Origin of the sequence: Sorangium sp. So ce381, assembly GCF_051473845.1 — a bacterium.
GTDB lineage: Bacteria > Myxococcota_A > Polyangia > Polyangiales > Polyangiaceae > Sorangium > Sorangium atrum.
In genome coordinates, this window is the sequence record NZ_CP150336.1 from 7,308,554 (window position 1) to 7,366,224 (window position 57,671).

Below are 57,671 nucleotides of genomic sequence, written 5' to 3' on the forward strand. Positions count from 1 at the left end.
CCGGCACGGCCTGCAGGAGCGAGAGCGAGAGAGCTGAAGGAGCGGTCCGCGAGCCCGCGAACCAGACGGCCAGGAGAGGCGAACCGCCTCCGGGCCCGAACCAGGCGCCCAGCAAAGACCTGCGCGAGCAGGCGGGGCGCGTGGGCGAAAAGGCGGAGCAGCTCGCCCAGGAGGGCAAGGAGCTCGGCAAGGAGGCGAAAGAGCAGGCGGGGCGCGCGGGTGACAAGGCAGAGCAGCTCGCCCGGGAGGGTCAGCAGCTCGGCCAGGAGACGCGCGAGAAGGCCGAGCGTGTGGGCGAAAAGGCAAACCAGCTCGCCGAGCGAGGGCACCAGGCGGGCCGCGACGTCAACGACCAGATGAACAGGGTCGGCGCGCAGACCGGTGCGCTCAAGGACAACCAGGGCGCGCGCCCGCAGTCGGCGCCGCCCGCCGCTCCCAAGGACAAGGCCGCACCGCAGTCGCCACAACAAGGCCAGGCTGAGGGAGCCAAGAAGCAGGACGCGAATGCCGCCGCGATGGAGCGTGACGAGTGGACGAAGGCGGCGAAGGACAACGACTATCAGGTCACCTTCGGCCGCGACGGCTCGGTCATCGCCACGAAGGAGGCGAAGCGGACCGGCGCGCGCCCGTCCGATGAGACGCTCCGCAACGCGGTCGGCGGCAAGCTCGCGGACAGCAAACACGACGCGGTGAAGAAGCTGCACGTCACGGTGCGCGACGGCGTGGTCACGCTGCAAGGCAACGTCGCCAGCGTGAAGGAGGCGACCGAGGCGGTGAAGGAGGCCATGGACGCCGACGGCGTAACCAAGGTGATCGCCTACCTCCATCACGGCTCATGACCCCCGTGAGGCCGTCAACCTAGCCGCGGTCTCAGGCTGCATCCGGTCGCAGACGGCGGATGCACCGCCCGGATCATCAATGCGCGAAGTCCTTGGGGCGGAGCTTGACGGAGCGCTCCACGGCCTCCGCGGGTGAGAGCGCCAGCATGAGCGTCTCATCGAAGCAGTCGGACCTGGACACGACCACGACCTGCGTGCCCACCGGCAGCTCGGTCTTGAGCGGCGTCTTGCCGAGCGTCTTTCCCTTCCAGCTCACGATCGCGTCGGGCGGATCGCTCGAGATCACCACGCTCGCCTTGGGGCCCTCCTCGAGCTTCTTCTCGGCGGCCTCCCCGGCCTCGGCGCCGTGCGAGGCGACCGCGGCCGCAGGAGCGTCGAGGGCGGGCGCGCCCTTGTTCGCGACGTGAACCGCGCCGCCGACCAGCGCGACCAGCGCGGTCAGGGCGGACGCGCCGATGAAGTAACCGCGCTTCGAGGCCGACACGGGACCCGACGTGGTCGCTCGCAGGCTCACCGAATCGCTCACGGGGGTCCTGGGCCGCTCGACGCCCGACGGCCGCTCGACGCCCGACATGCGCTCGATGCCCGACCGGCTGGACTCACCGACATAGGGGAGCCTGCTGCCCGAGCCGGAGCTCGAGGGGGCCATCGCGAGGCCGATGCCGCTCATCGTCACCTGGCTGGAGGCGTCGCCCAGCAGCGACGCGCTGGCCACCCGCTCGATCTGCGCCTTGATCTGCTGGCGAATGGAGGCCCGGCTCTCGGCGAAGATCCCCCGCATGCAGGCGCCGAGGAACTCGCTGCGGACGTCCTCGCCCGACCACTGAAGGTAGTTCTCGAGCACATCGCACATCTCCTGCGCCGTCGCGAAGCGCTTCGATGGCTCGCGCTCGAGGGCCTTCGCGGCGATCTGATCGAGCGCGATGGGGATCCCCGGCACGATGGTGGAGAGCCGCGGGATCTTCCCCAGCAGGAGCTGGTGCATCACGGTGATCTGATCGCCCTCGAACAGCCGCCGCCCGGCGAGGAGCTCCCAGAGCACGACGCCGACCGCGAAGATGTCCGCGCGGCGGTCCACCGTCTTGCCCGCCGTGACCTGCTCGGGCGCCATATACGTCAGCTTGCCCTTGAAGGTCCCGCTCTCGGTGCTGGAGGCGTTGACGACGGCCTTGGCCACGCCGAAATCCACGAGCTTCACCGCGCCCTCGTACGTAATGAAGATGTTGTGCGGCGAGACGTCGCGATGCACGATGCCGAGAGGACGACCATCGAACTCGCAGAGCTCATGCGCGTAATGGAGCCCGCGCAGCACCTCGGCCACGATCCGGATCCACGTGCCGCGGACGAGCCCACCCGTGCCGGACTCCCGCTCGACAGCCGCCTTCATGACGCGCTTCAGCGTCTGGCCCTCCAGGTACTCCATCACAATGAAGTAGCCGTCGCGGTCGCTGCCGACCTCGTAGGTCTGGACGACATTCGGGTGGTTCATGCGGGCCGAGAGCTTGGCCTCGTCCATGAACATGAGGACCTGGCGATCCTCCTCGTCCCCGGAGCTGCGGAGACGCTTGACGACGACCAGCTTGTTCACCGAGGCGGGCCCGTGAGCCATCGCGAGGAAGACGTCTGCCATCCCGCCGCGGCCGAGCTTCGCGATGGGACGATACCGGCCGAGCCCAAGCTGGGTCGGCGTGTCTCTCAAGATCGACGCTCCGTGTTCTCCGATCACACTCACCTCAGTGTGCAAAATTCAACAATTGCGCGTCCGAGTCAATGCGAAGAGTTTGCGTCCTCGCCATCAAGTGAAAACATGCTCCAATGAAGTGAATGGCCCACAACCGTATGAGCAAGAGCGGCGGGAGACGACATTCGAACACACGCGCTCAAGCACTCACGCATTCACACACACTCACGCGCACTCACGCGCACCACACCCCCTCACGTAGCGCACGTAGGTCACGCGCTGCGCTTTAGCTGCTGCGCGCTACCCGCTGCGCTTTACGTGCTGCGTGCGCAATTCGCCGCTGGCCGGGGAGGGGCCGTGCAGTCGAGCCCTGGGGTGGCTCCCTTCCCGGTGGCGCCCGCGCCAGGTCGATCGCATTGGAAACACGGGGTCCGCTGCGGGCGTTGATACAAACGTAACAAGCGATACGCCACGTGCAATCCGTCGCGACACGATCGCACGAAATTTCTGCAGCGTTCCGCACCGGACGCAATGCGCCACGCGCGACCGCCGCGGCTCGACGACGAGGAGGACGATGACGCCTGCGAGCGAGGCGCCGCCGCTCAGCTGCTCAGAGCTTCCAGAGCGCGCAGCCCCAGTGGACACCGGTCCCGAGCGCGAGCACCATGGCCAGTTGCCCTTTCTTCAGCCTTCCGGCGCGCATCTCCTCGTCGACGAGGATGGGCACGGTGGCGCCGCTCGTGTTGCCGAATCGATCGATGTTGCTCGGGAGCTTCTCGACGGGCACGCCGAGGTCCTTGCGAATGTGCTCGTTGATCCGACCGTTCGCCTGGTGCGCCAGGAACACGTCGATCTGCTCGATCGAGAGGCCCTGAGAGGCGCAGAGCTCCCGCGCGGTCGCCGGGAGCTTGGTCACCGCGAACTTGAAGAGCTCGCGACCATCCATGCGGGGGATATGGAGGTCCTCGTCGAACGACGTCGGCTTCCAGTACGGGCGCGAGCGGAAGCCGCCGCCCGGCACGAAGAGGAGCTCGGCGAAGCGTCCATCGGAGCAGATCTTGTTGCCGCGCAGGCCCGCGTCGCGATCGGTCGCGCGGAGGACGAGCGCGCCCGACCCGTCCCCGAACAGGACGGCGAGGTTCCGGTGGCGGTCCGCGTGCGCCCGCGCCTCCGGCGTCGCGGAGCGGCCATTCTTCGGATCGAGCGCCCCCCAGTCCTCCCAGGGCATGAAGCCGGCGTGCGCCTCTGCGCCCACGAACAGGATGGTCTTGGCGGCCCCGGTCTGGATCAGCCCGTCGATCGTCTGGAGGCCGAACAGCATCGCGGCACACTGCTGCCGGATGTCGAGCGCGGGGACGCCCGGAATGCCCAGCTTCGCGCCGAGCAGCGCCCCGGAGCCAGGGAAAATATAGTCCGGCGTCATCGTGGCAAAGAGGATGTAATCGATCTCCGACGGCGCGATGCGCGCCGACTCGATCGCGCGCTTCGCCGCTTCGCACGCGAGATCGCTCACCCCTACGCCATCCGGCGCGTAATGCCGCTGGCGGATACCGGAGCGCTGGTAGATCCACTCGTCGGAGGTCGTGATCACCCGCGCGAGGTCGTCGTTGGTGACAGGTTCTCCGGGCACGTAGTGGCCCGTCCCGATGATCTCAAATCCAATCTTTGTCACAGAGGTGCCTTACTCGAACCGCACGCGGGCGGCGACCCGGAACCGCACCCCCGCACACGACCGCGCCCGGCCGCATCGCGCCGCAGCATGCGGGCGGACGCTCGTCCTCATGAGATCGCCGGGACGTTGCACCGTGCTTGACGTAGGTCGGCCGCCTCGATAGCCTGCCCCGCTGTGCGGGGGGCGTTGTGCCCGGACACCGTCGCCGGCGGCCGCGGAGCCGCGATCATCGTCGGCGTGCGGCCCAGCTGCAGATGGGGCAGCCGGTCATGTCGTGGCGCAGCGCCGGGCAGTGCTCGCGGCCGAAGTAGATGAGCTGCAGGTGCAGCTTGTTCCACTGCTCGGGTGGGAACGTGCGCTTCAGGTCGCGCTCGGTCTCGACGACGTCCCTTCCGGACGACAGCCCCCAGCGGAACGCGAGCCGGTGAATGTGGGTATCGACCGGGAAGGCGGGGTGGCCGAAGGCCTGCGCCATGACCACCGAGGCCGTCTTGTGACCGACCCCCGGCAGGGCCTCCAGGGCCTCGAACGAGGCGGGGACGACGCCGCCGTGCTCGGTCGCGATCCGCTCGCTCAGCTCCTTCAGACGCCGCGCCTTGGTGGGCGCGAACCCGATCCTCCGGATGAGCTGGGCGATCTCCTCGGTGGGCACCGCCGCCATGGCCGCGGGCGTCCGGGCGCGCGCCAGGAGCGCCGGCATCACCGCGTTGACCATCTTGTCCGTCGTCTGGGCGCTGAGCATCACCGCGACGAGCAGCGAATATGGGTCGTCGTGGGCCAGCGGAATGGGCGGGGTCGGGTACAATCGGTCGAGGATCTCGGCGATCCTCGCGGCTTTCTCGGCGCGCTTCACGGGGGCCAGGGCAGCCCGTAGAACGAGAGCAGATCGCCGAGCTCCTCATCGGAGAGGACCTCGCGGGAGAAAGGCGGCATCTGCCCGCCGTAGCCGACGAACCCGCCGTGCCGGACCTTCTCGATGAAGACCAGCCGCCGGTCGGCCTCCGTGTACTCGCCGAGCGGGTGCTCCTTGAGCGTCTGCTCGGGCAGCGCCGGCGCCCGCGGCACGAGCCGGCCATCCCCCGAATGGGCGCGCCCGTGACACGAGGCACAGGCGCGCTCGTGGATGCGTTCGCCGGCTGCCGCGTCGCCGGCCGGGATCTGGCTCAGCTCGTAGACCGGCGTGAAGGGGACGGCCTCGGCTGCGCCTCCATCGCTGGGCAGCGACTCCAGGTACGCATAGATGGCCTGCGCGGCGTCATCGTCCGCGGTCCAGGGCAGATCCTTCGTCATGAAGTAATAGAGGCAATGGTTGATCGCGCCGAGGAGCTCGACCTCCTGCCCGCCCCAGTAATGCGGGCGCTCTACGGCGCCGGCCAGCGGGGCGCCCGGGAGCATGGCGTCGCCCGCGTCCCCGGCGACAGCTTCATGGCACGTCGAGCAGGCATAGTGATTGAAGCGCGTCTCCGCGATCGATGGGTCCCGGAAGAGCGCCGCGCCGTGGTCGACGGCCGTCGCGTCGACGACCTTCGTCTCGGGATCGCCCGGACAGCCGCAGAGGAGCGCCGCGCACGCGAGCGCGGCGGCAAGGCCAAGGGGCACCCTCACGGCGCCTCCGGCGCGACGCGCACGAGCCCGTCGGGATAGAGGCCCACCTCCGTGTCGCTGAGCGTCTCCAGCGTCTCGGGATCCAGCCGGAGCACCTTGCCGGGCGCCGTGCTCCGATCGCCCTCGCAGACGAGGAAGAGCCCGTGCTCCTCGTCGAGCTGCGCGAGGTGCGGCCGCATGCATTCCTCGGCGATGTTCCGGGTGACGACCTCATTGTCGTCCGGGGTGACGCCGATCCGAACGATGGTGTCGGGCACCTGGGTCGGCACGTAGATGGCGCTCCCGTCGGGGGTCCACGCGGCGAAGTAGGGCGCGCCGATCGTGAGGATCTTCCGGGAATCGTCGAACGTCTCCGACGCGACATCGAAGAAGCGCACGTCCCTGCTCTCCGTGCTGCTCACGGCGATGGTCTTCCCGTCGGGCGACATGACGGCCGCGTAGGGTCCGTAGTTGCTGGCATGGGGCGAGGGGTTGGAGGTAGACCCCACGGGCACGCGCTTCACCTCGGCGGAAGGATCGGTCAGATCGACGATCGCGAGCACGTCCTCGCCGTAGCAAGCGACGTAGGCGCGGGCGCCGTCCGGGCGCGAGAGGGCGACTCCGTGGGCGGCCATGCAGACCGGGATGAACACCGGATCGGACGATCCCGAGAGCACGACCTTCTCGGGATCGATCACCGCGAGGGACGAGCGCGCCGCCTCGACGTCGCCGGGGTTGTCGAGCACGCGTTTCAGATCGAAATGAGAGACGACCACGCGCCGGCCGTCCTCCGAGATCACGATGTCGCCCGGGTTGGCCTCGACGCGCACCTGCCCGAGGATGCGCAGATCGTCGAGCGCGAGCTTCTGGACGTAGCCCGCCACCGCGCTCCCGCCGTGCACCGCGTGGGGGCCGATCGCGCCGGCGACGTCAGGGTACGACAGCGCGACGTAGAGCGCGCCGCCCTCGGCGTCCACGGCCACGTGGTGAGGCCCGTCGATCGTCACGGGATCGCGGCCCACGGGGTGGACGCCGAACCGCTCCCCGGTCGCCAGCGAGATAAGAGAGATCGTATCGGAGAGGCTATCGCTCACCACGCCCATTCCGCCCTCCGGAATCGTGATCTCAGGGAGTCGGTCCGGATAGGCGTCGCCCTCGTAGGCGCTGTAGCGGTATTCGATGATGGGCTCGGGATCGCTGCAGCTCACCAGCATCGCCGCCGCGAGCGCGCAACCCAGGAATCGCGAAATGACCATAGATGACCTCGAGACGAGCGTCTCCGGCTCGGACGCGCCGCATCCTAGCAGCCGCCGGCGCGCCGGCCGCGGCTCCGCCCTACCATGGCTCGGCTCGCTCGTGCGCCTCGACGTGACGCTCCGCGGCGGCGCGCTGTGCGACGTGGGACGTACTACGCGCGTTCCGAACCCTCTCTTCCTCGGTCGGCACCGGCCCTCAACGGCAACGCTACCGCGTGGGTGAACATTTCTTGATCAGGCGCTGTCGTGTTGTCATGTAAGGAAGCGATGAGACAGACACGAGCGGTGGGCGTCACAACACTGGAGCCCGGTCGGCTGCGGATCGCGCGAGCGCGCCGAGGTCGCCCCGCGGCGCGCTTCTTTTTTTCGTCTCTTGCGTCCCTTGCGCTCGCGGCGTGCGCGGAGGAGGAATCCATCGCTCCGGCGCTGCTCCCTGCGCCGGTGCCGCTGCCAGCGCTCCGCGGCGCGCCGCCGCTGACGACCGCTCGCACCTGGGCGCCGCGCGCCGCGGTGGCCAATCCACCGGACAGGAACCCCGCTGTCCCGGCGGAGATCGAGCAGATGCTCGCGGAGGGCTACGGCGAGCTCGAGAGCGGGCCGGGGCAGTCGCTCGCCCCCGCGACGCTCGACGACACCCCTCCACCGCCGCGCGGCAAGCGGTCGAGGCTCCTGACGAGGTTCGTCCACCTCGCCGACACCCAGCTCGCAGACGACGAGTCGCCCGCCCGGCTGGCGCTCTTCGACTCGCCCGGCGTGTTCGCGTCGGCGTTCCGCCCGCAGGAAGGGCACGAGTGCCGGATCCTCAACGCCGCCGTCCGCACGATCAACGCGCTCCATCGGAGCACGCCGATCGACTTCGTCCTGCTCGGCGGCGACAACGCCGACAGCGCGCAGACGAACGAGATCGCGTGGTTCTCGGCCATCCTCGACGGCGCCGAGCGCGTCGAGTGCGACTCGGGCGCTGACGACGACCCCGTGCCAGGCCCCGACAACGATCCCAAGGATCCGTTCTTCGCCGAGGGGCTGCTCATGCCCTGGCGGTGGGTGACCGGCAACCACGATGTCCTGCACCAGGGGAACTTCCCGGTGCACACGCGCGCCGAGCTCGCGACGGGGAGCTGGTCGGACGGCGGGACGCGCGACTGGTCTCTCCCCGGCGCTCCGGTGATCACAGGCAACGTCGTCCCCGACCCGAGGAGAGCGCTCCTGAGCCGCCCCGATCTGCTCGATCGGGTCGCGGCGACCGGCGACGGGCACGGGATCGGGCCCGACGAGCGCGCGTACGGGAAAGCGTTCTACGAGTTCGACATCGAGGACACCCCCCTTCGCGTCATCGTGCTCGATACGGCCGCCGAGACGGGCGGGCCGAACGGCGTGATCCTCCAGGACGACGTCGATCGGTTCATCCGGCCCGCGCTCGACCGCGCGAAGCGCGAGCGCAGGTGGGTCATCCTCACGTCCCACCACGCCTCGCGCTCGCTCGGGGACGGCTCCTTCGCCGCGACGGGCACCCCCGCCGTGCCCGGCGCGATCGACGTCGAGGCGTGGCAGTCGCTCGTCGGCGGCTACGACAACGTCCTGCTCCACCTCGCCGGACACACCCACGTGCACCGGGTGACCCGGGTCTCTCCAGCCGGCGGGCACGCGTACTGGGAGCTCGAGACCTCCGCGCTCGCCGACTACCCCCATCAGGGCCGCGTCATCGAGATCTGGGACGAGGACGACGGCTCCGTCGCCATCCGGGGCGCCGCCCTCGACTACGCCGTCGACGACGACCCGATCGCCGCCGAAGGGCGCCGCCGGGCCGTCGTGGACGTCACCTCCGGCTTCGGCGACGACGGCCGCGGAGAGCCCTCGTGGCGCAACGTCGAGCTCTGGGTCGCGCGGCCTGACTGACCTCGCGCGCCGCGCGCGGGGGCCGCGGGCGCGCCGGCCCAGCCAGCCGGAGGCCTGCCAGAGAGGGATGCGCGTCGGCGCCGCCGCGCGGCGGGCTCGCGCGGACGGCCCCAGCCGCCGCTCATCCGCCGTCGCGCAGCGGCACCGTCTCCCTCAGCTCGATCGACAGCGGGGGTCCGCCCCCGCTGCGGATCGCGGCGGCCATCGTGTGCCGCGCCGAGGGCTGGTAGAGCGCGAACTGCCAGGCCGAGCGATCATCGCCGAGCCGCGGATCGAACGAGATGCCGATCGCCGGCCCGTCGTCCAGGTGGAACGAGAACTGATCGAGCGGGATCGCGAGCCCCATCCCGCGCGCCTTGATGTACGACTCCTTGAGCGTCCAGTACTCGAAGAAGCGCGCGCGCTGCCTCTCCGGCGGCAGCGCGCGCAGCGCCCTCACCTCGCCTGGCGAGAAGAAGCGGTCGGCGATGTCCACCGCGCTGCTCGCGCGCTCGGTGTCCTCGACGTCGACGCCCACGTCGCGATCCAGCGCGACCAGGCAGGCGATCAGCCCCCGCGTGTTCGACAGGTTGAACCGGATCGGCGGCACCCCCGGAGGTCCGGCGATCTGCGGGCGGCCAAATTCGTTCCGGACGAACGACCACGCCTCGGGCGCGACGTTCGCGTACTTCGAGAGGACCGTGCGCACGAGGGCGCGGGTGAGCAGGTACTCGTGCCGGTTCTCGGCGAACAGGAAGCGCGCCTGCTGCGCCGCCTCGTCAGGCGCCATCAGCCGGTGGTACGCCGCGAGCAACGCCTCGTCGCGAGCTGCGTCGCAGAAGACGTACCAGAGGTGCGCGGCGCCGGGGCCGATCGTGAGCATCTACATCCTCGGCGGAGCCGCGCCTGCAGGGCCCGGGAGGATCTCCCGCAGACAGCTGTCGGCGCTGCGCTCGATGGGCCGCTGGCGAGGATATCCGAACGACACCTCCTCGAAACGAACACCGTCGATCCAGTCGGTGCGGGGGATGTGGAGGTGCCCTGACACGACCACCCGCGCGCGGAACCGCGTGTGCCAGTCGTGGGTGCGACGCGTCCCGCACCAGATCGAGAAGCGCGGGATGAGCCGCAGCCGCACGAGCTCTTCGCGCAGCGGGAAGTGGTTGATGAGCACCGTGGGGCGCCCCCCGATCGCGTCGAGGCGGGCCTCGGTCGCGGCGAGGCGGGCCCGGCACCACTCGGGCCGGCTCGCGTAGGGGGCCGGGTCGAGCAGCTCCTCATCGCTGCAGAGGACGCCGCTCTCCATGGCCCACGCCACCGCGTCGCGCTCGGGCACGCCGTCCGGCCGGAAGCTGTAGTCGTAGAGCAGGAACATCGGCGCCAGCACGTGAGGTCCGCCCTCGCCGTCCCAGAGCACGTAGGGGTCTTCCGGCGTGAGCACGCCGCGGCTCCGACACAGCTCGACCAGCCGCTCGTACCGTGCCTGGCCGCGCGGACCGCCGCGCTCACTCGGCATCGTATAGAGCTCGTGGTTGCCCGGCGTCCACACGAGCCGCTTGAACCGCGGGCCCAGGGTCTCGAGGACGTAGATGAGGTGCTGCTCCGTCTCCCCGAGATCACCGGCGAGGATGAGCCAGTCGCTCGGCCGCGGCGTGATGCGCTCGATGGCCCACCGGTTCTCCGCATACCCGACGTGGAGATCGCTGAGTGCGAAGAGCTTCATCCGAATACCGCGCCGCCGGAGGCCGGGCCGGCACGCCGGCCGCAACCACCCACACCACGGCCGACGACGGGCGTCCACTGCCGAGCGCCGCCGCCGGGCGGAGCGGCCCCCGGCCAAGGTGACACCTCTCCCCCATTTTGCGCCCGGTTCCGCGGCTCCTGGCGCGCCGCATTAAACTAGGGCTCCAATCCTTGTGCCACATGTGCTACGCGCGTGTGAAGTCAGCACCATGCCTCTGCCCCAACGACAAGGTCTTTACGATCCGGCTTTCGAACACGACGCATGCGGTCTCGGATTCGTCGCCACGCTCCGCCGTGAAGCGACGCACGAGGTCGTTTGCCAAGCGCTCGAGATCCTCGAAAATCTAACCCACCGCGGCGCCGCTGGCTGCGACCCCTGCACCGGCGATGGCGCGGGCGTCCTCCTCCAGATCCCGCACGAGCTGTACGCCACGTCCCTGGCCGCGCTTGGCATCGCGCTGCCTGCTCCCGGCGACTACGCCGTCGCGACGGCGTTCTTCTCCCAGCTCCCGTCGCGGCGCCGCCAGTGCGAGGCGATCCTCGAGGCCGCGGTCGTGCACCACGGACAGCGCGTCCTCGGCTGGCGCGACGTCCCCATCGACGACGCGGCGCTCGGCCCGATCGCGCGCGACTCGCGCCCCGCGATCCGCCAGCTGTTCATCGGCAGGGTCGCGCCTCGCCAGTCCTTCGAGCAGGTCCTCTATGCGATCCGCAAGCGCGCCGGCCGCGCCGCCAACGCCGACGACTTCTACATCACGTCCTGCTCGTCGCGGACGGTCGTCTACAAGGGCCTGATGCTCGCGGAGCAGGTCGCGGCGTTCTACCCCGATCTGTCCGACAAGCGCACCGTGTCGCGGCTCGCGATGGTGCACTCGCGCTTCTCCACGAACACCTTCCCCACGTGGGAGCGCGCGCACCCGTACCGGGTCATCGCGCACAACGGCGAGATCAACACCGTGCGCGGCAACACCGCGTGGATGTCGGCGCGCGAGGCGCTGCTGAAGAGCGATGTCTTCGCGAACGCGATCGAGGACTTCAAGCCGATCATCCGCCCGGGCGGCTCCGACTCGTCGGCGCTCGACAACGTGGTCGACTTCCTGCTCGCGAGCGGCCGCTCGCTGCCCCACGTGATGATGATGCTCGTGCCCGAGGCCTGGGCGCTCGACCCGGACATGTCGGCCGAGAAGAAGGCGTTCTACGAGTACCACGGCTGTCTGATCGAGCCGTGGGACGGCCCCGCGGCGCTGTGCTTCACGGACGGACGGCTGATCGGCGCGACGCTCGACCGGAACGGGCTGCGCCCCGCGAAGTACGTCGTGACGAGCGACGGGCTCGTCGTGCTCGCGAGCGAGTTCGGAGTGCTCGACATCGAGCCGGCGCGCGTCATCCAGAAGGGGCGCCTCCAGCCGGGCAAGATGTTCCTCGTCGACACGACCGAGGGCCGCGTCGTCAGCGACGACGAGATCAAGCGCCGCGTCGCGACGCAGAAGCCGTACGCGGCGTGGGTCGCCGAGAATAAGATCGATCTGCGCGCCCTCGAGGACGTGCCGAGCCTCTACACCATCCCGCACGCGGACCTCCGGGGCCTGCAGCAGGCGTTCGGCTACACCGAGGAGGACCTGCGGATGATCCTCGGGCCGATGGCCACCCTCGGCGAGGAGCCGGTGGGCTCGATGGGCATCGACATCCCGCTCGCCGTCCTCTCCGAGAAGCCCCAGCTGCTCTTCCGCTACTTCAAGCAGCTGTTCGCGCAGGTCACGAACCCGCCGATCGACCCGCTCCGCGAGGAGATCGTGATGTCGCTCGTGAGCTGCGTCGGCGGCGAGGGCAACCTCCTCGAGGAGACGCCCCGCCAGTGCCGGATGCTCGAGCTGCCGCACCCGATCCTCACGCAGGACGACCTGTCGAAGCTGCGGAAGAACGTCTTCCCCGACTTTCGCGCGGCCACGCTCCCCATGTACTTCCCGGTCGACGGCGACCCGGAGGACAACCTGCGCGCCGCGCTCGCGAAGCTCTGCAAGGACGCGAGCCGCGCGATCGCCGACGGCGCGAGCATCCTCATCCTCAGCGACCGCGGCATCGACGAGACGCTCGCCCCCATCCCGAGCCTGCTCGCGGTGGGCGCCGTGCACCACCACCTCATCAACGAGGGGGCGCGCACGCGCGCGGGCATCATCGTCGAGACCGGCGAGGCGCGCGAGGTCGGCCACATGGCGCTTCTCATCGGCTACGGCGCCGGCGCGGTGAACCCGTACCTCGCGTTCGAGTCGATCGCGGCGATGTGCCGCGACAAGACCCTCGGCGCCGATCTCTCGCCGACCGCGGCGGGCTCGCGGTACGTGAAGGGGCTCAAGAAGGGCATCCTGAAGATCATGTCGAAGATGGGGATCAGCGCGCTCTCCAGCTACCAGGGCGCGCAGATCTTCGAGGCGATCGGCATCGATCAGCTCGTCATCGACGCGTACTTCACCGGCACGGCGTCGCGCGTCCGCGGCGTCGGGCTGCGCGAGATCGCGGAGGAGGCGCTCGCGCGCCACCACGCGGCGTACGGCGAGCGGGCGCGCGCGCACCTCGACGTCGGCGGCCACCACCACTTCCGCGTGTCCGGCGAGCGGCACCTCTGGACGCCGCAGTCGATCGCCTCGCTCCAGCGGGCGGTCCGCCTCGACGACGCGAAGAGCTACGCCGAGTACGCCTCCGTCATCAACGAGCAGCAGGAGCACCCGATGTCGCTCCGCGGCCTGTGGGACTTCAGGCCCGCGGGCCCGCCGGTGCCGATCGAGGAGGTCGAGCCCGCCGCCTCGATCGTGAAGCGCTTCGCCACGGGCGCCATGTCCTTCGGGAGCATCTCGAAGGAGGCGCACGAGACGCTCGCGATCGCGATGAACCGCATCGGCGCGCGGTCGAACACCGGCGAGGGCGGCGAGGACCCGGTGCGCTTCCTGCGGCTGCCGAACGGCGACTCGAAGCGGAGCGCGGTGAAGCAGGTCGCCTCGGCGCGGTTCGGCGTCACGGCCGAGTACCTCGTGAACGCCGACGAGCTGCAGATCAAGATGGCGCAGGGGGCCAAGCCCGGCGAGGGCGGCCAGCTCCCGGGCCACAAGGTCGACGCGGTGATCGCGAAGGTGCGCCACTCGACGCCCGGCGTGACGCTGATCTCGCCGCCGCCGCACCACGACATCTACTCGATCGAGGATCTGGCGCAGCTCATCTTCGACCTGAAGAACATCAACTCGAAGGCGCGCATCAGCGTGAAGCTCGTCGCCGAGGCGGGCGTCGGCACCATCGCCGCGGGCGTCGTGAAGGCGCACGCCGACGTGGTGCTGATCAGCGGCGACTCGGGCGGCACCGGCGCCTCCCCGCTCACGTCGATCCACCACGCGGGCGTCGCGTGGGAGCTCGGCCTCGCCGAGGCGCACCAGGTGCTCGTGATGAACGGGCTCCGGGGCCGCGCCATCGTGCAGACCGACGGCAAGCTGATGACGGGCCGCGACGTCGCGTTCGCCGCGCTGCTCGGCGCCGAGGAGTTCGGCTTCTCCACGGCGCCGCTCGTCGCGACCGGCTGCATCATGATGCGCAAGTGCCACCTCAACACCTGCCCGGTCGGCATCGCCACGCAGGACCCTGAGCTCCGCAAGAAGTTCACGGGCGCGCCGGAGCACGTCATCAACTTCTTCTTCTACGTGGCCGAGGAGCTCCGGCAGATCATGGCGCGCCTGGGCTTCCGCACGCTGACCGAGATGGTCGGGCGCTCCGACTGCATCGTGCAGCGGACCACCGGGCTCCACCCGAAGGCGAGGAAGATCGACTGCTCCGAGGTGCTGTACCGCCCGAAGGAGGCGCTCACGAGCCCGACCCACTGCGTGGAGCTGCAGGACCACAAGCTCGACCGGGTGCTCGACCTCAAGCTGATCGAGAAGGCGCGCGCGACGATCGACGGCGGGCCGTCCGTCGTCATCGAGACCCGCGTGAAGAACTCGGATCGGACGCTCGGCGCGATGCTGAGCGGCGAGATCGCGCGCCGCCACGGCAGCGCCGGGCTCCCCGAGGACAGCATCGTGGTCAAGTGCGCCGGCAGCGCCGGCCAGAGCTTCGGCGCCTTCGCCTCGCGGGGCATGACGCTCGAGCTCGAAGGCGACGCGAACGACTACGTCGGCAAGGGCCTCTCGGGCGGCGTCGTCGCGGTGCGGCCGCCGCGCGAGGCGCCGTTCCGGCCGGACGACCAGGTCATCGTGGGCAACGTCGTGCTGTACGGCGCGACGGGCGGCCGCGCGTTCTTCAACGGCCGCGCGGGCGAGCGCTTCGCGGTCAGGAACAGCGGGGCCACCACCGTCGTCGAGGGCGTGGGCGACCACGGTTGCGAGTACATGACGGGCGGCACCGTGATCATCCTCGGCACCACCGGCCGCAACTTCGGGGCCGGCATGAGCGGCGGGCTCGCCTACGTCTTCGACGAGGATGCGCTCTTCGAGGCGCGCTGCAACAAGGAGATGGTGCAGCTCGAGACGATGACCGCCGCCGACGCCGAGTCGGTGCGGGCGCTGCTCGAGGAGCACGTGCGGCGCACGGGCAGCCGGAAGGCCATCGAGCTGCTCGAGTCCTGGCAGGCCGTCCTGTCGAAGTTCGTGAAGGTCGTCCCGAGCGAGTACCGCCGCGCCCTGGAGGCCGCGGCGTCGCCCGCGACGAACGGGGCGGACGGGTCGGACAGGCTCGTGTCTCTCCTTTCTCCTTCCACCCCCTATGTTTCCACTGGACGTTACATCCCCGCCAACGCGGGTCCCCTGAGCACGGGAGAGAGGTCGGCCGCCCATGGGTAAGGTACGAGGCTTCCTCGAGATCCAGCGGGTCGACATCAAGAAGCGACCCGTCTCCGAGCGTTTGAACGACTGGCAGGAGTTCGAGCTCCCGGTCCCCGACGCCGAGCTGCGCGATCAGGCAGCGCGGTGCATGGACTGCGGCATCCCGTTCTGTCACGACGGGTGTCCGCTCGGGAACCTGATCCCCGACTGGAACGATCACATGTTCCGCGAGCGCCTCCCCGAGGCGATCGCGTCGCTCGACGCGACGAACAACTTCCCCGAGTTCACCGGGCGCGTGTGCCCCGCCCCTTGCGAGGCGGGGTGCGTGCTGAACATCGAGGGCAAGCCGGTCACCATCAAGAACGTCGAGCGCGCCATCGCGGATCGCGCGTTCGACCGGAACCTGGTGGCGCCTGTCATCGCGAAGCAGCGCACGGGCAAGAAGGTCGCGGTGGTCGGCTCGGGGCCCGCCGGGCTCGCTGCTGCCCAGCAGCTCGCGCGCAAGGGCCACGACGTGACGCTCTTCGAGCGCGACGATCGCATCGGCGGCCTGCTCCGGTACGGCATCCCCGACTTCAAGATGGAGAAGCACCTCATCGATCGGCGCATGGAGCAGATGCAGGCCGAGGGGGTGACCTTCCGCACGGGCGTCCACGTCGGCGTCGACATCACCGGCGACGCCCTGCGCGAGCAGTACGACGCGGTCGTGCTGTGCGGCGGGGCGCGCCGGCCGCGCGACCTGCCGGTGCCCGGCCGGGACCTGAAGGGCGTCCATTTCGCGATGGATTTCCTGACCCAGCAGAACAAGCGGGTCGCCGGCGACGTGATCCCCGACAGCGAGGCGATCTTCGCGACGGACAAGCGGGTGGTCGTCATCGGCGGCGGCGACACCGGCTCCGACTGCGTCGGCACGAGCCACCGCCACCGCGCGGCGCACGTGACGCAGCTCGAGCTCCTCCCCCGCCCCCCCGAGCAGCGCTCGCTGACGAACCCGTGGCCCGCGTGGCCGCTCATCCTCCGCACCTCGTCCTCCCACGAGGAGGGCGGCGAGCGCGACTGGTCGGTGTCGACCACCGCGTTCCTCGGGGACGAGCACGGGCACGTCCGCGCGCTCCAGGCGACGCGGGTGAAGCTGGAAGGCGGGAAGTTCGTGCCGGTCCCGGGCAGCGAGTTCGAGATCCCGTGCGAGCTCGTCCTGCTCGCGATGGGCTTCGTCGGCTCGGAGCGCGAGGGGCTGCTCGAGCAGCTCAGCGTCGAGATGGACCAGCGCGGCAACGTGAAGGCCCACGGCGGGCGCACCAGCGTGGAGGGCGTCTTCGCCGCCGGCGACATGTCGCGCGGCCAGAGCCTCGTCGTCTGGGCCATCGCCGAGGGGCGCAAGGCCGCTGACGCGGTCGACGCGTACCTGATGCAGCCGGCGAAGCGCCGGCTGGCGCTCGCGGCGGGCTAGAGCTCGACCGTGCGAGCGCTGGTCTGGGACGGAACGGCCGCGCGCGTCATCGACCGCGACCCCCCCTCGACCACGGCCGGCATGGCCGTGGTCGAGGTGCGGTGCGCCGGGATCTGCAACACGGATCTCGAGATCATCAAAGGTTACATGGGGTTCCGCGGCACGCTCGGGCACGAGTTCGTCGGCGACGTCGTGGAGGGCCCGGCCGCCTGGCTCGGCCGCCGCGTGGTGGGCGAGATCAACTTCGCGTGCGGCCGCTGCGAGCTCTGCGCGCGCGGGCTGGGCAGGCACTGCCCGACGCGCACCGTCATGGGCATCGTCGGCGCCGACGGCGCGCTGGCGGAGCGCGTCGCGGTGCCCGTGGCGAACCTCCACGCCGTGGCCGACAAGGTCGACGACGACGAGGCGGTCTTCGCGGAGCCACTCGCGGCGGCGTTCGCGATCCTGGAGCAGGTGCGTGTGTCGCCGGGCACGCCGGCGCTCGTGTTCGGCGACGGGAAGCTCGGCCTGCTCATCGCGCAGGTGCTCCATCAGGCTGGCGCCCGCGTCCTCGCGGTCGGCAAGCACGAGGAGAAGCTCGCCCTGCTGCGCGCGCAGGGCATCGCTACCGAGCTCGTTCGCCCGGAGCCCTCGGGCCAGGCCGGCGCCGGCGCCTCTCCGCCTCAGGGCGCCTGGGCCGGAGATCCGGCCGAGCTGGTGGTCGAGGCCACCGGCACCGCCGAGGGGTTCGTGAGGGCGGTCCGCGCGACCCGGCCCAGGGGCACGCTCGTGCTCAAGAGCACGGTAGCCGGGCTCTCCAGCGTCCACCTCGCGGAGCTCGTCATCAACGAGATCACCGTCGTCGGGTCGCGCTGCGGGCTGTTCGGGCCAGCGCTGCGCGCCCTCGAGGCCCGGACCGTCGATGTCCGCCCCCTCGTGTCGGCGCGACTCCCGCTGGAGCGCGCCGCGGAGGCGCTGGCGGCCGCGGCGGCGCCTGGCGCCCTCAAGGTGCTCGTCACCTGCTGAGCTCGGCGAGCTCGCCGCTCGCTGGCTGTCAGCTGCTCGTCCGGGTACCCCGCGGCCAGCGCGGCATGTCCGCCGAGCGGGTTGCGTGAGAATTTCTAGCCGCTGGCCGGAATAGATCCTCCTAGGGAGCCGCAGGTCGCGGCCCCGATCAGGAGCTGCGATGACCGCGAAGGACAGCCCACACCACGACGACCGCCGAGAGGACGCGCACAACGAGGCCCGGCGAGCCAGGGAGAGCTGGGAGCAGCAACAGCTACGGGAGCTCGGCCTCGTCGGCATCGAGGAGGATGCGTCGACGTTTTGCCTTCACTGTCGCCGTGAGACGCTGGCGCAGCTCGCACGGGCCCAGGCGCGCGGCTCGGTGCTGTTCGAGCTCGTCAGGCGCGAAGGGCTGAGCCCTCTTCCGCTCCACGACCCCGGGTCCGCGGGCGAGGGCGATCACACGGCGGGGTACCGGCGCGACCTCTGGGAGATCGCAATGCACAGGCGCCGCGCCCTGTGGATCTCCCTCGCAGGCCTCGCGATCGGCGCGCTGGTGCTCTGGGTGGCGCTCGTCCTCCTGAGGCGCTGAGAGCGAGGAGCCGCTCGCGTCCGGATGTGATCCGGACAGGGGAGCGGTTGTTGATCGAGGGGCGCAGATTCGTACGTTAGGGGCTCACCTGCGCTGTTCGGCGCTCCTAGCGGCGGAACAGCCCGGACATGAACCGCGATGGCGGCGGGAGCTGCCGTGGACGCCACGCCGACGCGGCGACGAGGGACACGCCGTTGCGCATGAGCAGGATCGCGGGCTCGTCGCTCCGGACATCGAAGCCCTGGCTCAGGCGGAGCGCTCCGCGGACCAGCGACTCGTGCGGCGAGACGCGGAGCGGCTCGAAGCCGTTCATGCGGAGGCGGCGCTGCCAGGCGCCCCGGCGCTCGTGCCGCTCGACCCGCGCGGCCCCCTCGCCCACCACCACATTCATCACCTCCTGCCCGAAGAAGACCTGCTCGATGGTCTCCCGCGCGGCGATGTGCGGCGGGAGCAGCGCCTCGAGCGCCTGGAATACCGCATAGTAGTGGCCGATCGCCTCCGACAGCCGCGGGAGGAACTGGTGCGCGTTGTGCTCCACATCCGGCTCGACGAGCGTCAGCACGCGCGGCGACAGGGCGCGGATCCTCGTGAGGATGGTGTCGCGGTTCGCGGTGGCGTGCACCGAGGCATCCGGCACATGGTGCAATGCGAACGCCGCATTGACCGCAATGGGCGCCGTGGAGCGGGACGCGATACGGCTCCAGTCGACGCGCTCCACCGAGGACGCGACGCCGTGGAACTCGAAGGGGACCTTCAGCCGCTCCGCCCACCCCCCGATGAAGGCGCCCGCCCAGCGCAGCCGCTGCTCGGGATCGGGGCCCCGGCACGGCAGATCGATACCGGTCAGCCGGACCCGCGGCGGGCCGCCGGGCCGCGTCGCCAGCCGGTGTAGCAGGAATGGCCACTGCGTACCGCCGCCAACGCCGATGTCGATGACATGGATCTCCCCCTCGTCCTGGAACGCCTCGACGATGGCCGCGTTCGCGCTGAGGTAGCCGAACCGGATGAGCGGCGTCGCGTGCACGAGCAGCTGAAACGCCGCGAGCATGTCCCGCGGCCCGGCGCTGCGCAGGTACAGATTCCCATCGCCGGAGCGATCTCCGTCCAGGCGGGCGAGCAGCGCCCTGCCAAACACGCCAGAAATGCGTTCGGACGCGTCCCCCGTATCGGGTTCGGCCCGCAGGATGCCCTCGATGAGGGCCCTCGCGCGCTCGCCATCCCCCGCGTCGATCGCCTCGCCCGCCGCGAGGAGGCGGCTCAGGAACGGGCGGCGACGCGAGTGGGTTTGGCGGGTTCCCGAGCTCGGCTGCTGCCCTGGGCTGGACGCGGTCGAGCTGGTGGGCCCCTCGATGTGCGCTCGTAGGCTAAGAGGCGCCTCTTCGGCCGATACTACGTGTCTACGGATCGCGTTCATGGTGTCCAGGGCTGTTCAACCAGGCAGCCCGCCGTCCTGGCTGGGCTCTCCGCGGGCGGCCGATTTCAGGCGCGAACGCATGACGTCGACCACCTCGCAGGAGCCAGGGGTTTCAATGTTTGCAGATGTCGCTGAGGGAGAGCCCGACGGCGAGCAGGGAGCAGGCGCTCGGCGGCCGCGCGCCCGCGGCAAGGCCGCGAAGCGCAGCGCCCGCCCGTGACGCGACGGGGCCTGAGCTCGCACGGAGACCCGAGAGTCAACTCTCTGTACATCGATGAAGCCGCCCGCCCGGTCAAGTCCAAGATCGTCATTGTGCGTCGCGCGCCCGTCCTCGTGTTCCGCGCGCCGTCCGAGCCTGTCTTCTGGCGACAGACGTAGGCATTCGTAGGCGTCCCGCGAGGCGAGCGTGATCGCGCCGCAGGCGGAAGCCCGGCCGGCCCCGGCGCGCGCGGATCGCGCGGAGCGCGGCCTCGATGACGCAGGCCGCGCGCGACGCACGGGCCCGCGGGACACTTCACTGATGGTCTCTTCAGGGCGCATCGTGGGCTCCGACCTGGCGAGCACGCGCCGGACTCGTCGAGTGGACCGTGGTCGTGACAGCACCTCGCCGGGGACGGGGCTTACACACCACATTACAACCCGCATAATCGGCTCTGTAAAGTCCCTATACATGGGCGCTCGGTCGATCGATCCCACGTTGCGTCGCCAGATGGAGGCAACCCTGCGACGATCGGGCGCTCCTTCGCCCGAGAAACAGCGCCGCGAGGGCCTTCAGGCCTTCGTAAGGAGCAGAGCGTTTGCCGGAGGTGATGTACGGAACGACCGCCCCCTCGGGCTCAGCAGCCTACGCCGGGAGTGTCTTCGTCATCGCAACGCAGCCGGGCGACGAGCGCTCTCCAGCGACGAGGCGGCACCATTGACGCACTCCTGCACTTGTGCATGCGACGGCGGGCGCCAGCGGTTCAGTCGTTATCGGACAGGTCGCTTCCCTCGGCGAAGTGGGAGCGATCGACGCCATTCTTCTCGAGCCAGCGTCGAATTCGATTCCTGTGCACTCCTAGCCTGATGGCGGCGCGAGACACATTGCCTCGCTCGAGGCGAAGCGCCTCGGCGATCTCATCTTCGGGCGGCGCCTGTCCTGCGCGCGCCGGTCGAACATCGCTCGCCGTCGGCCGGGCGTGCGGCTCGAGCGCCTCCGGGCTCAGCCCGACGCCGGCGAGCGGGTCCAGATCCTTGGCCTCGACCGTGCGTCGCCCCTCGTCGAGCGCGCGCGTCACGGCGCGCCGCGCCTCGCCGACGAACTCGCGCAGATTCCCCGGCCAGCGGCGCATCGCGCACGCGATGATCATTGAATGGTGAATCGTCGGCGGCGCGCACTGAGCGGCCGCGCCGACCGCCTTTGCGCATTGCGCGAGCAGCCACGGGATCTCCTCGGTCCGCTCACGGAGGGGCGGGAGCCGGACCTCGGGCCGGCCGATACGGTAGTAGAGATCATCCCGGAATCGGCCCTGGGCGACGCGGGCGCGGAGGTCGTGTGTCGCCGCGCAGATCCGGATCTGCACCGGGCGAGGCGCGACCGCGCCGAGCTCGAGGACCTGCCGGGTGTCGATCGTCCGCAGCAGCTTCGCCTGGACCGCCGCGTCGAGCTCCGCCACCTCGTCGAGGAAGAGCGTGCCTCCGTGGGCGGCCTGCACATAGCCGTCGGTGTCGTGCGTCGCGCCGGAGTAAGCGCCGCGCCTGGCGCCGAAGAGGAGCCGCTCCGCCAGGCCCTCCGGGATGGCCGCGCAGTTGACGGCGACGAACGGGCCGCGCGCCTGCGGCCCCGCCTCGTGGTAGGCGCGCGCCGCGAGCTCCTTGCCCGTGCCGCTCTCGCCCGTCACGAGGAGGCTGTCTCCCGCGGCCGCGGCGCGGATGATCGTGTCGTAAATCAGCTGCAACCTCGGCCCGAGGACGCTCTCTTTTTCGGCGCGCACGCCCCCGCGCGCGAAGCTCCGGATGTCGCTGAGCGCGAGGAACACCGACGTCCCCGCGCCGACGACCTGGATCGCGTCCCTCCGCACCTCGCCGCGGATCGGCTCGCCGTTGACCGACGTCCCGTTGGTGCTGCCGAGGTCCTCCACGGTCCAAGCGCCGCCGTCGTACGCGATGCGGGCGTGTCGCCGCGACATGAGCGAGTCGTCCATGAGGGGCACGCCGCCGACGCCTCCGCGACCCACCACCACGGAGCCACGATCCAGCGGGATGGGAGCGCAGCGCGGCTGATCCCCGGAGAAGATCAGGACGATGCCGGGAACGGGCTCGGCGACCGAGGGCTCCGGTGAAACCGAGACGCGGACGGTGGAGTGGTCCATCGGGCACAATCTTACCCGTTGAAGAACCTGGCCGGCCAGTGGCCGGCCATCCCAACGGCCTGCGAAGGCTCCCTGGGCAGAACTCCCAGCAAATCCATGTCGCCCCGTTCGCCAGGTTCGGCACAAGTTGTGCTTGTTCCCTCGGCATGGTGGCCTCTGCAAGAGCTCGCATCCATCGGGACCGGGGGTCTGCCCTCGAGGTGAACATGGGATCCGGCCGCAACATCGAGGAGGCGAGCCGCCGCTCGTCCCGGCGTCTGCACACATCCCGCACCCTGCCGAGCCTCCCCACCCACCCCGGTCTCCAGAGCATCAGCGGCCTCCGCGGCGCGCTCGAGTTCCTGGAGTGGCCGGCGTCCGAGTGGACGCCCAAGGACCTCCAGGACTGGTTCGTGGACCACCTGGTGACCCCGGGCCTGATGAAGCGCCCCCAGATCGTGCGCGAGCCCGGCGCGACGCCCGTCATGCTCGATCCCCGGGCCGACGGCAGCAGCAACCTCGAGGAGCTCATCCACAAGGCCCGCGGGCGCGTCATCACGGCCCTCCGGGGGCTGATCGCGCCCGTCGCCGACGATCGATTCCTGAACGCGGCGATCTACGGGGGCAGGGTCCGCCGGGCGGCGGTCGGCGGCCGTCCCGTCTGGGTCGCCTCGCCGCGCGAGATCGACTTCCTCGGTGACATTGTGCTCAGCTTGCTCGCCGCCGACATCCTGCTCGACCGGGAGTTCTATCGCGCACACCTGTGCATCTGCGAGGTGTGCGGAAGGGTGTCATTCAAGGAGACCGCGGACGCGCGAGGCGTATGCAGCGAGCATCGGAGCAGTGTGTCCGGGTTTACGCCGCGGGTGCGCTGAGCGCCTGCGGCGGAGCCGTGACGCTCGAGACGATAAAGGCCGGCTGAAGAGCCGGCCTTCGTCATTTCTCTCGCCACGGATCCGGTCCGCCCGCCGCATCGCGGAGGGGCGGCGCGGACGGCGCGACGTCAGTTCGCGTCGAACGAGACCCAGGCGCCCGTCGCCCAGGTGTCATCGGCCTTGAAGGCGCCGATGTACTTCGCCTCCGGGTCGAAGAAGCCGTCATCCGGCGGGGTCGCCGCGTTCTCGGTGAGCGTGGCCTCGGGCCGGAAGTCGGGCGTGGCGGCGAAGCAGTCGGCGATCCCAGGATCATCGGTGCTGTTGGTCGCCTCGTCCCCGAACCACGCGACCTCGTCCGCGCCAGCGTCGTCGTCGTCGTCGAGCTTCGACTCGGTCGCCGCCTCGGTATCGGTCTCTTCGTAGGCGATGTTCTCCTCGATGTTGCCGAAGAAGATCGAGCTCGCGAGCTCGACCTCGGTGAGCTCGTTACGCAGATCCACCCCTGCCTCGAAGCCGGTCACGATGGTGTTGAAGATGTGGGCCTTCGTCGAGCGGCGGAGCAGCATGCCGTACTGCTGCTTGTCGACCTCCTTGTTCTTGCCGCACAGGGTCGCGTTGTAGATCGTCGGCTCGCTGAGGGGCATGTTGGCCGACGAATCGGCGTCGTTGTCGCCCTCGAAGCCGTTCGTCTCGTCGGCGACGGACGGGTCCTGCTGGAGCGCGAGGAACTGGAGCTTGCCGGTGTAGCCGAGATCCCAGTCGAAGCCGTCGTCGCCGTTCTGCGCGCAGATGAGGTGCTTCGCGTTGACGGTGCCGCCGAAGAACTCGAAGCAATCGTCGAGCGTGTGGTGCACCATCACGTGATCGACGGTCGTCCCGGAGCCGACGCCGGCGAAGGTGAGGCCGTTGACCTCGTTGTCCTGAGAGAGGAGGATCCCGCTGTACTCGATGCGCACGTACTCGAGGACACCGCTGTTGTCCGCGGGCTTGTCGCCGCCGTACTCCGTGCCTTCGCCGGTGATGCCCTCGACGTTGGCCTTGCCGCCTTCGACGTTGACGGGCGCCTCGCCGAGCAGGATGACGCCGCCCCAGTCGCCGGCGGCGCGATCGCCCGCCTCGCCCTGGCTCGTGAACACGATGGGCTTGCTCGCCGTGCCCTTGGCGTTGATCTTGGCGCCGGGCTTCACGACGAGCGTGGCGAGGCTCACCTTCTCGCCCATGATCTTCGTGCCGGGCTCGATGGTCAGGGTGGCGCCGCGCTCGACGAAGATGATCCCCTTCATGAGGTAGCACTTGTCGGCGGTCCACTTCGTGCTGGCGGTGATCGCCTCGCTGACCTCCACCGGGGAGGAGCAATCGGCGCTGACGTCGCCACCACCACCACCGCCGTCGCCACCGCCGCCCTCGCCGCCGCCGCCACCGTCACCGCCGCTAGCGGAGCTGCTCGCGGACGAGGTGCTGGTCGAGGACGGGGAGATCGAGTCGTCATCGCCGCACGCGGCGAACGCCGCGACGGACAGCGCCGAGGCGCAAACCAAGCCCAATTTGAATGTACGCAATTTATTCTACCTCCTTCCCCAACATGGCGCATGTAGGAAAACTCGTGACGAGCGCCGCGTGACGATTCAATGGCAGGTGCTCAGTAGGTGAACGCAGCGCTCAACGTCACAGTCGTCCCAACGCTGTACTGGCTGGCGATCTTGTCCTCATCGCCGTCGCTCCCCTTGGTGACGCGGATGGGCGCATTGATGAGGTTCTCGCCGGCCAGCTTCAGCTCGACGTGCTCACCGAGGCGCTGGGCCAGGGTCAAGTCGATCTGGTGTCGCGGCTGCTCGTACTCGTCCTCCAGCCCCTTGCGCCCCACCCGCTTGAGCCGGGCGCCGAACACGTTGTAGAGGAGCCGGGCGCTCGTGCCGGTCGACTCGCTGGCATAATCGAGCCCCAGGTTCACCACGAAGGGGGATTGCCCCTGGAGCGGGTGCGTCGGGGTGCTCTCGATGGTGACCCCTCCCTCGTTGTCATCGGGATCGATCGTCACTTCGGACTGCACGAACGTGAGGTTTCCGAGCGCCGTGACCTCCTTCAGGAGCGGGGTGACGAAGCCCAGGCCCTTCCTGACCTCGAGCTCGACCCCGGCGACGTGACCGGCTTCTGCGTTCACGTAGCTGAGCCTCCCCCTGCCGCCGTTCGGGAAGATGACCTCCTCGATCGGATCCTGGAAGTGCTTGTAAAAGACGCTGACCGCGGCCACCTCACCGGCCGTCGGGAAGATCTCGAAGCGGAGATCGGCGTTCACGACGCTCGTCCGCCCGAGGTCCGGATTTCCTTGCGCCTCCATCCCGCTGTATCCTTCCTGGTACAAGGTCGAGCTGAGCTCGCGGAGCTGGGGTCGGGCCAGCGTCCTGGACACGCCGAGCCTGACATTCGAGCTCGAGCTCGCCTTGAAGATGACGTTGGCCGCAGGCAAGAGATCGACATCATCGCTCTCGGCCTTGATCTCCGGGTTTGCCGGGGAGTACCTGTCGAACGCCCTCAGGGACAGCGTGGAGGCCTCGATCCGCGCGCCGATCACCGCTCGGAGCCATCGTGTGATGGCGGCGTCCGTCATCACGTAACCGGCGTAAAGATCGCTGTTCGCCGTGTAGGAGTCGGTCTCGCGCGTGATCTCCTCCAGCTCGAGCGCCGTGCCGATGTTCTCGTCCGAGAACAGCTGGCCCGGCTCCTGGCGCAGGATCGTCGAGTCCGAGCCCGGGCGCTGCTTGAACCGGAACCGGCGCGCGTTGAACTCGCGCTCTCGAAGGTTGAACAGACCGCCCAGCTTCACCCGGGTCGGGGTGTCCCCACGGGCGAGAGGCTGGGTATAGGAGAGCTGCCCGCCGTAGTTCACGTCGGTCATGTTGCTGAAGAAGTGGGCGCCGCTCAGCGTGCCCTCGTCCCACGAGTAGGCTCCGCTCGTATCGTCCCTGATGTAGACGGTCTCCCTCGTATCGGGCTCGTCCGAGGACGCGTGGGAGATGGACGCCTTCCAGTCGAGGGTGCCGCCGTCCAGCGCGCCGATGCGGTGCTCTCCCTGGAGCTGACCCAGGGTGAGGGCCCGGGAGATGAACCGCTGCAGCGTGTCGCGAAACACGCTGCCGCCGTCCAGAGGGTTCCCGTTGATCTCGCTGGCCAGGTCCTCGGACGAGCGGCTGTGGAGTCCGGTGATCGTCACCTTGTGGTTCTGATCCGGGTTGTAAGTGACGCTGGCGAAGGTGCCCCAGGACACCTGGTCACGGATGCTTCCGGTGCTGGTGTCGACGTTGGGTACGGGCTCGCCGCCCAGAGGAGCGGGCAGGAAGGCTCTCGTGCGCTCTTCAGCGCGCGGAGCGAACTTCCGGCCATAGCTCAGGGTGGCGATGTAACCGAGGCGCTGCTCGCCGCCGAGCTTCAGGGTGTCGCCGACGACCACGCTGCCGCTCCCGTTCGGCGGGGTGAACGACCGCGTCGTCACCATCGACGAGTTGATCGCCCGCCCATAGGCCGTCATCTCGTCCCTCGTGATGGTGCCGCCGCCCGGCTTGGAGCCGAGCCGCACCACCTTGTAGTCGGGGATCTCGCGGGGAAGCGCGCGCGCGCCGCCGTCGAACCCGAGCCAGTCGGTGCCCGAGCCGGCGTAGCTCAGGCGATCCCGGAACGTCGCCTGGCTGTTCAACCCGAGCGACAGCGATGCCTGGAACAGGAATCTGGTCGGGAGCTCGCGTGTGTTGACCTGGACCGAGCCGCCTACGAAATCGCCGGGGAGATCGGGCGTGAACGTCTTGACGACGGTGATGTCGCTGAGGACCAGCGACGGAAAGAGGTCCAGCGGGACGGCCTGCCGGTCGGGCTCGGGGCTCGGCAGGGGGGCGCCGTTCAGGAGCGCGTTCGTGTAGCGCTCGCCCAGGCCGCGGACGTAGACGTACCTGTTGTCGACCACGGTCGCGCCGACGATGCGCTTCGCGGCCTCGGCGGCGTTGCGATCGGGTGTCTTCGCGATCTCCTTCGCGCCGATGGCGTCGCCCACGTGGGCCGCGTTCTTCCGGATGAGCAGCTGCGCCGCGACGCTCGCCCGCTCCGGCTCGAACTCGACCTCGATGACCTCCTCTGTCTGCTGATCGGGATCGAGGCCGACATCGACCTGGACCACCTGCCCGGCGGTCACACGTACGTCCTGCACGCGCTGCGGCTTGTGCGCCTCGTACCAGACCCGCAGCTGATGGGTGCCCGGCGGGAGCTCCAGCCGATACCGCCCGTCGAGGTCCGCGATCGCCTTGAGCTTCGTCCCCACGACGGAGACCTGGGCGTCGAGCAAGGGCTCTTTCGTGGCGGTGTCCGTGACGACGCCCCACACGACGCCTTTCCCCGCGGGCGGCGGGCGCGACGGGCTCGGCTCGTCGAGCCCCGCGACGTCCTCCGCCGCAGGGCCGCCGGCCTGAGGCGCCGCGCCGTCCGGCTGCGGCGCAGCGGCTCCGGGGTCGCCCTGCGCGAAGGCCGTGGCCCCCAAGCAAAGCGGTGTCACCAGCGCTGCGACTACCCCCGAGATCCTTCTGAGACTCATGCACCTGTCCCTTCGCGCGCTCCGAGCCCGGGCGCGACTCTCGATTCGATGGCCGGGCGCACGCGCGCCCGTCTGATGAGGAGAGCGCAGGGCCAACTCGCGCCCTCTCCCGTGCACCCCGCCGCGCTCGCGCGCTCGAGCGACGCGGCGGCGGCTCCCGCGCGCCTCGACTTCACCTCGTCGGGCCTCTGCGCTGGCTCAGCGCGCGGGCTTCTCCGTCAGGACGGCGATCGTCTTGGCGCCGCCCATGCGCGCGGCGTCCATGGCCTCCACGGCGACCGCGTAGACGGCCTCGTCGTCCGCGTCGAAGTAAAGAACGTTGTCCGAGCGCGCCGCGAAGATGCGCGCGAGCCGCTCCTTCAGCTCGCCGCGCTGCACCTCGGCCTGGTTGATGCGGAGGACGCCGCGCTGATCCACCGTGAGCACCACGGGCTTGTCGGCGTCGACGGGAGGCGGCGCGAGCCTCGCTGTGTCGTCCTTCTTGGGCAGACTCAGCCAGAACTGCTTGGCGAGCAGCGGCGTCACGACCATGAAGATGATGAGGAGCACGAGCACCACGTCGACGAGCGGCGTCACGTTCATGCTCGGCGCGACACCGCCCTTCCTGCCCCCGCCCTGCGGAACGCTCATTCCCACGGCGCTATCCCTCCTCCGGCTCCGCCGACGCCCCGCCGCCCCGCTGGCTCACCTGCAGCGAGATCCCGGCGAACCCGACCTCCTGGCACAGCGCGAAGGCCTCCCGCACGCGGCCGTACCTCACCGAGGAGTCGCCCTTGATGACCACCCGGCGCTCCGGCTCGACGGCGCGGATGGCCCGCAGCCGCTCGCCGAGCGCGCCGAGGTCGGCGACGGCCTCCTTCTCGAGGAACACGGTGCCTGCGCCGGTGATCGTCACGTAGATCGGGTCGAGCTTCGATTTCGACTTCGGATCCGGCTGAAACACCGCCGGCAGCTCGACCCGCTCGCCGTGCTCCATCTGGGGCGCGATCACCATGAAGATGATGAGGAGGACGAGCACCACGTCGACGAGCGGCGTGACGTTGATCTCCGGCTCAGGCGGCGGCTGCCGACCCGAGCGACTGCTCTCCGCTCGAACGCCCATGTTCGTTCTCCATCTCGTCGATGAGCTCACCCGCGCTGCGCTCGAGCGCGAGCTCCACCGCGGCGATACGGGTGGTGAGGTAGTTGAAGCAAAGCACCGCCGGGATGGCGACCGCGAGCCCGAGCGCGGTGACGATGAGCGCCTCGGAGATGCCGGCGCTCACGGCGCCGAGGCCGCCCGAGCCGGTCGACGCGATCGTCTGGAAGGCCGTGATGATGCCGATGACGGTGCCGAGCAGCCCGACGAACGGGGCCACCGAGCCGACCGTCGCGAGCACCGAGAGGCCGCGGCGCAGGTCGGCGGAGATCGCCTCCCGGCGGCGCGACACCTCGCGGCGCGCGAGCTCCACCGGCGGCACGCCGCCCTCGCCGGCCTCGACGGCGCGCTGGAAGCGGCGCACGGCCGCGCCGACGAGCCGGGCGAGCGCGGAGCGTCCGTAACCGTCGGCGATCGAGACGAGCCGCGCGGTGTCCCAGGCCTCCATCACGGGGCGCGCCTCCCTCGCGAAGCGCCGGGTCTCCGACGCCTGGCGCGCGAGCGCGATGAGCCGCTCCACCACGACGGCGACGCTCGCCAGCGCCATGAGCACGAGGGCGAACGCGACGAGCTTGCTCAAAAGCCCCATGGTCGCCCAGATGTGCCCGAGATCAAACTGCATCATGGCTAACCTCCTTCACTCCTCACGCGAGAGGCCGCGTCCGCGGCCGCGCGCTCGACGTCATCTCTTCGCCTTGAACGGGATCCTGACCGTCTTGAAGGTCGACACCGGCCTCCCCTCGTGGATCGCCGGCCGGTAGCGCCACGTCTTCACGGTCGCGAGCACCACGTCGTTGAACAGCGGATGGCCGCGGACGATGGTGACGTTCGTGACCTCGCCGGTCTCGGTCACCACGAACCGGACGACCACGGTGGCCTCTATCCCCGCGCTCCGCGCCGCCTCGGGGATGGGAGGGAGCGAATTGGAGAGCGCGACAGGCGGCGTGGCGTTCTCGGGGAGGTGAATCGGCCCTTTCGGCTGCGGAGGAGGGGGCGGTGGCGGCGGCGGCGCGGGCGCAGCCACGGCGGCCGTCCCCGTGCCGCCGGGGACCCCTCCGGGCACGCCGCCCGGTACGCCTCCCGGCTCACCGTACGTGTCGTCGTTGCTCGCCTTGGCCTGGCTCGGGTCCGCCTCCGCCGGCGCCTCGCTGGGCACCGCGGTCGGCGCGACGAGCGCCGGGCGCCGGGGCGCCGCGGGGCGAGGCGCCGGAGCCTCCGCCGCCGGCGGCGGGGGCGCGGGCGCCGGGGCCACGAGGGGCGCCTCGGGGAGCTGCGTGGCGAGCTTGACCTCGACGATCTCCTCCTCGGGCGGAGGGGGCGCGATCGCGCCGCTCAGGCGGGCGGCGGCGAGCGCGACGGCCGCGAACAGCAGGAGCCCAGCCGCAACCCCGATCGCGAGCCGCTTCGCCCGCTCAGGATCGGCCTCCCCTGCATTCCACGTCTCAAGATGCATCGAGGCTCCCGACACACGCTGGCGACGACACCGGAGCTCCGCCGGACCTCATGAGAGGGACCGGCAGTCTTCGAGAATGTCGCCCAGCATGTGAATCACCGTCTGCACGGTACACCGGCTGTCGTTGCGGCCCGGTGACGGTGGGGCAACGATTGTCGTGCTCGCCCGGCAGGCCGCTCAGGCGCTGCGGCTCTCGGGGAGATCGGGCGAAGCGGCGAATCGATAGCCGATACCGCGGACGGTCTGTATGTAATCGCCAGCGCGACGCAGCTTGTCGCGAAGCCGCTTGACGTGGGTGTCCACGGTCCTCGTCGTGATGCTCACGTCGATGCCCCAGACGCCGTCGAGGAGCGCGGTGCGCGTCTGCACGCGCTCGCGCGCCTCGTACAGCGCGACGAGGAGCTTGAACTCGAGGAGCGTCAGCTCGACCTCCTCGCGCTCGACCCACACGCGGTGAGCGCCCTCGTCGATCCGCAGGCACCCGAACTCGATGCTCCGCTCCCCGTCCCCGGAGGATTTCGCGCGGCGGAGCACGGCTTGCACGCGCAGCACGAGCTCCCGCACGCTGAACGGTTTGACCACGTAGTCGACGGCGCCGAGCTCGAAGCCGACGATGCGGTCGACCTCGTCCCCGCGGGCCGACACGATCATCACGGGGATCCGCTGGGTGCCATCGCTCTGCTGTAGAGCACGGCACACCTCGGTCCCTGGGATGTCCGGCAGCATGAGGTCGAGCAGGACGAGATCGGGCCGCTGGTCCATGGCCAGCCGGACCCCCTCACCGCCCTGCCCCGCGAGGAGCACCTCATGCCCGGCTTGCCTGAGGTTGTAATCGAGCACCTTCTGGAGCGCCGGCTCGTCCTCGATGACTAAAATCCGCGCCATGGTGAAGAGCGCGTGTACCCGAGCGATGTGACGGACCGATGACCGGATGGCAACAGGGCGGTGCGGCGGCGAAAAGACCGCGCGGGCACGCAGGCGCAACGGACGCACGACCATGCACGACCACGCACGACGAGATGTAAGATGTAGCAGAGGCGCGCAGGCGCAGAGGCGCGGCGAAAGGTCGCGCGGGCGCTCGCGACGACGTGCCCCTCGGGCGCGCGGCGAAAGGTCGCACGGGCGAGGCGAGATGCGCTAGCCTCGTCCAATGCTGCGGACTTTGCGACTCATCGCGGCCGACGTGCGCCAGAAGGCCACATGGTGCTACGGCAGCGATCCACTGCCGACCATCCTGAAGACGCTGGCGACCGACGGCACGGCGGCGATGGTCCTCTACAGGTTCACGCAGGCCGCGCGAGCCCACCGGATGCCGGTGCTCGAGATGGTTCTCAACAAGGCGACCAACCTGGCCGGCGGCTGCGTGATCGGGCGCGGCGCGGACTTCGGGCCCGGCTTCGTGCTCATCCACTCGAACGGCGTCGTCATCAACGGCAACGTCCGCGGCGGCTCGAACGTGCTCATCGAGCACCAGGTGACCATCGGCGCCGATCGGCGGCAGACACCGGTGCTCGGGAGCGACCTCTTCATCGGCGCGGGGGCGAAGATCGTCGGCGGGGTCACGGTCGGCGACGGCGCCAGGATCGGCGCCAACGCCGTGGTCGTGCACGATGTCGCGCCGAACACCACGGTCGTGGGCATCCCCGCGAAGCCCGTGCAGCGGCGCGAGGACCGAGCCGCCCAGCCCGCCGCGCGCCCCGCCGCGGACGGGACGAACACCTCGCAGAGCTGACCGGCGCCCCCGCAGCTCCGGCGTTTCAGAGCGGCGGTCACCCGCACAGGAGACGGGCCCAGATCGGCGTTTTCGGCGCGGAAGCGCGCTCACGTGCGCTGAGCACCGAAAACGCCGAGATGGGTCCGTATCCGACGCGGGTGACCGCTGCGCTCTACCGGGGAGCGCGCGTGAGGAGCTCTTGCCTGAGCTGCGCGATCTCCTGCCGGAGCGGGCCGATGAAATCGGCGCTCAGGGTGCGGTTCCGCGCCTGCAGCGCGCGCGCCGTGTGCCACTTGCTGAGCGCGAGCCGCGCGCCGGCGCGGATGAAGCTCCGCCCCGTGGCGCCGCGCCAGCCCAGGGTGCACCGGAGCCGGCCGATCGGCGAGCAGACGAGCTCGAGCTCATCCTGGGTGAGCATGCCGAGCGCGACCTCATCGCGCAGATGATCCCGGATCACCCAGCCCTTGCGGATCACGAGCGCCACGATGATCCCGAAGAACGACGCGACGAAGCACAACCAGAGCAGGAGCCACGGCATGAAGATGTCGCCCATCGCGCGCCCCAGCGCGGTGGGGAGGAAGTTCCACACCGCGTGCAGCGCGACGCCGAGCAGGTAGCCGCCGATCGGGGCCGTCGCGCGCACCCACGTCCTCGACGACTCCCGGGCGAGCCCGAAGCCGATGCCGGTCATCGACGTGAACAGCGGGTGAAGCCAGGGCGTGAAGACGCCCCGCAGGACGAACGTGCCGGCGAGCACGTCGCTGCCCTGCATCGAGGCGCGCGCGTAATAGAGCACGTTCTCCACCGCGGCGAAGCCGAGCGCGCAGAACGTCGCGTAGATGATGCCGTCGACGATCCCATCGAACTCCCGGCGCAGGAAGTAGAAGAAGCCGAACACGCCGAGCCCCTTGAAGAGCTCCTCTGCGAACGGCGCGCTGACCGATGCGCTGACGAGCTCGCCGGCCGGCTCGCCGAAGTTGCTTGAGACGCCGATGTGGACGCCGGTGTTGATCAGGATCGAGAAGCCGGTCGCCGCGAGCGCGCCCCACAGGAACGCCATCACCAGGCACCACCACGGCTCGGGATCGTACCGATCGATGATCATCGGGACGAACAGGTAGAGGACGAGCGGCGGGAACGCGAAGAGCGCCCCGACGAGCATGGCGCTCAGCATGCTCCCCCCGGACTCGATGACGCCGAGGAGCGTGAAGAGCACGTTGAGGACCGCGCCCGCGATGAGGCCGATGGCCCACAGCCACAGCCCGGCGATGCGCAGCCGCCGGTCCGGGTCGAACCTCCGCACGGCCGCCGGGTAGCCTGCTTGGTGATGCGCGTACGCGTGACCCTGCTGCCGCTGCGCGTAGCCCTGGGGTGCCTGCGGGTACGCGTGCCCCTCCGGCCCGTGCGCATGACCCTGCTGCCCCTGCGCATAACCCTGCGGCCCCTGCGCATGACCCTGCTGCCCCTGCGCATAACCCTGCGGCCCCTGCGCGTACGCGTGCCCGTGCGTATAGCCCTGCGGCCCCTGCGCGTAGGCATGTCCCTGCGGCCCTTGCGCATACCCCTGCGGTCCCTGCGCGTACGCGTGTCCTGGCGGGCCCTGCGGATACGCGTGCCCCTGCCCGTAGCCCTGCGGCCCCTGCGCGTACGCGTGCCCCTGCGGCGCCTGCGCGTACGCGTGCCCCTGCGGCGCCTGCGCGTACGCGTGCCCCTGCGGCCCGTAGGGCGGTTGCCCCGTGGAGCTCTGCCCCGCGCCTTGCGCCGGATACCCCGAAGGGAGCTGCCCACCACCAGGCTGCGCGCGCTCGCTCAAGCGCTCCGCCGGCCGGGGTTGTTGCGGCACGCCGGGGGAATCGGGACGATGTCCGGGGGGATTGTTCATGGATCGAGCGCTCTCGCGAAAGCCTCGTGACAGCGGGTGACCGTTCAGCCGAGGTGAATCCCCGCCGCGCGCGTGGAGCCGAAAGCAGCGGTGACGATCCGCGGTGGGCGACGCCAGCCTCGGAGCTGTCGCTCACGCCCGTGGGATCGAAGTATCACGCAATATTTCTACCACGGCAGGGACGCGCCGGGCATATATCCCAGCAGCTTCGCCACGGCGCGCTGCCGGCGAGGAGCGCGGAGGCTGTGACGCTCCGCTTCCACGAGTTTCACGCGCTGTCGGGGGTCGGCGGGGTAACGCGGCAGCAGCCTCTCCACGCCGGAAACGTGGCGGGAGAACGTCAGGGGCGGACGACGCGCGTGCCCGGAGGAGGCGTGAAATCGAACTCGGTCTTCCCGACCGGCTGATTCACGACCGGCGACGAGAAATCGAACCGGTTCCGGTTGCCCTGCGCGTCGAGGATCAGCACGCGGCGGACCTGGTTGGTCTGCCCGTCCACGTAGAGGAGCATCTTCTGATACGCAGGGGTCGCCTCCTTCGGCGTGCCCTCGAGGACATAGCCGCCCTCGAACTTCATCTGCGCAGGATCGAGCAGTCGCAGCGAGAAATCCTTCGTGAGCTGCCCCTTGCCCATCAAGAACGCGAGCGCCGCCGGATACTGAGAGCCCTTCACCGGGGTCTCGAACATCTGCTCGTTGTCCTTCTCGTAGACCTTGATCGTGACGCCGTCGGAGACGACCCGGTTTCCGTTCGGCGCGTCGTAGATCCAGCTCATCTTGCCCGGCTTCTCGAAGGTCACCTTGCCGGTGGAGACCTTCTTCACGTCCTGGACCTTGATCGTGTAGGTCTGGGTGAAGCTCGCCTTGAAGGTCTTCGTGGAGTCGTAGAACTGCTGGACGCGCCTGCCGAGCTCTTCGGCGGTGGGACCCGCGGCCTGGGACTCGCCGGCGGTCGCGAGCGTCGCGAGCACGACCGTGAGGGGCGCCGTCAGCCCGATGAGGCACGCGGCGGCGAGGCGGTTGAGTGAGGTTCGCGTCATCCTTCCCGATCTCCTTTGATGTCCAGAGGCGTGTCGCCCCCGCTCGTCGGCGACGGGGGCGCCGGCGATGCACCGCCGGCTCCGTGCCCTGGCGCCGCACCCTCGCTGAAGCCGGGGCGCGCCGCACGATTTTCATGTTGGACGCGGCGCGGGAGCGTCCGATGCAGGCTCCATAGCACACGGGATGTGCGCCCGGACCGCCCCCGCCGGCCCCCAGCCACGCAGTCAACCGAGGCGCCGCGCCTGGCGTCCCCACGTGCGACCAGGGAGCCGCGTCGGCCCGCTCAACCGAGGCGCGCCCGTCGCGGCCGGGCGCGGCGCGGGACGGGCGCGCCCGACGCCGCAAGCGCGGCCGCGAAGCCCGCGGCGCTGAGGTGGGTCATCGCGATGGCCAGCGCGTCGGCCGCGTCCGGCCGCGGGGGGGCGGCGAGGCGCAGGACCGCGGTCATCACCTGCGCGACCTGCGCCTTCTCGGCCGCGCCCCGGCCGACGATCGTCCGCTTCACCAGCGCCGGCGGATACTCCGAGATCGGCACGCCCGCGCGCGCCAGCCGCAGCAGCACGACCCCGCGCGCGTGGCCGAGCTTCGCCGCGCTCTGCGCGTCCTTGGCGAAGAACAGGCTCTCCACCGCGGCCGCGTCGGGCGCGAGCGACGCGATCACCTTGCCGAGCTCGTCGTCGATCTCCACGAGCCGGCCGGCGAACGTCCCGCTCGTGTCGATGTCGATGACGCCGTGCGCGACGTGCTCGATGCGCGTGCCCTGCCGCACGAGCAGGCCCCAGCCGAGGTGGCGCGAGCCGGGATCGATGCCGAGGACCCGCATCGGCTCAGCACGCCCCGTGCGAGGGCGCCACGACGTGGGTCGGGAAGCCCGGCGCGCGCTCGGGCCCCCCGTCTCGCTCGCCCCGCTCGGCCGCCTCGAGCGTCCGCCGCGGGAAGATCTTGTGCGGGTTGAGCAAGCCCTTCGGGTCGAACAGCGCCTTGATCTTGCGCTCGATCGCGATGAGCTCCGGCGACTGCTCGAGCGCGAGGAAGTCCGCTTTCGACGTCCCGATGCCGTGCTCGCCGCTCAGCGTGCCGCGCATGCCGATCACCGCGCGGAACAGGCGCGACAGCGCCGTCTCCACCTGGGGGACGAGGTCCGGGTCGTTCCAGAGCAGGTTGACGTGGAGGTTGCCGTCCCCGGCGTGGCCGTACGTCAGCATGCGGACGCCGGTCGCCGCCGAGATCTCCGCGACCTCGTCGAGCAGCGCCGGGATCTTGTCGCGCGGGACCACGACGTCCTCCGAGATCTTGTAGCGCGCCATGGCGCGCGTCGTGGGCGAGAGCTGGCGGCGCGCCTCCCAGAGCCGCTCGCGCTGCGCCTCGTCCTGCGCGACGAGCACGTCGAGCGCCCCGGCATCCATGCAGACCTCCCCCACGCGCTCGGCCTGGACCTCGCAGTCCGCGGGCTCGCCGTCGACCTCGATGATCAGCATCGCGCCCGCGCGCTCGTCGACCCCGACGCCGCGCGCGCGGACCGCGTCGAGCGTGGGGCGATCGAGCAGCTCGAGGCAGCGCGGGACGACGCCGGCGGCGACCAGGGCGCTCACCGCGCGCCCGCTGGCGCGCACGTCCGGGAACAGGCAGAGCAGCGTCATGATCGACGGGGGCTTCGCGATGAGCCGGAGCGTCGCCTCCGTCGTGATCGCCAGCGTGCCCTCGCTGCCGACGAGCAGCGCCGTGACGTCGTACCCCGTCACGCCCTTCACCGTGCGCCGGCCGGTGCGGAGGCGCGTGCCATCGATGAGGATCGCGTCGAGCCCGAGCACATACTCGCGCGTGACGCCGTACTTGAAGGCGCGCGGGCCGGCCGCGTTCTCGGCGATGTTGCCGCCGAGTGCGCACATCTTGAGCGAGTTCGGATCGGGCGGGTAGAAGAGCCCCTCGGCCTCGACGGCCGCGTGCAGGTCGGCGAGGATGACGCCCGGCTCCACGACCGCGATCTGCTCCTCACGGCTGATTTCCTTGATGGAGTTCATGCCGATCGTGGCGATGACGATCCCGCCCCCCACCGGCACCGCGCCGCCCGACTTGCCGCTGCCAGCGGCGCGCGGCACGACCGGCACCTCCGCCTCGCTCGCCGCCCGCACCGCCTTCTCGATGTCGGCCGCCGAGGACGCGAGCACGACCGCATCCGGGCTCACCGGCGGCTGATCCGACTCGTCGCCCGCGTAGGCCGCGCACCCGTCGGCCGACGTGATGACCTTCGAGGGGCCGAGCGCGCGCTCGAGGAGCCGGCGCGCCTTGTCGATGGCCGACGCCGACGGGCGGGGGAACGTGGGGTGCTGTCGCATCTCCCCCATTTACCGCGGATCGCGCGGCGATGCTGGGCGGATCCGCGCGGGCGGCCTCAGGGCTGGCCGCGGCCGAGATCTGGTTCGCGGACACGCGCGCCCCGCGCGGCGTGCCCTCGGTCTGCCTGCCAGCGGGCGCGCGGACGCGCCGCGCGATCAGAGCAGATCGAGGAAGGCGAGGAGCGCCTCGATCGCGCCGGCGTCCAGCGCGACGAGGCCCTCGCCCGCGGGCGCGCCGTCATGGAAGAAGGCGCCCGGCGCAGCGGCGGCGGCCGCGCCGCGCTGGTCGCCGGCGGCGCGGCCGCCCGTGTCCTCGAAGCGCGCCCGCTCGAGCACCTCGCGCAGCGTCTTCGCGGAGCCGTTCGTGAAGTAGGGCCGCTTCTTGTAGAGCCGCCGGAGCGACGGCACCCGCGCGCCTTCCTCGTGCACATACGGCACGACGCCGGTCTTCTCGTATCCGGCCCTCCCCCACACGATCGCGCCCTCGGGCGCGAACACGAGCGCCTCCCAGCGCTCGAACGGCGCCGCGGAGCCGGGATCGTCGCTGCGGAGCACCGGCGCGTGGCAGCGAGCGCAGCGGTCCCGGAACACCCGGGCGCCGTCGCGCTCGAGCGGGGTGAAGCTCGTTCGGCCGAGGGCGGCGGGGTTCGCGCGGTGCGAGAACGCCATGAGGAAGCCCATGAGCGCGCGGCGGAGCGCCTCGGGCGACCGCGCATCGCGCCCGCCGTCGACGAGCCCGAGATCGGCGAGCCACGGCGCACCTTCGCTCGAGATGGAGAACCAGGGGTCGTGGCCGCTCAGCGCGCCGGCGACGCGGAACTCGTTGTCCGCCACCGCGGTGAGATCCGGATCGAGGGCGCGGGAGAAGTGGGGGCGGTTGTTGAACAGACCGAGCAGCGGCTTGGTCGTGGCGCGCACGTCGCCGCGGCCCGTGTGGTGCGTGCGGCCGTCGACGTAGCCCTCGAAGTGGCACGTCTCGCACGTGAACCGGCTGAGCGGGCCGTCGGCCTTGTTCCACGGGGCCATCAGCGAGGTGAAGAAGAGCGCCTCGCCGATACGGATCTCGTCGGAGCGGGCGTCCTCGCCGTCCCGGACCGGCTGCTTCACGACCGCGCCGTCGCCTGCGTCGAGCAGCCACGCGTCGAGCAACGGGTTCGCGTAGGCGAAGGCGCCCCCGCCGAGCGCGGCCATGGCGGCCACGCCGGGGGCGAGCGGGCGGGTGGAGACCTCCGGCGCGCTCCCGAGGCCAGCGTCCGTGGCGCGAAACAGGAGCTCGGCCCTGCGATCGCCGCCATAGCCGGTCGCCATCACGCGCACGCCGCTCGAGCCGGGGATCGCCGAGAGCGCGATCGCCTTCGGGGTGAGCACGCCGAGCTCCGAGACGTTCACGGTCGAGAGGCGCGTCACCTCGGGCCGGGCGCCGGCGGCGACGCGGTAGAGGAAGACGAACGAGTCGATGTATCCGAACGAGCCGCCGGTCCGGTCGAGCGGGTGATCTTCGACCCCGCCAGCCGCGAGCAGGAGCCCGCCCCCGGCGCCGACCGTCTCGAGCGCGTCGAAGCTCCAGATCGGGCCGTCGTGGCGGACGCGCGCCGCGCCGCCCGGGAGCAGGCGGCCGTCGGCGCCGACCGGGAGCACGACGAGCGTGTGGTCGAGGAGGCAATCGACGATCAGGTGATGCGCGAGGCGCACGACGCGGAACGGCCCAGCGCCGATCGGCTCGTCCCAGCGCTCGACCTCGACGCGTCCGTCCGCGCCGGCGTGACCAGGGCGCAGCGTGACGAGCGTGCCGGCGCGCTCGTCGAGCGCGTAAAGGAGGCCCTCGGGGCCGGCCGCGAGGTCCCGGACGCCGTGGAGGCCCGCGAGCTCGATGCGCCCCGCGGGCTCGAGCGAGGCGCCGCGGACGGCGTAGCGGAAGAGCGAGGGCGACGCCTCGCCGCTCGCGAAGACCTCGCCGGTGGGCATGACCGCGACCCCTGTCGGCGAGGCCGGCGCGGGGGCGCGGGAGAGCTCGCGAAGCGACGCGTCGAGCAGGACGAGCGCGTCGCGGCCACGGAGCGGAGAGAGCAGCGCGGGCGCGCCCGGCGCGGCGGGCCGGCCCAGCGGATCCACGGGGCGGAGCGCGATCGGGTCGGGCCCGAACAGCCGGTCGGAGCTGGGTGCGCGGGAGAAATCGGCCTCCGCTCGGCGCGCCGCCTCGAAGCGCCGCAGCGGCTCGAGCGGGTCCGGATCGGGGCCACCGCCGTGGACCGGCGGCGCAGGGCGGCCGTCGCACGCCAGGGCGGTCAGGCCGAGCGAGAGCGTGAGCGCGAGGCGGACCGCGGCCCTGCGCCTGCGCCGCGGGGCAGCGGGCCGAGCCGCCGCGCCGATCACCAGCCGCCGGTGCTCGCCGGCTTCGCGGTCTCGGCCGGCGCCGCCTTGTCCGGCTCGGCCTTGTTGGGCGCGGGCTTCGCCGCCTCGGTCGTGGCCGCGGGCTTCGCCTCGGGCGTCGCCTGGGGCTTGCCCTCGCAGCCGAAGAGACACATGGCGCCGAGCGCCACAAGCACTGTCAAGACATTCTTCATGGGACTCCTCCTGAACGAGCGGGGCAAGCGAAGCACATCCGCTGGGCGCTCGAAAGGGGGGCGCGCCGTCCGCTGCCATCGGAGGCGGCGCGACGGCGGCTGCGCAGGGTTGGCTGCGTCGGCGGAGGCGGAGCGGGCGAGCTTGGCCGCCCGCGTGCAAGAACGTTGCAAGAACGCGCAGAAGCGTGAGGGAGCTCGCGCGCTGGATCCAGGGCCGGGCGCGAGATCCGGCGCCCGCGCCCTGGGCGGCCTGGTCAGGTCCCGGGAACGATCTTCACCAGGCTGTTGCGGTTCGCGACGAAGTATAGCTCGCCGTCGTTGTCCTCGACGACCGCGGTGAGCGCGTTGAAGGTCGGCAGGTTGCCCTGACGCGTGAACGCCGGAGCGTTCGGCGCGTTCGGATCGGGGTTCTTGTTGATGACCGTGATGGGCGACGTCTGCGCCCCGCACTGCATGAGCGCGCCCATTTTCCCGCCGGTGTAGTCGCCGAACAGGTAGACGCCCCGGAGCTGCGGCACCTGGCTGCCCCGGTAGACGAATCCGCTGACGACCGACTTGTAGTCGCGGAACGGCCCTGTCGCGCTCTGCCGCCGATCCATGTCGGTGATGGGCGGGGTGTGCGTATCGCCCGCGCGCATGGTGCGCCCCTGGCAGGTATCCGCGTGGGTGCCTTCCCACTTCGGCCAGCCAAAGTTCAGCCCCGAGGTGCCGGCAGGAACGTAGTCGACCTCCTCGTAGCTATCCTGGCCGACATCGCCGATGAAGAGGTCGCCCGTCCCCCGGTCGAAGGTGAAGCTATACGGGTTGCGCAGACCATAGTGCCAGACCCGCGAGGCCGTGCCGTCCAAGGGATTGCCGGCCGCGGCGTACGGCTCGGCAGCATTCGGATCGAGGCGCAGGATCTTGCCGAACAGCGAGGCCGGGTCCTGCGACCCGCCCGGCTTGTCGCTGTTGCAGGACCCGCCCCCGTCGCCCGTGCCGACGTAGAGCATGCCGTCGGGCCCGAACACGATATGGCCACCGTTGTGATTCACCGCGGACGCGTCGAGCCGCAAGATCGTCTTCGCCGAGTTCGCGTCCGCCACGTAAGGATCGCTGGACCGCTTGTACTCGACCACCATGTCACGGTTCATGTTCGTGCCCGTGGTCGCCGTCATCATGATGTAGAACTTGCCGCTCGTCGCGTAGTCGGGCGGGAACGCCATGCTGATGACCCCGCGCTCGTCGTCGAAGGTGCCGGAGCTGAGCTGGATCTGACTGCTCACGTCGAGGAAGACCCCGCTGCGCAGCTGACCGCCGGAGAACACGCGGATCTGCCCGGTCTGCAGCACGAGATACCAGTCGCTCGACCCCTTTGGCTGAGCGGCGTAAACCAGCTTGTCCACGCCGGTGACGACGGGAGCGAGCGCCAGCTTCCCGACGTCGGGCGCCGCGCTGGCATCGCACTCCACCGGGTCGCCGCCGCCGGCGCCGGAGCCGCCCTGTCCGGCGGTGGTCCCGGACGACGACGTGGTGCTGCTGCCACCGCCGGAGCCGGAGCCGGAGCCCGAACCAGAGCCGGAGGCGGCGTCGGAACCAGAGCTGGAGCCGGCGCCTGCGCCGGAGCTGGAGGCGGAGCCAGCGCCGGCCCCCGTCCCCGTCTGCGTACCGGAGGAGCCCTGGTTCCCTCCGCTCGTCACGGAGTCGCCAGAGCTGGTCGCCCCGTCGTCGCTGCACGCACCGGCGCCCAGCGCGAGACACGCGCCGCCACCCAGCGCGAAGGTCATCCACAAAGCCAAGGTTGAACGCTGTTTCGTCATGGGACGCATTCTATACATGACAAGCGCCGTGGCGCACTCATGAACTACTGCCGGGCGAAAGAACAGGACATCGGAGCCCGGCTAAGCGGGTGACGGATCATGCCTGCAGAACGTCAACACGCGCTCGCCTGGCCGGCCGACGGCGTGCGTTTGCTCGATGCGAGCTCGGCGACGCCGGCCGGGCTCCTCTCTCCATGGCCTGTGGGCTCAAGGACCTTCGACAGGGTTGCTCGCCCGATCGCCGCCGCAATCGAGCAATGGGAGAACAGCGCCCCTCGACCGGCGTCGAGCAGCATTGCCCAACTTTTGATCAGCCGTTCAGATGAAATGCACCTGGCGCACGCCGGCGCGGGCCTTGGATGCGCTGCTCACTCGCTGAGGCGGATATTTGAAACAGAGCGGTACGTGCGAGTCCCCGAGGTCCGGTCGGGGCCGGGCTATATTCCCGTCCAGGACCCTTCTGATCATCGCCTGCGACGGATCATCGCTCGCCACACCCTCGCCACCGGAGCTCGCTGGCCGGCGCGCAGCGTCACCAGCAAGCCAGCCGCGCCGCGCCATAGCGCTACGGCGCCTGGCTCAGCGCGCCGGACGAGCCCGGCGGAGAGACGTGCTCCGTTTCACGCGTGCGCCGCAAACGATGCCGGCCGACTCGGCATCATCGATCCAGCTCATCGCACGGCGCCACGTCGGAGAGGCGATCCGTGTCAATCGGGGCGCCGCGTCGAACGCCGGTATCCTCCGGGCGCCCTCGCTCACTCCGGCTCTCCTCTGTCATCGGTGCCAATCGACACACCCGGCTCGATGCCGGACGTCGTGGGGCATCCCGCGAGCGCCGCCGCTGCGACGACGCCCCCTCCTGCTCCCAGGGCGCTCCGCTCAGAGAGTGCCCGCGATCCACACGCTCCCGGGGCCCAGGCCGACGCGCGCGCTCCAGGGCGCGTCGGCCGTCGGCCCGCGGCCGCGCGCGGACGCCGCTGCGGCATCAGGCGCAGACGGCGCGGTGATCCAGAGGATCGCCCCGCCCACGGCGAGGGCCGCCCCTGCGATGAACACCGCCGTCCCGATGTTGCCCTTCGCGACCGCATCGTCGCGCAGATCGAGGCCCGTCTGATCGACGCAGCGGCCCGCCTCGTCGCAATGGCCGCCGTCGGTGGCCTTGTCAAACGTCGATTTCGCCATGAAGCCGAGCGCCGTGCCGACGCCGAGCCCGACCACGCCGAGCCCGACCCCCACCATGCCAAGCGGCTTGCGGACGCTCCCCCCCTCCGCCGAGGGCGGGTCGCTCCCCGGCGGATGGACCGGGGGCGGCGACGCGACCGCCGGGGCCGGCGCGCCGCTCGATCCCGAGGCGGAGGCCGGCTCCGTGGTGCGCTCGAGCGCCGGCACCGTGACGCTCACCACGCCCGGCTTGTCGATCGTGACCTTCGCCTCCCAGGGCTCGTGCCCAGGCGCGGCCGCGGCGATCCGATGCTCACCCGGGTCGAGCGGCACCGCCGTCCCCCAGAGCGCCCTGCCCACGGCGACCCCGTCCCGCGTGAGGCCCAGCCCCGCGATCGCCGCCGCCGGCGGGACCACGATCTGCAGGCGGGAGAGCCGCGGCTCGAGCGCGGCGGCCCGGGCGCGCGCCACCCGCTCCCGCTCCGTCTGCCCGGCCGAGAGCGAGGCGGCCGCGACGTCGCGGAAGCCGATCCACGCCGTCGCGATCTTGCCGGTGCGCTCGTAGCAGTCAGAGAGGTTGAAGAGGGTGCCGATGCCCGGGTCGATCGCATGGCTCTCGGCGAACTTCGGACAGGCCTCGGCGTGCTTCCCCGCGGCCATCAGCGCGCGGCCCTCGTCGAACAGCGCGACCGCAGCGGCGCGCTCCTCCCGGGTCGGCTCGGCGGCGCGCGCGTCCGGCGCGAGCGAGGCGAGCGCAGCGAGCGCCGACAGGAGCGCTGCCGCTCGACGGCGACCGGCCCCGGCCAGCGGCGCGCGGGAGACCACCGCAGGTCGGCCGGACTCCGGACAGAGGCTCGAGAGACGACGATGGCAAAGCAAGACGGCACCTCTCCTGGGCTCACGGGATGTCATCGCGGATCGGAAAAGAGGTCTTGCGGCGCAGTCGACGAGGGGCGGGTCGGCGGCGTCCGCCCCGACGGCCGCGCGCCCTTCGACGATGCCATCGGCCGCGGCGCCGCAGACCCGCTCTCGGTCGGCCGCGCGGTCGCGAGCTCGGAGACGGGCGCTTCAGGCGGCGGCGCAGGGCCGCCGTCGAGGAGCTCGGCCGCCTTGCCCACAGCCAGATCTGCCGCGGGCACCGCCGCGTCGCGCGAGGGCGCCTCCGGCGCCAGGGGCGCCTCCGGCGCCAGCGAGGACGCCGACGCCGCATGCGGCGCCCCACCCGACGCGGGGGCGCGGAGCGCGAACCACACGAGCCACGCGAGCCCCGCGGCGCCCACGAGCGCCGCCGCGAGGGCCGCCGCGATCCCGAGGGCGCGCGCCCCGCCGCCCTGGCGCGACGAGGCGCGCGTGCCGCCCCAGGAGCGATCCGTGGCCGCGCCGTCCGAGAGGAGCGCCGTGGGCGCGCCATCCCACGCGGAGCCGGCCGCCACGCCCTTCCCACCCGAGTCGCTGGACGACGGCGTCGCGGGCCCGGGCGATGTGGAGGTCGAGCGCCGGGGTGGCCCGGGCGCGCGGCCCGCCTCGGCGCTCGCGTCGAGGCGGATCTGCAGCACGCGCGCGGCGCGGTCAGCCAGGTGCTGCGCGTGCGGCGGCGCGAACCGGGCGAGCTCGGCAGCGAGCTCGGCGATGTTGCCGAAGCGATCGGCGGGGCTCTTCTGGAGGCAGCGCTGGACCACCCAGCCGAGGCGCTCGGGCACGTCGGACCGCTGCGCGTCGAGCCGCGGCGGTCCCTCCAGGATGCGGTCGTAGATGGCCATCGCGGAATCGCCCCGGAAGGGGACGGCGCCCGTGAGCAGCTGATAGAGCATGGCGCCCATCGACCAGACGTCGGCCCGCACGTCGACGCTCTTCGAGGAGACCATCTGCTCGGGCGCCATGTAGAACGGCGAGCCCAGCATCGCCGAGCTCTCGGTCATGTCGTGCGCCTTGGGCGCGGCCGCCTCCGCCGCGAGGGCCATCTTGGAGATGCCGAAGTCGATGACCTTGATGAGCGGACTGCCGTCGGCCCGCTGGGTCAGGAACAGGTTGGCCGGCTTCAGGTCCCGATGGATGATGCCGAGCGCGTGCGCCTCCGCGAGCGCGTCGCACGCCTGGAGCAGGTAGTCGCAGGCGAGCGCGACCGGGAGCGGCCCGCGGTCGCGCAGGACGGCCTTCAGATCGGTCCCCTCGAGGTACTCCATGACGAGGTAAGGCTCGCCGCGCGCGAGCGTGCCGACGTCGTACACGCGCGTCACGTGCTCGCTGCGGATGCGCGCCGCGACCTGCCCCTCGCGCAGGAAGCGGGCGACGAGGTCCGCGCGCTCGCGGGCCTCGGGCCGCAGAAACTTGATGGCCACCCGCTCGCCGAGCAGGAGATGGCGGGCGGCGACGACAACGCCCATCCCGCCTTCACCGAGGACGCGCTCGACCTCGTATTTCTCCGCGAGGACGTCCCCCACGCTCACCGGTACGACCATGCACGCCCTCGCTCTGCCCCTCCGCTAGTATCAAACCAGCGCGTGCGCGACAACGCGAGCTTTCCCGGAAATCGGCGAGGAGCAAGGGAAGCCGCCGCGCCGCCATTGTCCACCCGAGGTCGCGCGTGTCGCGCGCGCGCATCGCAGGTTCGCCAGCGGCGCGCTCTGCTTGTATATGCATGACGCAATTTCACCATGAGCACCGGTTCACCATGATCACCGAGCCGACCGATCCGTTCGTCCTCGCGCGCGAGCTCCTCGAGCAGCGGCAAACCACCGAACCGACCGACGCGACCGCCATGACGCTGGCCACGGCGGACGCGTCCGGGCGCCCCTCGGCGCGGATGGTGCTGCTGAAGGGCATCGACGATCGCGGGTTCGTGTTCTTCACCAACTACGAGAGCCGCAAGTCGATGGATCTCGCGGCGAACCCGTTCGCCGCGCTGTGCATCCACTGGGCGAAGGCCGCCGAACAGATCCGCGTCGAGGGGCGCATCGAGCGGGTCAGCGACGCGGAGTCGGACGCCTACTTCGAGACCCGCGCGCGGGGCAGCCAGATCGGCGCGTGGGCGTCCCGGCAGAGCGCGCCGCTGCCCTCGCGCGAGGCGCTCCTCGATCGGGTGCGCGAGATCGAGCTCCGCTTCGAGGGCCGGCCGGTGCCTCGGCCGGAGTTCTGGGGCGGCTACCGGGTGGTGCCGGAGCGCGTCGAGTTCTGGTACGGCCAGGAGAACCGCCTGCACGATCGCGTGGTGTACGTCCGCCACGGCGACGGCTGGCGCGTCGAGCGGCTCTACCCCTGAGCGCGGCGCCGCGAGGAGGGAGCCCTCGCGGCCGCGCGTCCGGATCCCGACGGGGCCTCCTGCGCGGGGGCCATGCCCGCACCGCCACGGCGGAGCGGCGCTACGTCCCGGCGCCGCGGAGGCGGCTCGCCTTGCGCTCCCTGAGCCGCTCGATCACCGCGACGAGCCTCGGGTCGTCGCGGCGCCGGACGTCGAGCCGCATGCCCTTCAGCGCGTTGCACCGGCCGCACGCGAGCGCCAGGTTGTCGAGCGCGTCCGTCCCGCCGTGCGCGCGCGGGACGATGTGCTCGATCGTCGCGCGCTGGATCGGCTCGCCGTCGAGGCCGACGACCACGTGCGACAGGCAATGGATGCACTTGCCCACCCACGCCGCCTGCCCCCGGATCTCGGTGCGCTCGAACGTCGCGTCGGTCGCCACGATATCGAGGATGAGCCGCCGCCGCGCCGCCTTCACGGCGCTCGATCGTAGTCCTGCGGCGCGGCGCCCGCACGCGGTTCGCGAAGGGCCTGGAGGTGGGCTATGGAGCCCGGGAGCCGGCGCGCGCCCGCGGCGGCAAGCCGCCGGGGCGCGATCGTCGATCACGCGCGCTCCGTCACGCTCCGTGACCCGCGCGGGGGAGAAGCCATGAAGTCGAAGACCGATTATTTCTACTTCGAGACGAAGGCCAGGCGCGAGCTCATCAACGTCACCGAGCGCGTCGCGGCCGTCGTCGCCGCCAGCAGCATCCGGGAAGGCATGGTCCTCGTGAGCGCCATGCACATCACCGCCGGCGTGTTCGTGAACGACCACGAGCCGGGCCTCTGGGAGGACATCTGGGCGTGGCTCCAGCAGCTCGCCCCCGAGGGGCCCGACTACAAGCACCACAGGACCGGCGAGGACAACGGCGACGCCCACCTCAAATCGATCCTCGTGCACCACCAGGTGATCGTGCCCATCACCGCGGGGAAGCTCGATCTCGGGCCCTGGCAGCAGATCTTCTACGCGGAGTTCGACGGCGGCCGGCGCAAGCGCGTCGTCGTGAAGGCGATGGGGGAGTGACGCCGCCGGCCGACGCGCGGGCTCCGCGGGCGACAACGTCGAGGGGGCTCGCCTCCCTGGCCGCCAGCGTGCGCGGCCTAGCCGCCCGCGTGCGCGGCGGGCGGCGGCGCGTGGGGCCTCGCGGCGCCGTACTCCCTCGCGCCGCGCTGCATGAGCGAGGCGATCGCGCCGAGCGCGTCGGTCCAGGCCTTCTGGTGCGCCGGGGACCAGTCCGCGGCCGCGACCTCGGCCATCGCGGAGATCAACGCGTCGGCGACCCAGGGGTACATCGCGTCCGTGACGCCGTAGTCGACGTGCTTCGCCCCCATCGCCATGAGCTTCTCCTCGAGCCACGACGCGTCCTCCAGGCGGTCGATGACCGCGGCGAGCGCCTCCGTGAGCATCTTCTCCTGCTGCTCCTGGCTATTGCGCCCGAAGAGCGGCTTCACCTGCGGATACCGAGAGAACAGGATCCCGTAGAAACGGTGCGTGAGGTTGGGCTCCCTCTCGATCACGAGCTCGAAGCTCTCCCGCAGCAAGCCAACGTTCAATCCCATGACAAACCTCCAGGCCGGGCGCTGCGCCCGTGCTAGCCATCGTCGGCGGTCGATTCGCCCGTCGGCGCGCGCTGGCCGAACGCGCTCGCACGGGCCGTGCCAGGGGCGTTTCTCCGCGGATCGCGTCGATCTCGCCGGCTCGGCGCGCCCGTCGACAAGCGGCGGTTTCCCATGGGAAACCCGGCCGGCTGCCGAGGGCGGCCGCTCCGGCGGCGCCCACCCGCGCGCCGGCCCGCCGCGCGCCTTGCTCCGCTGCACCTCACGGTGTTTCCTGCCGGAGTCTCCGACAGGAAACCTCCGTCGCACCCGTCTCCTCAGAGGAACCCGCGTGACCCTGCTCGACGCCGTGCTCAGCCTGTCGGAAGCGCCCGCCCGCGACGAGGCGCTGCAGCGGATCCTGCGCGCGCTCGCGCGGGTGACGGCGGCGGACGCGCTCTCGGTGCTCACGGCGGCGGAGGACGGCTCGGTCGGCGTCGCCGCCCAGATCGGGCTGTCGCCGGCCGCCCTGGGGATGAGCTTCCGGCCCGCAGAGCACCCGCGGCTCCGCAGGGCGACGCAGGCGGCCGGGCCGATCCGGTTCCTCGACCCGAGCGAGCCTGATCCCTACAGCGGCTGGCTGCTCGGCAGTCACGGAGAGATCCATCCGATCCACGCCTGCATGGCCGTGCCGCTGCACGTGCAGGGCCGCCTCGCCGGGCTGCTGACGCTGGACGCCTGCGATCCCCACGGCCTCCGCGGCCTGCACGACGACGACGCGCGCGTGTTCGCGGGGCTCTGCGCCGGCGCGCTGCGGCTCGACGCCGGCGCCGGGCTGCTTGACGCCCGCCCGGAGGCGCGCCGCGCGCTCGGCCCGGCGTCGAGGGGCCCGGCGCCGGCGAGCCGATCGGCCGCGATGCAGCGGATCGAGCGCGAGATCGCGGTGCTCGCCCCGCTGTCGGTGCCGGTGCTCGTCACGGGCGAGACGGGCGTGGGGAAGGAGCTCGTCGCCCGCGCGCTGCACGAGCGATCGCCCCGGGCGAGCCGGGCGCTCGTGATCGTCAACTGCGCGGCGATCCCCGCGCAGCTGGTCGAATCGGAGCTCTTCGGCCACAGGAGAGGCGCGTTCACCGGCGCCACGGCCGCGCGCGCCGGCAGGTTCGAGGCGGCGCACGGCGGGACGATCTTCCTCGACGAGATCGGCGAGCTCCCGCTCTCGGCGCAGGCGCAGCTCCTGCGCGCGCTGCAGGAGGGGGAGATCCAGCCCGTGGGCGAGGACCGGGCGCGCCGCGTCGACGCGCGGGTCGTCGCGGCGACGAACCGCGATCTCCGGCGGGAGGTCGCCGAGGGGCGCTTTCGCGCCGATCTGTTCCATCGGCTCTGGGTCTACCCGATCTGCGTGCCGCCCCTGCGCGAGCGGCGCGAGGACATCCCCGCCCTCTGCGAGCGCTTCGCCGCCGAGCTCGCGGCCGAGCTCGGCGCGGGGCGGGTGGACTTCACCGAGCCGGCGCTGAGCGCGCTCGCGCAGGGAGCGTGGCCGGGCAACGTCCGCGAGCTGAAGAACGCCGTGGAGCGCGCCGTGCTTCGCCGGACGATCTCGGAGGGCAAGAGCGCAGCCGGCAGGGCGATCGTCGTACGGAGCGAGGATGTCGACGCGATCGATGGCGACGCGCCGGAGCGCTCACCCGCCCCGCGGATCGAGCTCCCCGGGGAGCGGCTGCGGCTCGCGGACGCGCTGCAGGGGCAGCCCGTGGAGCCGCTGGCAGAGGCGCTCGAGAGGGCCCGCCGCGAGGCGTTCGCCCGAGCGTTCCGGGCAGCGGGCGGCAACGCGGCGACGGCCGGGCGGCTGCTCGGGCTGAGCCGATCGTTCGCCTACAAGGAGGCGGTGCGCCTCGGGCTCATCCCTCCGGCCGGGCCGCGCAAGCGCTGAGAAGCCCGAGCGGAGCCCGAGCGAGACGCCGTCCTCTGGAAGGACGGCGTGCAACACTCCCGCGAGCGGCGGCTCGCAGCACCTCGGCGGAGGACGACGCTCAGCGCGCCGGCTCGGGGGTGCCGATCCCTTCGAGCGGCACGCGCGCGAGCGCCGTGTAGCGCGCCCCCTTCGGGGTCAGCTCGCTCTGGTAGACGATGATCTCCTCGACCCGCGTCTCGCCGAAGTCGACGCTGCCGACCGCCTGAGCGCAGGCGTCAAGCGCCGGATCGCCGCGCGGATCGCGCGAGCGGGCAAGGGTGAGGTGCGGCTCGAACGGCCGGTCCTCCGGCACGTAGCCCGTCGACATCGAGAGCGTCTGCTCCAGGTCGCGGTGGATCGCGGTGAGGGCGCTGACCGCGCCGCCCACGCCGAGCCAGAGCACGCGCGGGCGGCGCCGCGTTCCGAACGCGCCGCCCTTTTCAATGCGCAACGTGAGCGGCCTGTGGAATGCGGCGACGCTCCCGGCGGCAGCGATGACGAGCGGCAGGCGCTCCTCTCCGATCTCGCCCATGAAGGCGAGCGTGATATGCAGCCCAGCAGGCTCCACCCACTTGGCGGACGGAGCCCGTGGCGAGATCTCCCGCAGGAGATCTCCGACCTTGGCGAGGAGCTCGGCTCCCGGATCAACGGCGACGAAGACGCGCACAGCTCACCTACGCTCACCCACGCTCAATTACCACCCACAGACTTCACCCTTGTTCTGCTCCTTGAGCCACCTCCGGAGCGGCTCGAAGTACTCCAGCATCGCGCCCGGATCGGCGGCGGTCTCCCCCGTCACCGCCTGCATCGCCTCCTGCCACGGGCGGCTCGCGCCGAGCGAGAGCATGGCGCGCAGCTTCTCGCCCGCCGCCGCGCTGCCGTGGATCGAGCACGTGTGGAGCGGCCCCGTGTGCCCGGCCGCCTTGCACAGCGCGCGGTGGAACTGGAACTGGTAGATGTGCGCGAGGAAGTAGCGCATGTACGAGACGCCCGCCGCGACGTGGAACTTCGCCCCCGGGTCGAAATCGGCCTCGCTGCGCTGCACCGGCGGCGCGACGCCCTGGTACTTCAGCCGCAGCGCCCACCACGCCGCGTTGTAGTCGGCCGGCTTCGTCCTGCCCGAGAAGACATCCCACCGCCACTGGTCGATGAGCTTGCCGAACGGGAGGAACGCGATCTTGTCGAGCGCCTTCTTGAAGAGGAAGTTGATGACCCCCTTCTCGTCCTGGGACACCCTGTCGAGCAGCCCCAGCGACCTCAGGTAGCTCGGCGTCACGGAGAGGGCCAGCGTGTCCCCGATCCCCTCGTGGAAGCCTTCGTTGGCGCCCGATTGGAAGAGGATCGGGAGCTTGTAGTACTGGTGGAAGTAATAGACGTGCCCGAGCTCGTGGTGGATCGTGATGAGATCCTCCTCGCTCGGCTCGATGCACATCTTGAGGCGGAGATCGTCCCGGTCGCCCACGTCCCAGGCGTTCGCGTGGCAGACGACCTCGCGGTCGGCCGGCTTCCTGAGCAGCGATCGCTCCCAGAAGGTCGCCGGCAGCGGGTCGAACCCGAGCGAGGTGAAGAACCGCTCGCCGAGCGAGACCATCTTCTTCTCGTCGAGCTTCTTCGCCTTGATCTTCCGCGTCACGTCGAGCGAGGGCTGGCCCTTGTACGGCTCCATGAGCGCGTAGACGTTCGACCACTCCTGCGCCCACATGTTGCCGAGGAGGTGCGCCGGGATCGGGGCCTTCTCGCCGATCCTGTCCTTGCCGTAGATCGCGCGCAGCCTGGCGCGCACGTAGCAGTGCAGCTCGTCGTAGAGCGGCTTCACCTTGCCCCAGAGCCGCTCGGTCTCGGCCTCGAACGCGTCGGGGGGCATGTCGTAGCCGGCTCGCCAGAGCGCGCCGACGTCCGGGAGGCCGAGCTCCGCCGCCCCCTTGTTGCCGAGGGCGACGTAGCGCTCGAACTTCGGCCGGAGCGGCGGGGCGATCGCGTGCCAGCCCGCCCACGCGTCGAGCAGCTCGTCCCAGTCACGGCTGGTCTTCAGGATGCTGGAGAGCTCGTCGAGCGCGAGGCACTTCGGCTCGGCCCCTGCGCCCGCGGGCGCAGCCCCCCGGGCTGCGGTCGTCGCCCGCCCTGGCCTGGCCTTCGGGCAGTGCTTGCCCTTGCCGTACAGGCTCGTCATCTCGACAGAGAGCGCGGCGAGCTCGGCGCGCTGCGCCGGGTCGCTCGGAGCCGGAAGGGAGGTCGAGATCTTGAGGAGCGCCAGCTGGCGGGAGACATCCGCGGGCAACGCGAGCCCGTCGAAGCGCGCCGCCGCCTTGATCGTGCGGCTCAGGTACTCCATGCTCGCCTCCTCGGCAGAGGCGGCGAGCGCGTCGGTGTCGTCCGTGAGGTAGGTCTGGTTGACCCAGGACGCGCGCGCGGACTGGATCCGCAGCCTGCGCAGCTCCCGGTCGACGGCGGCCACGAAGGCCTGCGCCTCGGCCGGGCCGGGCGGCGCCGCCTGCTGGGGGGCAGCCTCCGGCCGGGCCCCCACGGGCGCCGGGGTCGCGGGCGCCTCCTCACCTTGGCGCGGCGGCGCTGGCGCCGTCGTCGGCGAAGCCGCGCCGCTGCACGCCGCGCCCAGCCCGAGCGCGACGAGCATCAGCGGACGCGCGATGGCCGTCCGGGCGAGGGCAAAGCGGACCACGGGCCCTTCATACACGCCGGACCGTGCCGAGGGAACCAGGAGCGACGTGCGATCGTCGGGGCGCGGCCCCGCCGCGCCGCCCCTCGGGATCCACCCGCCCCTCGGGATTCACCCGCACCGTCCGCTGTTCACCTGCACCACCCGCCCGTCGCGCGGCTCGGCGCGACCAGGACGAACCACCCCGCGGTGACGGCTGCCATGCGGCGGGGAACTGCCGTTACAATGCGCACCCACCATGAGGAATGCCCTCGCGCCCAGGCCCACGATCTCGGCGGTCCTCGGCCTCGCCGCCACCGCCCGCCCGGCGCCCCGCTCGCCCGCAGGACGGGCGAGCGGCCGCCGCCCGACGGCCCGATGCAGCTGCTCCCGGTTGCCTCGCAGCGCGAGGCGGCGAAGCGCTGCGACGAGCTGCGACCTCGACGCGAGGTGCAGGCCGATGCCCCACCCCGAGGCGCAAGCCACGACCTCCTGCGCACCGAGCGACGGCTATGAGTGAGCTCGAAAATTTCTCGTTCGTGATCCCCGGCGAGCTCGCCGGCATGGCCTACCCCCACGCGCCCCAGGCGGTCGAGGAGCTCGCGGAGCTCGGCTTCCGCAGCCTGGTGTCGCTCTCGCGCCGGGCGCCGCCGCCTGCGGCGGTGGGCCCGCTCATCCACCTGCATTGCCCGCTCGCCGACTTCACGCGCATCCCGAGCGTGGACCTCCTCCGCGCCGTGGCGTTCCTCGGCCGGGCGCCGCGGCCGATCGCCGTTCACGGGGAGGGCGGCGTCGGGCGCACCGGCGTCGTGCTGGCGTGCCGCCTCGTGTCGCTGGGCAGGTCGGCTGCCGAGGCCATCGCCGAGGTGCGGCGCGTGCGGCCGGGCTCCATCGACGACCCCGAGCTCGAGGTGTCGGTCGCGGAGTTCGAGCTGTTCTACCGGAGCGCGCACGAGCAGATGACGCCGGCCCCCTTCAACTTCGCGCCCGCGTCGCCGCTCGACCGGATCGTCCACGGCGCGGAGCGGCCCGGCTTCGGGATGGCGCTCTGGTCGGCTTCCGGGATCCGCTCGTCGGTGGTCGCAGCGCCGAGCTCGGCCTCACAGCCGGATCCGAGCGACGCGCCCGTCGAGGCGTGGCTCGCCTTCATGGCGCGGCACGGCATGCGCGAGGTGCTCTGCCTGCTCGACGAGGGAGAGCTGGCGCTCCACCGGATCCCGCTCCTCGGCCGCTACCAGCGCGAGTTCCTCCGGGTGACGCACGTGCCGCTCGAGGGGGGCGCGCTCCCCTCGCCCGACGCGCTGGAGCGCGCGCTCGACGCGCTCAGGCGCGCCGAGTCCAGCGGCGCGCCCGCCGTCGTGCACTGCGCGTCCGGCGCGGGCCGCGCGGGCGTCGTGCTCGCAGCGTGGCTGCGCGCCCGGCACGGCCTCTCCCCCGAGGCGGCGATCGGCGCGGTCCGGGATCACGCGCGGCACTTCGGCGCGCACCGCGACCCGCTGAAGGCAGGGCCGGCGGCGCGCGATCTCATCGCGGGCGTGCCGGCGCTCGCGTGAGCGCGCCGCCCGCGTGAGCGCGCCGCTCACGTGAGCGCGCAGGCCGGCATCGGCGCCGGCCCACGCCCAGGCGGCTTCGAGCGTCACCCGCCGGCGCTTGGTCCGGGCCTCGCGCGCCGGTGCTCGCGGTACATGCGCAGGGCGAACGCGCCGGCCGGCTCGCCGCGGAGCCCTTCGACGAGCGCGCGGAGATCGGACGGCAGCTCGGAGGGCGGCGGGAGCGGCGACGGGTGGTGCTCGGGCGCGAGCAGCGGCGCGGCGAGCGCGGCGAACGAGAGATCGGCCGCCGAGAACCGGTCGCCGACGAGGAACGGGCGCCCATCGCGCAGGCGCTCGTTCACCGCGTCGAAGACCGCGCGGACCTTGCCGCGCGAGCGCTCGGCGGCGGCGGCGTCGATGCGCATGGCGCGCTTCATGACCGCCCGCGCGACCGGGTAGTACGCGCGGAAGGTGCCGCGCCCGAACCACCAGGGCGGCGCCGCGCCGGCGCCCTCGAGCGAGCGGAACGACCCGCCCATCAAGGCGAACGCGCCCTCCGCGTCGGGCAGGAGGTGAAAGTACGCGACGCGGCGGGTCGCGGGGCCGAGGTCGACGTCGAAGCGCTCCTCGAGCGCCTCGACCTCGGCGCGGCCCGCGGCGGGCTCGCGGGAACCCTGGAAGAAGAGCGCGCGCTCCGGCGGCACGAGCGTGTCGGCGTAGCGCAGGATGTCGGTCGAGTCGTGGAGCACGCCCGCCGGCGAGACGAGCACCGGGACGGAGCGGCGCCCGCCGGCCCGCAGCGCCGGGAGCGCGTGGGCGAGCGGGAGGTAGGCGTCCTCCCGGTACGGCGCGCCGGCGCGATCGAGCGCCCACCGCGCCTTCTCGCAGAAGTGGCTCCAGGGAATGGTGATGAGGCGGAGGGGCGCGCCCGCGCCAGGATCAGACATCAGATCTCCAAGGGCTATCGCGGGGCGCATCTTCGTGCGCTGCGGGCGCAGCCGCGTCGTTCGGCTCGCTGCGGCGTACTTTCGTACGCCTCACTCGCCTGCCTAGCGGCTGAGCCCGCATCACACGAATCTGCACCCCGCTATGGGAAGACCCGGGCGCGACGCGCCTCAGCGCCGGATCTCGAAGAGGTGGATGCCGTACGCGGGGAGCTCGACGCCGAGGCCGCGCGACAGATCGACGAGCTCGTCGCCGTCGCGCGGGTGCTCGTTGCCGGTCATGAGGTCGGCGAGCAGGACCTTGCGGCCGGCGATGCCGGCGATGTCGAGCGGGATGCGGCACCCGCTGCGCGACGGGGCGAAGTTGATGACCGCCACGAGGGGCGCTGCGCTCCTGGGCGCGCCGGTGGCCGGGAGCGGCTCCCACCGGTACGCGACGAACGCGTCGGCGCCCGGCCCGCGCGCGGTGAGCGTGGCGAAGCTCCCGGTGCGCAGGATGGGGCGGCGCACGGCCGCGAGCAGCCGCTCGTGGAAGGCGAGGCAGGCCTGATCGACCGGCTCCTCGGGGGCGCGGGCGAGGTGCAGCGAGGCGCGCACCGTCCGCCCCTCGAGCTGGCCGTGGTGGATGAACCGCATCCCGGGCACCGTCGCCGCGATGAACTCGGCGGCCCGGCGCCGATCCGGGGGGAGCACGGCCGCGATGCGCGGCTCGTCGTGGTGCTCGATGAAGCGGACGCTCCGCCGCTGGTAGTCGGGCGTCGCCGCGAGGTGGCCGCGGACCGACGACGCGGAGGCGTGGCTCAGCCGATCGTAAAGGCTCTTGTCGAAGGTGTAGTCGAACCCGAGCATCTGCAGGCGCCACTCGAGATCCCAGAAGGCCTCGGCGATGAAGACGAAGCTCGGGTGGTCGCGGCGTACGGCGTCGATGGCCTCGGCCCAGAACTCGCCGGTGGCCTCGGCCTTCCGCTCCGCCGGCGGGCGCTTGGACCACGTGCGCCGGAAGACGTCGTCGAGCACCAGCATCGCCATGTCGCAGCGGACACCGTCGCAGCGCGACGCGACGCTGCGGAGCGCCTCGACGGACGCGGCGCGCGTCGCCGCGAGGCGGTAGTCGAGCTGGGCCGTGTCGGGCCACGGCGGGATGTAGGGATCGCGCCCGCTGAGCGGGGCGCCGTCGTCGCCGGCGATGAAGAGCTCGGGCTTCTCCGCCACCCAGTGGTGATCGCGCGCGACGTGGTTGGGGACGAAGTCGAGGATGACCCCGATGCCGCGCGCCGCGAGGCGCCGGCGCAGATCTGCGAGGCCGGCGTCGCCGCCGAACGCGGGGCTCACCTCGTAGCGCGCGACCGCGAACGGGGAGCCCGCCACGTCGGCCTCGGTCCAGTCCGGCAGCACGCGGTCGTACTCGGCGCGCAGATCGGGATCCGTGAGCGAGCGGCGCGGGCCCTCCTCGCCGAGCGTCCACACGCCCATCAGGTGCACGTAGTCGACCCCGAGCGCGGCGAGCCGGTCGAGCGCCGCGTCGGGCACGCTGGCGAGCGTCACCCTGGCCTTGGCGGCGCGCGAGAGCTCGTGGAGCCAGACGCGCACGAAGATCGCGTACAGCAGGGGGTGCTGGTGGGCAGGGACTAGGGAGCTCATCGATTGGATTGGGGACGGCGGGCCCGCGAGGGAGTCGCGGACAGCGGACGTCGGCGGAGGATTGTCTGCGGGCTCGGGTGGTCCCTGCAAGGGCGATCACGATGTGCTGCAGGCGCGGCCGGCCGAGGCCGCGCGCGAAACGTCCAGCACAGAGGCTGCCTCGCTCGATCCCGGGCGCTCGCGGCGCAGGCGCTGTCAGGCGCGGCGCGCGCGGCGCTCGCTGCGCCTTCGCGCGAGCGCGGCGGCCGCGCCGAGGGCGACGAGCGGCAGGGCGAGGGGCGTCGCGGCCTCGTCGGGCGAGAGCCGGCAGCCGCAGCCGCCCTGCTTGGGCTCCACCGGCGGCGGCGCCTCGGTGGGCGGCGCGTCGTCGACGGGCGCCTCCGCCTCGGCGGCGCCTTCCGCGGGCGCGCCCTCGGATGCCTCTTCCTTGGCGGGCTCGTCGCTCTTCTCGGCCTCGGCCTTGCCCGCCTTGTCGTCCTTCTTTTTCTTCTCGCCGCTGAAGACGATCGCGCGGCGATCGATGACGGGGTTGTCGCCCTGGAGGGTGATCTTCTGCTTCTGACCCATCTGCACGCCGTCGCCCGCGCGCTTGATCACGAGCTCGTACTCGCCGGCCTCGAAGCCCCGATCGCGCCGGATGACGAAGTCGAACTTGGTGATCGCAAAGACCTTGCCGCTGCTGTCGGAGAAGCCGACGTCCATGCTCTCGTTGATCGACTGCTGGTTCTGGAGCGGGATGCGGACGAGGATCGGCGTCTCGGGCGACTTGTCGGTGAGCGCTCGCTCGTAGTGCACCGTCGGCGTGAACGAGAACAGCATCGGGATGTGCCCGAGGTGCGGCATCGCTCCGTAGTTCATCGTCATCTTGAGCTTCCATCGGCCGTCGTCCTCCTTGGGCGAGCGGTCGACGATGGTGACGGTGCCCGCCGCGTGCGCGGCGCTCGCGGGCAGCCACGCCCCGATCAGCGCGAGCGCGGCGGCGACCACGCGCGCGGCGAGGAAGAGGCGGCGCGCCGCGCCGGGCTGGGTCGCGGCGGGGCGGGCGTGAGGACGCTCGGCGCGCGGACGCCGCGCGCCGAGCTGAGACAGGGGACCGGTTCGAGATCGGGCGGTTCGCATACGCGGCACGCTACCAGGGATTTCGCGGCAACGAGACGCGGACGAGAGGGCCGGCGGCGCGGACGAAGAGGGCCGGCGGCGCGGACGAGAAGATCACCGCCAGCGTGGACGAGACGGCGACCGCCAGCGCGCGGGGCTCAGTCCGGGAACCAGAGCAGCGCGTCGGAGATGGGCTTGTAACAGGCCTGGCGGCCCGCCTCCTCGTTGTCGGTGCAGCTCGCGTTCTCGAGGCAGTCGATGATCTCGAAACGGCCGGTGGCGTTG

Annotated in this window: 45 protein-coding genes (2 of these 45 running past the window's edge); 12 read left to right on the top strand and 33 right to left on the bottom strand. The window is 71.4% G+C overall.

The features are described 5' to 3' along the window. Positions 1–839, top strand: the 3' portion of a protein-coding gene (locus WMF29_RS27230; RefSeq protein WP_437323058.1) for a BON domain-containing protein. Its footprint begins 70 nt before the window's first position; the window shows 839 of its 909 coding nt (coding positions 71–909); the start codon falls outside the window, past its left edge; it ends in the stop codon at positions 837–839. A gap of 76 nt (positions 840–915) precedes the next feature. On the opposite strand, the gene WMF29_RS27235 is transcribed toward WMF29_RS27230, so the two are convergent. The 5 genes from WMF29_RS27235 to WMF29_RS27255 all read right to left on the bottom strand — a co-directional run bounded on the left by WMF29_RS27235 (position 916) and on the right by WMF29_RS27255 (position 7,032). Next, positions 916–2,538, bottom strand: coding sequence for a protein kinase domain-containing protein (locus WMF29_RS27235; RefSeq protein WP_437323059.1), 1,623 nt, complete (start codon positions 2,536–2,538; stop codon positions 916–918). 592 nt (positions 2,539–3,130) lie between these two features. Continuing rightward, complete coding sequence (locus WMF29_RS27240; protein ID WP_437323060.1) at positions 3,131–4,192, bottom strand: 3-oxoacyl-ACP synthase III family protein; 1,062 nt, start codon at positions 4,190–4,192, stop codon at positions 3,131–3,133. Between the two features lie 226 nt (positions 4,193–4,418). Next, positions 4,419–5,045 carry an endonuclease III domain-containing protein gene (locus WMF29_RS27245; RefSeq protein ID WP_437323061.1) on the bottom strand — a complete coding sequence of 209 codons (627 nt, stop codon included), beginning with the start codon at positions 5,043–5,045 and terminating at the stop codon, positions 4,419–4,421. Continuing rightward, the gene (locus tag WMF29_RS27250; RefSeq protein ID WP_437323062.1) at positions 5,042–5,797 is read right to left on the bottom strand and encodes a c-type cytochrome; all 756 of its coding nucleotides are present in this window, start codon (positions 5,795–5,797) and stop codon (positions 5,042–5,044) included. Before WMF29_RS27250 ends, WMF29_RS27245 begins: the two co-directional genes overlap by 4 nt. Continuing rightward, the gene (locus WMF29_RS27255) at positions 5,794–7,032 is read right to left on the bottom strand and encodes a YncE family protein (RefSeq protein WP_437323063.1); all 1,239 of its coding nucleotides are present in this window, start codon (positions 7,030–7,032) and stop codon (positions 5,794–5,796) included. The genes WMF29_RS27250 and WMF29_RS27255 overlap by 4 nt, the downstream gene beginning before the upstream one ends. A gap of 267 nt (positions 7,033–7,299) precedes the next feature. On the opposite strand from WMF29_RS27255, the gene WMF29_RS27260 reads away from it, so the two are divergent. Then, positions 7,300–8,928, top strand: a complete 1,629-nt coding sequence (locus WMF29_RS27260; RefSeq protein ID WP_437323064.1) for a metallophosphoesterase — start codon at positions 7,300–7,302, stop codon at positions 8,926–8,928. 121 nt (positions 8,929–9,049) lie between these two features. Here the strand turns inward: WMF29_RS27260 and WMF29_RS27265 are convergent, their stop codons facing one another. Together WMF29_RS27265 and WMF29_RS27270 are read right to left on the bottom strand one after the other, a co-directional pair. Next, entirely contained in the window at positions 9,050–9,790 is a 741-nt protein-coding gene (locus WMF29_RS27265) for a 4'-phosphopantetheinyl transferase family protein (protein WP_437323065.1), read from the bottom strand. Continuing rightward, positions 9,791–10,630 carry a metallophosphoesterase family protein gene (locus WMF29_RS27270; protein ID WP_437323066.1) on the bottom strand — a complete coding sequence of 280 codons (840 nt, stop codon included), beginning with the start codon at positions 10,628–10,630 and terminating at the stop codon, positions 9,791–9,793. A 229-nt stretch (positions 10,631–10,859) separates the two neighbouring features. Between WMF29_RS27270 and gltB the strand changes: the two genes are divergently transcribed. The 4 genes from gltB to WMF29_RS27290 all read left to right on the top strand — a co-directional run bounded on the left by gltB (position 10,860) and on the right by WMF29_RS27290 (position 18,475). Next, positions 10,860–15,467 carry a glutamate synthase large subunit gene (gene gltB / locus WMF29_RS27275; RefSeq protein ID WP_437323067.1) on the top strand — a complete coding sequence of 1,536 codons (4,608 nt, stop codon included), beginning with the start codon at positions 10,860–10,862 and terminating at the stop codon, positions 15,465–15,467. Continuing rightward, complete coding sequence (locus WMF29_RS27280) at positions 15,460–16,899, top strand: glutamate synthase subunit beta (RefSeq protein ID WP_437323068.1); 1,440 nt, start codon at positions 15,460–15,462, stop codon at positions 16,897–16,899. Before gltB ends, WMF29_RS27280 begins: the two co-directional genes overlap by 8 nt. A 9-nt stretch (positions 16,900–16,908) precedes the next feature. Then, complete coding sequence (locus tag WMF29_RS27285) at positions 16,909–17,904, top strand: MDR/zinc-dependent alcohol dehydrogenase-like family protein (RefSeq protein ID WP_437323069.1); 996 nt, start codon at positions 16,909–16,911, stop codon at positions 17,902–17,904. 160 nt (positions 17,905–18,064) lie between these two features. Then, on the top strand, positions 18,065–18,475 hold the full coding sequence (locus tag WMF29_RS27290; protein WP_437323070.1) for a hypothetical protein: 411 nt from the start codon (positions 18,065–18,067) through the stop codon (positions 18,473–18,475). A 106-nt stretch (positions 18,476–18,581) separates the two neighbouring features. Here the strand turns inward: WMF29_RS27290 and WMF29_RS27295 are convergent, their stop codons facing one another. Further along, the gene (locus WMF29_RS27295) at positions 18,582–19,889 is read right to left on the bottom strand and encodes a GRAS family protein (RefSeq protein ID WP_437323071.1); all 1,308 of its coding nucleotides are present in this window, start codon (positions 19,887–19,889) and stop codon (positions 18,582–18,584) included. A gap of 962 nt (positions 19,890–20,851) precedes the next feature. Continuing rightward, positions 20,852–22,240: a sigma 54-interacting transcriptional regulator gene (locus WMF29_RS27300; RefSeq protein WP_437323072.1), complete on the bottom strand. Its 1,389-nt coding sequence runs from the start codon at positions 22,238–22,240 to the stop codon at positions 20,852–20,854. 206 nt (positions 22,241–22,446) lie between these two features. Here WMF29_RS27300 and WMF29_RS27305 point away from each other — a divergent pair, with 206 nt between their 5' ends. Continuing rightward, entirely contained in the window at positions 22,447–23,094 is a 648-nt protein-coding gene (locus WMF29_RS27305) for a hypothetical protein (protein WP_437323073.1), read from the top strand. A gap of 128 nt (positions 23,095–23,222) precedes the next feature. Here the strand turns inward: WMF29_RS27305 and WMF29_RS27310 are convergent, their stop codons facing one another. The 7 genes from WMF29_RS27310 to WMF29_RS27340 form a co-directional block, all read right to left on the bottom strand. Continuing rightward, positions 23,223–24,632, bottom strand: a complete 1,410-nt coding sequence (locus tag WMF29_RS27310) for a hypothetical protein (protein WP_437323074.1) — start codon at positions 24,630–24,632, stop codon at positions 23,223–23,225. 101 nt (positions 24,633–24,733) lie between these two features. Further along, positions 24,734–27,670: a TonB-dependent receptor domain-containing protein gene (locus tag WMF29_RS27315; RefSeq protein ID WP_437323075.1), complete on the bottom strand. Its 2,937-nt coding sequence runs from the start codon at positions 27,668–27,670 to the stop codon at positions 24,734–24,736. Positions 27,671–27,868: 198 nt separating this feature from the next. Beyond that, positions 27,869–28,306: an ExbD/TolR family protein gene (locus WMF29_RS27320; RefSeq protein ID WP_437323076.1), complete on the bottom strand. Its 438-nt coding sequence runs from the start codon at positions 28,304–28,306 to the stop codon at positions 27,869–27,871. Between the two features lie 4 nt (positions 28,307–28,310). Next, on the bottom strand, positions 28,311–28,772 hold the full coding sequence (locus tag WMF29_RS27325; protein WP_437323077.1) for an ExbD/TolR family protein: 462 nt from the start codon (positions 28,770–28,772) through the stop codon (positions 28,311–28,313). Beyond that, positions 28,723–29,433: a MotA/TolQ/ExbB proton channel family protein gene (locus WMF29_RS27330; RefSeq protein WP_437323078.1), complete on the bottom strand. Its 711-nt coding sequence runs from the start codon at positions 29,431–29,433 to the stop codon at positions 28,723–28,725. The genes WMF29_RS27325 and WMF29_RS27330 overlap by 50 nt, the downstream gene beginning before the upstream one ends. Before the next feature lie 57 nt (positions 29,434–29,490). Then, the gene (locus WMF29_RS27335) at positions 29,491–30,261 is read right to left on the bottom strand and encodes an energy transducer TonB (RefSeq protein ID WP_437323079.1); all 771 of its coding nucleotides are present in this window, start codon (positions 30,259–30,261) and stop codon (positions 29,491–29,493) included. Between the two features lie 177 nt (positions 30,262–30,438). Beyond that, complete coding sequence (locus tag WMF29_RS27340) at positions 30,439–31,146, bottom strand: response regulator (protein WP_272093991.1); 708 nt, start codon at positions 31,144–31,146, stop codon at positions 30,439–30,441. A gap of 265 nt (positions 31,147–31,411) precedes the next feature. Here WMF29_RS27340 and WMF29_RS27345 point away from each other — a divergent pair, with 265 nt between their 5' ends. Continuing rightward, entirely contained in the window at positions 31,412–31,993 is a 582-nt protein-coding gene (locus tag WMF29_RS27345; RefSeq protein WP_272093992.1) for a serine O-acetyltransferase, read from the top strand. A gap of 154 nt (positions 31,994–32,147) precedes the next feature. On the opposite strand, the gene WMF29_RS27350 is transcribed toward WMF29_RS27345, so the two are convergent. The 9 genes from WMF29_RS27350 to WMF29_RS27390 form a co-directional block, all read right to left on the bottom strand. Continuing rightward, a complete protein-coding gene (locus tag WMF29_RS27350) occupies positions 32,148–33,857 on the bottom strand; it encodes a PrsW family glutamic-type intramembrane protease (RefSeq protein WP_437323080.1) in 1,710 nt (569 codons plus the stop codon). Positions 33,858–34,197: 340 nt separating this feature from the next. Further along, positions 34,198–34,896, bottom strand: coding sequence for a LolA family protein (locus WMF29_RS27355; protein ID WP_012237707.1), 699 nt, complete (start codon positions 34,894–34,896; stop codon positions 34,198–34,200). A 284-nt stretch (positions 34,897–35,180) separates the two neighbouring features. Beyond that, the gene (ruvC, locus tag WMF29_RS27360) at positions 35,181–35,720 is read right to left on the bottom strand and encodes a crossover junction endodeoxyribonuclease RuvC (RefSeq protein WP_272093995.1); all 540 of its coding nucleotides are present in this window, start codon (positions 35,718–35,720) and stop codon (positions 35,181–35,183) included. Between the two features lie 4 nt (positions 35,721–35,724). After that, positions 35,725–37,233, bottom strand: coding sequence for an FAD-binding oxidoreductase (locus WMF29_RS27365; RefSeq protein WP_437323081.1), 1,509 nt, complete (start codon positions 37,231–37,233; stop codon positions 35,725–35,727). A 156-nt stretch (positions 37,234–37,389) separates the two neighbouring features. Further along, positions 37,390–39,606: a hypothetical protein gene (locus WMF29_RS27370; RefSeq protein WP_437323082.1), complete on the bottom strand. Its 2,217-nt coding sequence runs from the start codon at positions 39,604–39,606 to the stop codon at positions 37,390–37,392. Continuing rightward, positions 39,603–39,797: a hypothetical protein gene (locus tag WMF29_RS27375; protein ID WP_437323083.1), complete on the bottom strand. Its 195-nt coding sequence runs from the start codon at positions 39,795–39,797 to the stop codon at positions 39,603–39,605. The genes WMF29_RS27370 and WMF29_RS27375 overlap by 4 nt, the downstream gene beginning before the upstream one ends. 254 nt (positions 39,798–40,051) lie before the next feature. Beyond that, positions 40,052–41,596 (bottom strand): PQQ-dependent sugar dehydrogenase, encoded by a 1,545-nt coding sequence (locus tag WMF29_RS27380; RefSeq protein ID WP_437323084.1) that lies wholly within the window; start codon positions 41,594–41,596, stop codon positions 40,052–40,054. Positions 41,597–42,475: 879 nt separating this feature from the next. Next, entirely contained in the window at positions 42,476–43,636 is a 1,161-nt protein-coding gene (locus tag WMF29_RS27385) for a hypothetical protein (protein WP_437323085.1), read from the bottom strand. Between the two features lie 29 nt (positions 43,637–43,665). Next, positions 43,666–45,216 carry a protein kinase domain-containing protein gene (locus WMF29_RS27390; protein WP_437323086.1) on the bottom strand — a complete coding sequence of 517 codons (1,551 nt, stop codon included), beginning with the start codon at positions 45,214–45,216 and terminating at the stop codon, positions 43,666–43,668. Positions 45,217–45,395: 179 nt separating this feature from the next. Between WMF29_RS27390 and pdxH the strand changes: the two genes are divergently transcribed. After that, the gene (gene pdxH / locus WMF29_RS27395) at positions 45,396–46,016 is read left to right on the top strand and encodes a pyridoxamine 5'-phosphate oxidase (RefSeq protein ID WP_437323087.1); all 621 of its coding nucleotides are present in this window, start codon (positions 45,396–45,398) and stop codon (positions 46,014–46,016) included. Between the two features lie 100 nt (positions 46,017–46,116). Here pdxH and WMF29_RS27400 read toward each other — a convergent pair whose 3' ends face one another. Beyond that, positions 46,117–46,470, bottom strand: coding sequence for an HNH endonuclease (locus WMF29_RS27400; protein ID WP_437323088.1), 354 nt, complete (start codon positions 46,468–46,470; stop codon positions 46,117–46,119). Between the two features lie 171 nt (positions 46,471–46,641). Here WMF29_RS27400 and WMF29_RS27405 point away from each other — a divergent pair, with 171 nt between their 5' ends. Beyond that, complete coding sequence (locus WMF29_RS27405; RefSeq protein ID WP_437323089.1) at positions 46,642–47,055, top strand: secondary thiamine-phosphate synthase enzyme YjbQ; 414 nt, start codon at positions 46,642–46,644, stop codon at positions 47,053–47,055. A gap of 77 nt (positions 47,056–47,132) precedes the next feature. Here WMF29_RS27405 and WMF29_RS27410 read toward each other — a convergent pair whose 3' ends face one another. Continuing rightward, positions 47,133–47,591, bottom strand: a complete 459-nt coding sequence (locus WMF29_RS27410) for a globin domain-containing protein (RefSeq protein ID WP_272094004.1) — start codon at positions 47,589–47,591, stop codon at positions 47,133–47,135. Between the two features lie 328 nt (positions 47,592–47,919). On the opposite strand from WMF29_RS27410, the gene norR reads away from it, so the two are divergent. Further along, positions 47,920–49,497, top strand: a complete 1,578-nt coding sequence (gene norR, locus WMF29_RS27415; protein WP_437323090.1) for a nitric oxide reductase transcriptional regulator NorR — start codon at positions 47,920–47,922, stop codon at positions 49,495–49,497. 100 nt (positions 49,498–49,597) lie between these two features. On the opposite strand, the gene thpR is transcribed toward norR, so the two are convergent. Next, positions 49,598–50,185, bottom strand: a complete 588-nt coding sequence (gene thpR, locus WMF29_RS27420) for an RNA 2',3'-cyclic phosphodiesterase (protein ID WP_437323091.1) — start codon at positions 50,183–50,185, stop codon at positions 49,598–49,600. A gap of 27 nt (positions 50,186–50,212) precedes the next feature. Further along, entirely contained in the window at positions 50,213–52,150 is a 1,938-nt protein-coding gene (locus WMF29_RS27425) for a M2 family metallopeptidase (RefSeq protein ID WP_437331174.1), read from the bottom strand. 533 nt (positions 52,151–52,683) lie between these two features. On the opposite strand from WMF29_RS27425, the gene WMF29_RS27430 reads away from it, so the two are divergent. Beyond that, positions 52,684–53,724 (top strand): phosphatase domain-containing protein, encoded by a 1,041-nt coding sequence (locus WMF29_RS27430; RefSeq protein WP_437323092.1) that lies wholly within the window; start codon positions 52,684–52,686, stop codon positions 53,722–53,724. Positions 53,725–53,807: 83 nt separating this feature from the next. On the opposite strand, the gene WMF29_RS27435 is transcribed toward WMF29_RS27430, so the two are convergent. The 4 genes from WMF29_RS27435 to WMF29_RS27450 all read right to left on the bottom strand — a co-directional run. Next, positions 53,808–54,650 carry a glutathione S-transferase family protein gene (locus WMF29_RS27435; protein ID WP_437323093.1) on the bottom strand — a complete coding sequence of 281 codons (843 nt, stop codon included), beginning with the start codon at positions 54,648–54,650 and terminating at the stop codon, positions 53,808–53,810. Between the two features lie 168 nt (positions 54,651–54,818). After that, positions 54,819–56,288 carry an alpha-amylase family glycosyl hydrolase gene (locus WMF29_RS27440; RefSeq protein WP_437323094.1) on the bottom strand — a complete coding sequence of 490 codons (1,470 nt, stop codon included), beginning with the start codon at positions 56,286–56,288 and terminating at the stop codon, positions 54,819–54,821. Between the two features lie 195 nt (positions 56,289–56,483). Continuing rightward, positions 56,484–57,407 (bottom strand): MYXO-CTERM sorting domain-containing protein, encoded by a 924-nt coding sequence (locus WMF29_RS27445; protein WP_437323095.1) that lies wholly within the window; start codon positions 57,405–57,407, stop codon positions 56,484–56,486. Between the two features lie 137 nt (positions 57,408–57,544). Beyond that, positions 57,545–57,671, bottom strand: the final stretch of a protein-coding gene (locus WMF29_RS27450; protein ID WP_437323096.1) for a hypothetical protein. It continues 476 nt past the right edge of the window; the window shows 127 of its 603 coding nt (coding positions 477–603); its start codon lies off the right edge, out of view; the stop codon is at positions 57,545–57,547.

Excerpts from the sequence above, each read along its gene's own strand:
- WMF29_RS27255 (WP_437323063.1), bottom strand. The coding sequence starts at position 7,032 with ATGGTCATTTCGCGATTCCTGGGTTGCGCGCTCGCGGCGGCGATGCTG.
- WMF29_RS27260 (WP_437323064.1), top strand. The coding sequence starts at position 7,300 with ATGAGACAGACACGAGCGGTGGGCGTCACAACACTGGAGCCCGGTCGG.
- WMF29_RS27265 (WP_437323065.1), bottom strand. The coding sequence starts at position 9,790 with ATGCTCACGATCGGCCCCGGCGCCGCGCACCTCTGGTACGTCTTCTGC.
- WMF29_RS27270 (WP_437323066.1), bottom strand. The coding sequence starts at position 10,630 with ATGAAGCTCTTCGCACTCAGCGATCTCCACGTCGGGTATGCGGAGAAC.
- gltB (WP_437323067.1), top strand. The coding sequence starts at position 10,860 with ATGCCTCTGCCCCAACGACAAGGTCTTTACGATCCGGCTTTCGAACAC.
- WMF29_RS27280 (WP_437323068.1), top strand. The coding sequence starts at position 15,460 with ATGGGTAAGGTACGAGGCTTCCTCGAGATCCAGCGGGTCGACATCAAG.
- WMF29_RS27290 (WP_437323070.1), top strand. The coding sequence starts at position 18,065 with ATGACCGCGAAGGACAGCCCACACCACGACGACCGCCGAGAGGACGCG.
- WMF29_RS27295 (WP_437323071.1), bottom strand. The coding sequence starts at position 19,889 with ATGAACGCGATCCGTAGACACGTAGTATCGGCCGAAGAGGCGCCTCTT.
- WMF29_RS27300 (WP_437323072.1), bottom strand. The coding sequence starts at position 22,240 with ATGGACCACTCCACCGTCCGCGTCTCGGTTTCACCGGAGCCCTCGGTC.
- WMF29_RS27305 (WP_437323073.1), top strand. The coding sequence starts at position 22,447 with ATGGGATCCGGCCGCAACATCGAGGAGGCGAGCCGCCGCTCGTCCCGG.
- WMF29_RS27315 (WP_437323075.1), bottom strand. The coding sequence starts at position 27,670 with ATGAGTCTCAGAAGGATCTCGGGGGTAGTCGCAGCGCTGGTGACACCG.
- WMF29_RS27325 (WP_437323077.1), bottom strand. The coding sequence starts at position 28,772 with ATGGGCGTTCGAGCGGAGAGCAGTCGCTCGGGTCGGCAGCCGCCGCCT.
- WMF29_RS27330 (WP_437323078.1), bottom strand. The coding sequence starts at position 29,433 with ATGATGCAGTTTGATCTCGGGCACATCTGGGCGACCATGGGGCTTTTG.
- WMF29_RS27335 (WP_437323079.1), bottom strand. The coding sequence starts at position 30,261 with ATGCATCTTGAGACGTGGAATGCAGGGGAGGCCGATCCTGAGCGGGCG.
- WMF29_RS27340 (WP_272093991.1), bottom strand. The coding sequence starts at position 31,146 with ATGGCGCGGATTTTAGTCATCGAGGACGAGCCGGCGCTCCAGAAGGTG.
- WMF29_RS27345 (WP_272093992.1), top strand. The coding sequence starts at position 31,412 with ATGCTGCGGACTTTGCGACTCATCGCGGCCGACGTGCGCCAGAAGGCC.
- WMF29_RS27350 (WP_437323080.1), bottom strand. The coding sequence starts at position 33,857 with ATGAACAATCCCCCCGGACATCGTCCCGATTCCCCCGGCGTGCCGCAA.
- WMF29_RS27355 (WP_012237707.1), bottom strand. The coding sequence starts at position 34,896 with ATGACGCGAACCTCACTCAACCGCCTCGCCGCCGCGTGCCTCATCGGG.
- ruvC (WP_272093995.1), bottom strand. The coding sequence starts at position 35,720 with ATGCGGGTCCTCGGCATCGATCCCGGCTCGCGCCACCTCGGCTGGGGC.
- WMF29_RS27365 (WP_437323081.1), bottom strand. The coding sequence starts at position 37,233 with ATGCGACAGCACCCCACGTTCCCCCGCCCGTCGGCGTCGGCCATCGAC.
- WMF29_RS27375 (WP_437323083.1), bottom strand. The coding sequence starts at position 39,797 with ATGAAGAATGTCTTGACAGTGCTTGTGGCGCTCGGCGCCATGTGTCTC.
- WMF29_RS27380 (WP_437323084.1), bottom strand. The coding sequence starts at position 41,596 with ATGACGAAACAGCGTTCAACCTTGGCTTTGTGGATGACCTTCGCGCTG.
- WMF29_RS27390 (WP_437323086.1), bottom strand. The coding sequence starts at position 45,216 with ATGGTCGTACCGGTGAGCGTGGGGGACGTCCTCGCGGAGAAATACGAG.
- pdxH (WP_437323087.1), top strand. The coding sequence starts at position 45,396 with ATGACGCAATTTCACCATGAGCACCGGTTCACCATGATCACCGAGCCG.
- WMF29_RS27405 (WP_437323089.1), top strand. The coding sequence starts at position 46,642 with ATGAAGTCGAAGACCGATTATTTCTACTTCGAGACGAAGGCCAGGCGC.
- WMF29_RS27410 (WP_272094004.1), bottom strand. The coding sequence starts at position 47,591 with ATGGGATTGAACGTTGGCTTGCTGCGGGAGAGCTTCGAGCTCGTGATC.
- WMF29_RS27425 (WP_437331174.1), bottom strand. The coding sequence starts at position 52,150 with ATGCTCGTCGCGCTCGGGCTGGGCGCGGCGTGCAGCGGCGCGGCTTCG.
- WMF29_RS27430 (WP_437323092.1), top strand. The coding sequence starts at position 52,684 with ATGAGTGAGCTCGAAAATTTCTCGTTCGTGATCCCCGGCGAGCTCGCC.
- WMF29_RS27435 (WP_437323093.1), bottom strand. The coding sequence starts at position 54,650 with ATGTCTGATCCTGGCGCGGGCGCGCCCCTCCGCCTCATCACCATTCCC.
- WMF29_RS27440 (WP_437323094.1), bottom strand. The coding sequence starts at position 56,288 with ATGAGCTCCCTAGTCCCTGCCCACCAGCACCCCCTGCTGTACGCGATC.
- WMF29_RS27445 (WP_437323095.1), bottom strand. The coding sequence starts at position 57,407 with ATGCGAACCGCCCGATCTCGAACCGGTCCCCTGTCTCAGCTCGGCGCG.